Source organism: Pseudomonas sp. Eth.TT006 (genome assembly GCF_054456575.1).
The window spans coordinates 57,672-113,120 of the sequence record NZ_JBTJEN010000006.1 but is presented as its reverse complement, the minus strand read 5'-3'; the positions used below and the strand labels follow the sequence as shown (position 1 = coordinate 113,120).

The following is a 55,449-nucleotide window of genomic DNA, read 5'->3' as shown; positions in this document are numbered from 1 at the left end:
ATGACGAACGTCGGGTCCAGACCACCGGCGGCGAACACCGAAGCGATCAGGCTGGTGGTGGTGGTTTTGCCGTGGGTACCGGCGACCGCGATGCCGTGGCGATAGCGCATCAGCTCGGCGAGCATTTCTGCGCGCGGCACCACTGGAATGCGGCGCTCAAGGGCGGTCGCCACTTCCGGGTTGGAGGTGTTGACGGCGCTCGATACCACCAGCACATCGGCGGTCGCGGCGTTCTCGGCACGGTGGCCGATAAAGATGTGCGCGCCGAACGATTCCAGACGCTCGGTCACCGGCGAAGCTTTCAGGTCGGAACCGGACACTTCATAGCCCAGGTTCAGCAACACTTCAGCGATACCGCACATGCCCACGCCGCCGATACCGACGAAGTGGATGCGGCGGATGCGGCGCATTTCCGGTTGTGGCATGGCTTTCTGATTCTCAACCATGGGCCACCTCCAGGCAGGTATCGACCACGCTACGGGTGGCATCGGGTTTGGCCAGACGGCGGGCCGCTTGGGCCATTTCTTCGAGTCGTTGCGGTTGCATCAAGACCTCTGTCAGGCGCGCGGCAAGGTCCGCGGCACCAGTCGTTCTTTGCGGCATCACGAAGGCAGCGCCTTCACGGGCCAAATAATCGGCGTTGCGCGTCTGGTGATCGTCGATCGCGTGGGGCAAAGGCACCAGCATCGAGGGCAGACCGACGGCAGCCAGCTCACTGATGGTCAGCGCGCCAGCGCGGCACACCACCAGGTCAGCCCAGCCATAGGCCTGGGCCATGTCTTTGATGAACGGCTGCACCTGCGCTTCCACGCCGGCGGCGCGATAGCGCTCTGCAGTCACTTCATCGTGGTTTTTGCCGGCCTGATGAAACACTTCCGGGCGCAAATCGGCAGCGACTTGCGCCAGGGCTTCAGGCAGCAACTTGTTCAACGGTTCTGCGCCCAGGCTTCCGCCGAGGATCAGCAAACGCGCTTTGCGACCAGCCAGGGCAGATCGCGATGGTTCGAGGAACAGCTCGCTGCGCACCGGGTTTCCAGTGGTACGGCGGGTGTCCGACAGAGTAAAGGTGTCGGGGAACGCTTCACACACCCGGGCGGCGAACGGCACCAGCAACCGATTGGCGGTGCCGGCCACGGCGTTCTGCTCGTGGACGATCACCGGCACACCGGCCAGTTTCGCGGCGATCCCGCCAGGACCGGTCACATAACCACCGAAGCCGACCACGCAGACCGGGTGCAGCTTGCGAATCACCGCCCGCGCCTGCCACACCGACTTGAGCAGCATGAACGGCGCCTTGAGCAGCGACAGCTTGCCCTTGCCACGCAACCCGGTGGCATTGATGCGGTGCAGCTCGAGACTTGCGGCCGGCACCAGCTCGTTTTCGATCCCGCGCGGTGTGCCGAGCCAGTGCACGGTGTAGCCGCGCGCCTGGAACTCGCGGGCACAGGACAGCGCCGGGAACACGTGGCCGCCGGTACCGCCGGCCATGATCAATACGTTAGCGCCCATGATTCGGCTCCTCGGCGAAGTCGCTCTCATGGAATTCCATCTCTTCGCTGCCCAGGTGGGTCCGACTCTCCCACTCGATGCGCAGCAACAAGCCGAGACAGGCACAGCAGATCACCAGGGAGCTGCCACCGTAACTGAGGAACGGCAGGGTCAGGCCCTTGGTCGGCAGCAGGCCGACGTTCACACCGATGTTGATCAGGAACTGACCGATCCACAGGAACGACAGACCGTAGGCCACATAAGCGGCGAAGAATTGCTTGGCCTTTTCGGCCCACAGACCGATGTACATGCCACGGATACATACGAAGACGAACAGCGCGACGGTGCACAGCGAACCGACGGCGCCCAGCTCTTCGGCCAGTACCGAGAACACGAAGTCAGTGTGCGCTTCCGGCAGGTAGAACTGCTTCTGCACGCTGTTGCCCAGGCCGACGCCCAGCCATTCGCCGCGACCGAAAGCGATCAGCGCCTGCGACAACTGATAACCAGCACCGAACTGGTCTGCCCATGGGTCAGCAAAGTTGGTCAGACGCGCCATGCGGTACGGCTGCATCTGAATCAGCAAGACCACGGCCCCGACCGCCAGCACCACCATCAGCGAGAAGCGGAACAACCCGACCCCGCCAAGGAACAGCATCGCCGCCGCTGCCCCCATCATCACCACGGTGGCACCGAAGTCCGGCTCCATCAGCAACAGGCCCGCCATCGGCAGCAACACAATGAACGGCTTGAAGAAGCCCATCCAGCTCTCGCGCACTTCTTTCTGCCGACGCACCAGATAGCCAGCGAGGTAGATCACCACGAACACCTTGGCGATCTCGGACGGCTGCACGTTGAAGAAGCTGAAACCGATCCAGCGCATCGAACCGTTCACTTCGCGGCCGATCCCGGGGACGATCACCATCACCAGCAGACCGAATGCACCGATCAGCATCATCCAGCCCAGCCGCTGCCAGGTGGCGATCGGAATCATCATGGTGACGATGCAGGCACCCAGGCCCAGCGCCACGTAGATCAGGTGGCGAATCATGTAATACAGCGCGCTGCCCGATTGCGCCGCCGCCACTTCGGTGGAGGCCGAGGCAATCATGATCAGGCCCAGGCCCAGCAGCGCCAGGCAACCGGCGAGCATCGGGAAATCGAGGTCGATGCCACGCCCGGTGATGATCGGCGACGGGTACGGCTTGATGATATTGCGCAGGCTCATGCCAGATCCTCCACGGCGCGGACGAACTGGTGACCACGGTCTTCATAATTCTTGAACATGTCGAAACTGGCGCAGGCCGGCGACAGCAGCACCACGTCACCCGCTTGGGCGACTGCGCGGCATTGCACGACGGCGTCGACCAACGAGGTGGCGCGAATCAGCGGCACGGCATCGCCGATGGCGGCGCCGATCTTGTCGGAGTCGCGGCCCATCAGGATCACCGCGCGGCAGTTGGCGGCCACTGGATCACGCAGATCATTGAACTCGGCGCCCTTGCCGTCGCCACCGGCGATCAGCACGACCTTGCCGCCGATATCGGCACCCAGGCCTTCGATGGCGGCCAGTGCGGCACCGACGTTGGTGGCTTTGGAATCGTTGTAATAGCCGACCCCGTCCAGATCGCGCACCCACTGGCAGCGGTGTTCGAGCCCGGTGAAATTGCGCAGGGCCGAGAGCATGGCGTCGAACGGCAAACCAACCGCATGACCGAGCGCCAGCGCCGCGAGGGCGTTGGCCTGGTTGTGCGCGCCGCGCACTTTCAGTTCGCGCACCGGCATCAGGTTCTGGAATTCGAAAGCGAGGTATTTCTCGCCGTCTTCTTCGCGCAGGCCGAAGGCTTTGAAATCCGGTTTGTTCAGGCCGAAGGTCCAGCATGGCTGGCCCTCACCGATCAATGGACGGCTCAGCGCGTCCTGACGGTTGACCACAAACTGCCTGGCCCCACGGAAGATCCGGTGCTTGGCCAGGTGGTAGGCCGGCAGGCCGCTGTAGCGGTCCATGTGGTCTTCGCTGATGTTCAGCACGGTGGCCACTTCGGCGTTGAGCTGGTCGGTGGTTTCCAGCTGGAAGCTCGACAGCTCCATCACGTACAGCTCGACGTCGTCGCTGAGCAGATCCAGCGCCGGGGTGCCGAGGTTTCCGCCCACCGCGACACGTTTGCCGGCCGCAGCCGCCATTTCGCCGACCAGGGTGGTGACGGTGCTCTTTGCGTTGGAGCCGGTGATCGCGACGATCGGCGCCCGTGCGTGACGCGCGAACAGCTCGATGTCGCCGGACATTTTCACGCCACGGGCGGCAGCGGCTTGCAGGGCCGGAGTCGCCAGCGCCAGGCCGGGGCTCACGTAGAGCTCGTCGGCGCGGCAGAGGAATTCGACGTCCAGCTCGCCACAACGCACTTCCACGTGCGGATAGTCACGCTTGAGCGTGGCCAGTTCCGGTGGATTGTCCCGCGTATCGGCGACGGCGAACGACACGCCCCGGTTCGCCAGGAAGCGAACCAGGGACATGCCGCTCTTGCCGAGGCCGACAACGATGCGGAAGTGGTCAGAAGCGATCAGAGACACTCGTTCTACCTCAGCTTCAGGGTGGCAAGGCCGATCAGCACGAGAATCACGGTGATGATCCAGAAACGGACGATCACGCGTGGCTCGGGCCAGCCCTTGAGTTCAAAGTGGTGGTGAATCGGTGCCATGCGGAACACCCGGCGCCCGGTCATCTTGAAGGAGGCGACCTGGATGACTACCGACAGGGTTTCCATCACGAACACACCGCCCATGATGAACAGCACGATTTCCTGACGCACGATCACCGCGATGGTGCCCAGTGCTGCGCCCAGCGCCAGCGCGCCGACGTCGCCCATGAACACTTGCGCCGGGTAGGTGTTGAACCACAGGAAGCCGAGGCCGGCACCGATCAGCGCGCCGCAGAACACGATCAGCTCGCCCGCGCCCGGCACATAAGGGATCAGCAGGTATTCAGCGAATTTCACGTTACCCGACAGGTAGCAGAAGATGCCCAGACCGCCGCCGACCATTACCGTTGGCATGATCGCCAGACCGTCGAGGCCATCGGTCAGGTTGACCGCGTTGCTCGAGCCGACGATCACGAAGTAGGTCAGCACGATGAAACCGGCGCCCAGCGGAATGCTGTAGTCCTTGAGCATCGGCAGGATCAGGGTGGTTTCGACCGGCGTGCTGGCGGTCATATAAAGGAAGATCGCTGCACCCAGACCGAACACCGACTGCCAGAAATACTTCCAGCGGCTTGGCAAGCCGCGGGAGTTCTTCTCGATGACCTTGCGGTAATCGTCAACCCAGCCGATGGCGCCGAACAGCAGGGTCACCAGCAGGACGACCCACACATAGCGGTTGCTCAGGTCCGCCCACAACAGAGTGCTGACACCGATGGAAGACAGGATCAGTGCGCCGCCCATGGTCGGCGTACCCGACTTGGACAGGTGTGATTGCGGGCCGTCATTACGTACGGACTGGCCGATCTGACGGTTCTGCAGAGTGCGGATCATCCACGGGCCATAGCACAGCGACAAAACCAGCGCGGTCAGCACACCAAGGATCCCGCGCAGGGTCAGGTACTGGAAGACCGCGAAGCCTTTGTAGAACTGTTGCAGATACTCCGCTAGCAGCAGCAGCATTAATGTTTCTCCAGACTGGACCCGCACAGAGCCGCAACGATGTTTTCCATCGCTGCACTGCGCGAACCCTTGATCAAAATGGTGGTGTTTGTGTCCTGCTCGGCGTCGAGGGCCTGGATCAGTTCGGCTTGCGTGCCAAAGTGATGCGCCTCTTTACCGAATGCGTTCACGGCGTGAACCATGTTCGGTCCGACCGCGTAAAGCGCGGAAACCTTGCCCCGGGCGTACTCGCCCACGTCGCGGTGCCCCTGCTCCGCCCAGTCGCCCAACTCGCCGATATCTCCGAGCACCAGGACGGTGCGGCCGGAAAAGCCGGCGAGTATATCAACGGCCGCGCACATGGAGGTGGGGTTTGCGTTGTAAGTGTCATCGATCACGCGCATGCCGTTCTTCGCCAGTTGCGCGACGGTGCGCCCCTTGACCGGTTGCACGGCCCCCAGCCCGGTGGCAATGCCGAACAGCGACACGCCCAAGGCGTGAGCCGCAGCGGCGGCAGCCATGGCGTTGGCGACGTTGTGCCTGCCAAGCAGATTCAACTGAACAGGCTCGACACCGTCAGGTGTGTGCAGGTTGAAGGCCGGGCAACCACGGGCGTCGGTGCTCAGGTCGCTGGCGTAGAAATCTGCCTGAGGATTGCCCAGGGAGAAGGTCAGCACCTTGCGTGCGCCGGCGCGGGTCTTCCAGATACCGAAGGCCTTGTCGTCGAGGTTGAGCACGGCCACGCCATCCGCCGCCAGACCGTCGATGATCTCGCCTTTGGCTTCGACGATTTTTTCCGGACCGCCGAACTCACCGACGTGGGCGGTACCGGCATTGTTCAGAATGGCCACATGCGGCTGGGTCAGCCCGACGGTGTAGGCAATTTCACCCAGACGCGAGGCGCCCAGCTCGATCACTGCCGCGGTGTGTTCCGGGGCCAGTTCGAGCAGGGTCAGCGGTGCGCCGAGATCATTATTCAGGTTGCCATGGGTGGCGAGCACGGCGCCGCGCGTACGCAGGATGCTGGCGAGCATTTCCTTGACCGTGGTCTTGCCGCTGGAGCCGGTGATGGCCGCGACCGGCTGAGTGAACGCGGCACGGTTCAGCGCTCCCAACTGGCCGAGGGCCTGGCGGGTGTCCTTGACCAACAGTTGCGGCAAGGTGCTGTCCGCCACTTCACGCTCGACCAAGGCTGCGACCGCGCCTTTGCCGGCAACATCATTCAGGTAGTCATGTCCGTCGAAACGCGGACCGGTCAGGGCGATGAACAATTGCCCGGCCTTGATTGCACGGCTGTCGATGCTGACGCCATCGAAACTGGCATCGGCGCTGATCAGGCGCGCGTCGAGCACGTTGGTCAGTTCGCTGAGTTTCAGGGCCTTAAGCATGGGCCACCTCCCATGCAGTGAGGGCGTGATCGGCTTCGACCAGATCGGAGAACGCATGGCGCTCGCCGTTGATTTCCTGATAGTCCTCGTGACCTTTGCCGGCCAGGACGATCACGTCATCTGCCGAAGCACCGGCGATCAGCTGCGCAATCGCCTGTCCACGGCCGGCGACGAAGGTAACTTTATCCACAGCGCTGAACCCGGTGCGGATGTCATCGAAAATCTGTGCCGGGTCTTCGGTGCGCGGGTTGTCGTCGGTGACCAGTACCTGATCAGCCAGACGCTCGACGACTTCGGCCATCAACGGACGCTTGCCGCGATCACGGTCACCGCCGCAGCCGAACAGGCACAGCAACTGACCTTTGACGTGCGGACGCAGCGCAGTCAGGACCTTTTCCAGGGCATCCGGGGTGTGGGCGTAATCGACCACCACCAGCGGCTGAGTGCCGCCACCCAGACGCTGCATGCGCCCCGCCGGGCCTTCGAGTTTCGGCAGCACCTTGAGAATTTCGTCGAGGGCATAGTCCAGACCGAGCAAGGCGCCGACTGCGGCCAGCACGTTGCTCAGGTTGAAACGGCCCAGCAGCGTGCTGCGCAGATGGTGTTCGCCCTGCGGCGTGACCAGCGTGGCGCGCACGCCATGGTCGTCGAACTGCGCCTCGCGGACATACAGATAGGCGCTGCTGTCGAGCAGGCTGTAGGTGATCAAACGCGATTCACGTTTGTCAGCGGCCAACTGCCGGCCAAAATCGTCGTCGAGGTTGACCACGCGGCACTTCAAGTCATTCCAGGCGAACAGCTTGGCCTTGGCCTCGGCGTACGCCTCCATGGTGCCGTGATAATCCAGATGATCGCGGGACAGGTTGGTCATCACCGCCACGTCGAACGCAAGCGCAGTGACCCGGCCCTGATCCAGACCGTGGGACGAAACTTCCATGGCCACGGCTTTGGCACCGGCCTTTTTCAGGTCGGCCAGGGTCGCTTGCACGGCGATCGGATTCGGCGTGGTGTGCAGACCGCTTTCCAGCGCACCATGGAAACCGGAGCCCAGCGTGCCGACGACGCCGCAATGCTGGCCGAGCAGATCCAGCGCCTGCGCAACCAGTTGGGTCACGCTGGTCTTGCCGTTGGTGCCGGTCACGCCAATCAGGTTCAGGTGCCGACTCGGCTCGCCATAAAAGCGCCCGGCAATGTCGGACAGCTGCGCCGCCAGACCTTTGACCGGAATCAACGGCACGTCAGTGATCGGCAGCACGGTGGCGCCTTCCACTTCATAGGCAACCGCCGCCGCGCCGCGCTGCAAGGCATCGGCGATGTGCGCACGGCCATCGAAGCGGCCGCCGGGCACGGCGAGGAACAAATCGCCCGCGCGCACGTTGCGGCTGTCCAGCGCCAATTCACGGATCAACAGATCGTGGCCGGCGTGGGGAAATATCTTGTTCAGACTCAGAGACATCAGCCGCGCCCTCCATTGGCTTTCAGCGGAACGACCGGGGTGGCGTTGGCCTGTTGGGTGGTCGGCAGGTTGTCCGGGGTCACGTTCATCAGACGCAGGGTGCCGGACATCACACGGCTGAACACTGGCGCCGAGACCAGACCACCGAAGTAACCGGCCTTGGACGGCTCATCGATCACCACCACGATGGCGTAACGCGGGTCGCTCATCGGCCCGAAACCGGCGAACAGCGAGCGGTAGGAGTTTTCGGCGTAGCCCTTGGTGCCCACCGAGGTTTTACGTGCAGTACCGGACTTGCCCGCCACGTGATAGGCAGGCACCTGCGCACGGAATACGCCGCGCGGGGCTTCGATCACTTGCTGCAGCATGCCCTGCATGGTTTTCGCGACCGCCTCCGGCAGTACCTGAGTGGTTTGCGGCGGCTTGTCGGTCTTGATCAGGGTCAGCGGCGCCAGACGCCCGTTGTTGGCCAGTGCCGAGAACGCGTGCACCAGTTGAATTGCGGTCACGGAAATACCGTAGCCGTAGGACAGGGTCGCGGTTTCCGCCTTGCGCCAGTCGCGGTAGTTCGGCAGATTGCCGACGCGCTCGCCCGGGAAGCCGAGTCCGGTGTCCTGGCCCAGACCAACTTTCTGCGCGAGACGGTAGATGGTCTCACCGCCGATATCGAACGCAACCTTACTCATGCCGACGTTACTGGAGTTGATCAGAATGCCGGTCATGTCCAGCACCGGGCCTTCAGTCTTGGAAACGTCCTTGATCGTGTATTTGCCGATCTGCAGGGAGCCCGGATACACCTCGACGGTGTCAGTCGGTTTCCAGCGGCCGGATTCGATGGCCGCGCTCATCGAGATCGCTTTCATGGTCGAACCCGGTTCGAACACGTCGATCATCGCGCGGTTACGCATCATCGCCGGTTGCAGGTTGCGGCGGTTGTTCGGGTTGTAGGTCGGCTGGTTGACCATGGCGAGGATCTCGCCGGTCTTCACATCCATGATCACCAGACTGCCGGCCTTGGCGCCGTTCTCGATGATCGCGTTGCGCAGTTCGCGGTTGGCCAGATATTGCAGACGCAGATCAATCGACAACGCCAAGGGCTTGCCGGCCTTGGCGTTCTTGGTGACCTGGACGTCCTTGATCAGACGACCGCGCCGATCCTTGATGACCTGGCGTTTGCCCGGCACGCCGGCCAGCCATTCGTCGTAGGCCAGCTCGACGCCTTCGCGCCCGTGATCGTCGATGTCGGTAAAGCCGACCATGTGCGCGGTGACCTCACCGGCCGGATAGAAGCGACGGAATTCTTCGATGCCGTAAACGCCCGGCACTTTCAGGTCGAGCACGGCCTGGCCCTGCTCGGGGGTCAACCCGCGCACCAGATAGATGAATTCCTTGTTGGCCTGGGCTTCAAGCCGTTCGGTCAGGGCCTTCGGGTCCTGGCCCAGCGCCGCCGCCAGTGCCGGCCATTTCTCTTTGGCCGTCTGCATTTCCTTGGCGTTGGCCCACAGAGTGGTCACCGGGGTACTCACGGCCAGAGGCTCGCCGTTACGGTCGGTGATCAGACCCCGGTGCGCCGGAATCGGAATGTGCCGCAGACTACGGGCGTCACCCTGCCCCTTGAGGAAGTCACGGTCGACCACTTGCAGGTCGATGATGCGCCAGCAGATCGCCGCGACCATGACGCCGAGCAGTGCCACCATCAGGCGGAAGCGCCACGGAAACAGAGCGCCTTCGAGCTTCATCATGGCGCCACCATCTTCACGTCAGCCGCGCCCGGAATGTGCATTTTCAATTGTTCGGTGGCCAGCACTTCGATGCGGCTGTGCGCAGTCCAGGTGCTTTGCTCGAGAATCAGCCGCCCCCACTCGGCCTGCGCCTTGTCGCGCACGCTGAGTTCGTTGTACAGGGTATTGAGCAACTGACGGTTCCAGTGCGCGCTATAAGACACGCCGATGGCCGACACGAGCACGCCGATAAACAGCAGCAGCATGATAAAGCTGCCGCCTGGCAGGGGCTTGGCGAAAAGCTTGCTCACCGCAACTTCTCCGCGACACGCATGACAGCGCTACGGGAACGTGGGTTGGCTTTGAGTTCGGCGTCGGAGGCCGTCTGCGCTTTGCCATGGACTTTGATTTTTGGTTCGAACGCCACGTGGCGTACCGGCAGGTTGCGCGGCAGGTTGTCGGCTTCGCCTTTGACCAGCTTGCGCATGAACAGCTTGACGATACGGTCTTCCAGCGAATGGAAGCTGATGACCACCAGACGGCCGCCCACTTCCAGAGCTTCCAGTGCGGCTTCGAGGCCTGCTTCCAGATCACCCAGCTCGTTGTTGACGTGAATGCGCAGCCCCTGGAAGGCACGAGTGGCCGGGTTCTTGCCCTTTTCCCATGCCGGGTTGGCGACTTTCAGGACTTCGGCCAGATCGGCGGTGCGTTCGAACGGCTTGATGTCGCGACGCTCGACCACGGCACGGGCCATGCGTCCGGAGAAACGCTCCTCGCCGTACTCCTTGAATACGCGGGCGATTTCTTCCACCGGAGCGGTGTTGACGAACTCGGCGGCGCTGATGCCACGGGACGGGTCCATGCGCATGTCCAGCGGACCGTCGTTGAGGAAGCTGAAACCGCGTTCGGCGTCATCCAGCTGCGGCGAAGACACGCCGAGATCCAGCAGGATCCCACTGACCTTGCCGGCCAGACCGCGCTCGGCGACTTCCGAACCCAGCTCGGCAAAGCTGCGCTGCACAACGACAAAGCGGCCGTCTTCGGCCGCTAGCGTTTGCCCGGTGGCAATCGCTTGTGGATCCTTGTCGAATCCGATGAGCCGACCATCCGTCCCGAGCTGGCTGAGGATCAACCGGCTATGCCCGCCGCGACCGAACGTGCCGTCCAGATAGCAGCCATCAGGACGTACGGCGAGAGCCTCGACGGCTTCGTCAAGCAGTACGGTGATGTGGTTAAAGCCGCTATCAATAGTCACAGGATCAAATCACGCAGTTCGTCAGGCATGGCGCCCGGTTGTTGAATAGCAGCAAGGTCAGCGGCAGATACCGCGTTCCATGCATCCTCGTCCCACAGTTGGAACTTGTTCAGTTGCCCCACCAGCATCGCTTTCTTATCAAGCTTGGCGTATTCGCGCAGACGCGGTGGAACCAGAAAACGACCACTGCCGTCGAGTTCGAGGTCGACGGCATTACCAATCAATAAGCGCTGCAGGCGACGGTTCTCTTCGCGAAGCGAAGGAAGCGCGCGCAACTTGGTTTCAATAATTTCCCACTCATCGAGCGGGTAGACACACAGACATGGGTCGACGGCATCAATGGTCACGATCAATTGGCCGGAACTACGCGAAACGAGCTCGTCACGGTACCGGCTCGGCATGGCGAGACGGCCCTTTGCATCGAGACTGATAGCGTTAGCTCCGCGAAACACGTCAGCGTTTCTCCAATTTTTATCGTTTTGAGCTCAAAAAACCCACTTCATGCCACTTTCCGCCACTTGCGCACACTATAGGAATGCGCCCACCACACCGTCAAGGCGCGGATTAAAGGAAAACCCTTACAGAACGGAGATTTAGGAGCTTAAAAGGAGAGGTAACGGGAATCTGACGGAGACTTTTGACCAATAACTTGATGCAGCACTGAAAGCTGCGCTCGGAAGTTAAAGTGATTTCTTAAGAGTAAGATTTTTTCGGTATTACAAACGCGCTTCTGCTGTTGATTGAAGCAAGGTGGGAATTGGCTATTACTGCATTGCCGCTGCCGGAATTTAGCGCAGGCCCGCTGATAATACACAGACCTGATGCCTTTGATTCAAGCAGGGAAAGAAAAAGGTGGAGAGTCGATCTGTAAGCCGGGTTCTGTCTTGAACAGTCATTCGTCTACGATGGCCATCACTGGACATCTTTAGCAACCTACCCGGTCCCAGCGCGGGCCACGCCTTGGGACCCTATTTGGTCTTGCTCCAAGTGGGGTTTACCTAGCCACGAACTGTTGCCAGACGTGCGGTGCGCTCTTACCGCACCTTTTCACCCTTACCGGCGCCGAAGCGCTTAGGCGGTTATTTTCTGTGGCACTTTCCGTAGGCTCACGCCTCCCAGGCATTACCTGGCACTTCGCCCTATGGAGCCCGGACTTTCCTCCCCCCCCTAATTTTCATAGAGGGCAGCGACTGTCCGATCGACTCTCCGCCGCGAAGGTTAACGGCAGAGCGCCCGAAGAACAAGCGCTAATAGCCGCGCAACCCCTCTGCGCGACGGGTTACTCGCCCTTCTGCCGATCCAGCGCAACCTGATACAGCACGTTTTTGCGCTCACCGGTGATTTGCGCGGCCAACGCCGCGGCGCGCTTGAGCGGCATCTCTTCCAGCAGCAGATCCAGCACGCGCATCGCCTCGCTGCTGACTGCATCTTCGGACTCCGGCGCAGTCCAGCCAGCCACCAGCACCACGCATTCCCCACGCTGCTGATTGCTGTCGGATTCGACGAATGCACGCAGCTCGGCCAACGGCAGCCCCTTCAGTGTTTCGAAGGTCTTGGTGATTTCACGAGCCAGCAAGGCCTGACGCTCGCCACCGAACACCGCTTCCATGTCCTGCAGGCATTCGAGAATACGGTGCGGGGCTTCGTAGAAAATCAAGGTACGCGGCTCTTCCTTGACGGCTTCCAGGCGCGCCTTGCGCCCCACCGATTTGGCCGGCAGGAAACCTTCGAAGATGAAGCGATCCGACGGCAGCCCCGCCGCCGACAACGCCGCGATCAGTGCACAGGCGCCCGGCACCGGCACCACGTTGATCCCGGCCGCGCGCGCCTGGCGCACCAGGTGGTAACCCGGATCGGAAATCAGCGGCGTACCCGCGTCGGAAATCAGCGCGACGTTATCGCCCGCCAGCAAACGGGTGATAAAGCGGCTACCTTCATCACGTTCGTTGTGCTCGTGACACGCGGCCAGCGGCGTGCCGATGCCGAAATGCTGCATCAAGCGCGCCGAATGCCGCGTGTCTTCAGCGGCGATCAGTGCCACTTCGCGCAGGATCTTCAGGGCCCGGGCGCTGATGTCGTCCAGATTGCCGATGGGCGTCGCCACCACATATAGCGAGCCAGCAGCGGAATTCAAAGGACCTGGAGCAGTCAAAGCGCACACCTCATGATCGGTAAAAGCCGGCATTGTAACGCGTCACGCGCCTGACGATGCGTTCGCGCCGCTACCGGTTTTGCGCGTCTTTGTGCGGCACCGCAACATTTGCTTCAGCTAAATTGACGGTTTCACGCCACTAACATCGCGCCCCGGCCAGTGCTTGGGTACAATTCCACGCTAATTTGATCGAGTATCAGGAACACTTACATGATCGCTTGCCTGCGGCTGTTCACTGCCCTCTGCCTCGCTGCCTTGCTGGCGGCCTGCGCCAGTTCCCCTTCCTCCAGCCTTGGCGAACTTCCACGGACCCCGGATGCCAGCATCGAGCAACTGCTCGAACAGGCGACCCAGGCCAAGACGCCAGAAAAAGCCGCGCTGTTGCGCCTGAGCGCCGCCGACCTGGCTTATCGTCAGGGCAACGCTGGCCAGTCCGCACAGATCCTGCAACAAGTGCCAATGGAGCAGCTGAAGCCGGGCCAGCAGATTTTTGCCAGCACGCTGTCCGCTGAACTGGCGATGACCCGTAATCAGCCGAAAGCAGCGCTGACCGCCCTGAGCCACCCGAGCCTGCAGCAGTTGAGCCAGATGCCGGAGGAGCAGCAGGTGCGCACCGGCACCGTGCATGCCCGAGCACTGGAAGCCGACGGCCAGACCCTGGCTGCCGCTCGCGAGCGCATCTTCATCGCGCCAATGCTTGAAGGCGAAGCCGCCAGCAAGAACCACGAAGCGATCTGGACTCTGATCGCTTCGCTGCCCACCGATCAACTGCAACCCAACACGTCCGATGATCTCGGCGGCTGGATGGGCCTGGCGCTGGCGGTGAAAACCGCCGGTACCCTGGAACAGCAGCAAGCCGCGATCGATGCCTGGCGCGCGCAGAATCCAAAGCACCCTGCCGCAATCAACCTGCCGCTGCCACTGACCAAGCTCAAGGAACTGGCCAGCCAGCCGCTGAGCAAGATCGCCCTGCTGCTGCCGCAAGACGGCCCTCTGGCATCGGTCGGCAAAGCACTGCGTGAAGGTTTCATGGCCGCGCACTATCAAGCGCAACAGGCTGGCCAGAAGCCGCCGGCCATCGAGTTCTACGACAGCTCGAAGCTGACCTCGATGGACGAGTTCTACCGCAAGGCCCAGGCCGATGGCGTGCAACTGGTGGTCGGTCCGCTGGAAAAACCACTGGTCAAGCAACTGAGCACTCGCCCGCAACTGCCGATCACCACCCTCGCACTGAACTACAGCGAAGGTGATCAAGGTCCGGCGCAACTGTTCCAGTTTGGTCTGGCTGCTGAAGACGAAGCCCGTGAAGTGGCGCGCCGCGCCCGCGCCGACGGCTTGCACCGCGCCGCGATCATGGTGCCGAAAGGCGAATGGGGCGATCGTGTGCTGCGTGCATTCAGCCAGGACTGGCAAGCCAATGGCGGCAGCATTGTCGCCACCGAACGTGTCGATCAGCCAGTACAACTGGCCCAGCAGATCGCCGACATGTTCCAGCTGCGTCAGAGCGAAGCCCGCGCCAAGAGCCTGCAGAATGCCGCCGGCACCAACGTAGCCGCGCAGCCTTCGCGTCGCCAGGACATCGAATTCATCTTCCTCGCTGCCACCCCGCAACAGGCGCAGCAGATCAAGCCGACCCTGAACTTCCAGTACGCCGGTGACGTTCCGGTCTACGCCACCTCCCACGTCTATAGCGCCAGCGGCGACGTCAACCAGTACAACGACATGAACGGCATCCGCTTCTGCGAAACCCCATGGTTGCTGGAGGCCAATGACCCGCTGCGTCAGCAAGTCACCGCGCAATGGCCAGCCGCCGCCGGCAGCCTCGGCCGCCTGTACGCGATGGGCGTCGACGCTTACCGCCTGGCACCGCGCCTCGGTCAGCTCAAAGCCTTGCCGGACAGCCGCATCGAAGGCCAATCAGGCAGCCTCGGCATGACCCAGACTCAACGCGTGGTACGCCAGTTGCCATGGGCGCAGTTCGTCAACGGTCAGGTTCAACGCCTGCCGGATACTCCGCGCTGATGCCCGACAGCTCGCACCTGCAAAGCGGTAAAGATGCCGAGCGCCATGCGCTCGAGCATCTGCAACACCAGGGTCTGCGCCTGCTGGCGCAGAACTGGAGCTGCAAACGCGGCGAGCTGGATCTGGTCATGCTTGATGGCGATACAGTAGTATTCGTCGAAGTCCGCTACAGAAAAAACACTCAATGGGGTGGCGCGCTCGCTAGCATCGATGAGCGCAAACAGCAGAAACTGATTTTCGCCGCACAGTATTTTCTCCAGCGCGAGTCGCGCTGGGCCGACTCCCCTTGCCGCTTCGACGTGGTGGCCATCGACAGGCACCCGGATCAGTTGCAGTGGTTGCAGAATGCGTTCGATGGTTGATTCTCTGCACACCACCCCGGACACTTTCACCGACAATTTTTGCTCTTTGCATTGCGGGCTGCACATTCACGTGCCGAACAGCCGCGCTACTTAAGGTCACACAGATGGACATGCAATCCCGAATTCGCCAGCTTTTTCAGGCCAGTATCGACACCAAGCAACAGGCGATGGACGTACTTGCACCGCACATCGAGCAAGCCAGCCAGATCATGGTCAACGCCCTGCTCAACGAAGGCAAAATGCTTTCGTGCGGCAACGGCGGCTCTGCCGGCGACGCCCAGCACTTCTCGTCCGAACTGCTGAACCGCTTCGAGCGCGAACGTCCGAGCCTGCCGGCCATCGCCCTGACCACCGACAGCTCGACGATCACCTCCATCGCCAACGACTACAGCTACAACGAAGTGTTCTCCAAGCAGATCCGCGCACTGGGCCAACCGGGCGACGTGCTGCTGGCGATTTCGACCAGCGGCAACTCGGCAAACATTATTCAAGCTATCCAGGCCGCACATGATCGCGAAATGATTGTCGTAGCATTGACTGGCCGTGACGGCGGCGGCATGGCTTCGCTGCTGCTGCCCGAAGACGTCGAGATTCGCGTACCGGCCCATGTCACAGCACGTATTCAGGAAGTCCATCTGCTGGCGATCCATTGCCTCTGCGATCTGATCGACAGCCAACTGTTCGGGAGTGAAGAATGACCCCTAATCGCCTTGGCCTTCTGGCCTTGACCCTGTGCCTCGGCATCAGCGGCTGCACTTCGGTGGTGAATGCCAGCCGTGAAGCACCGATTGAAGACGACCGCGGCACCCGAACCTTCGGCAGCAAAATCGACGACTCGCTGATCGAGACCAAAGTCGGCGTTAACGTGGCCAAGGCCGACCCGGCCCTGGACAAGGATTCGCACATCGTCGTCACCAGCTTCAACGGCGTGGTACTGCTCGCCGGTCAGACCCCGCGTGAAGACCTCAAGGCCAAGGCCGAACAGGCCGCCGCCAACGTCCAGCGCGTGAAGAAAGTGCATAACGAACTGCAAGTGATTGCACCTTCGAGCTTCCTCGCCCGCCAGAACGACGCCTGGCTGACCACCAAGATCAAGACCCAGATGCTGGCTGATGCGAACATTCCAGGCTCGCGCATCAAGGTCGTGACCGAGAATGGCATCGTCTATCTGCTGGGCCTGCTGACCAAGCAGGAAGCGCAACAGGCAACCAATCTGGTGCAAAGCGTTTCCGGGGTGCAGAAGATTGTGAAGCTGTTCGAATACATCGACTGATACACCCCCATGTAGGAGCTGCCGCAGGCTGCGATCTTTTGATCTTGTTTTTATAGGATCAAGATCAAAAGATCGCAGCCTGCGGCAGCTCCTACAGAAGGAAAACAGGTAATAAAAAAAGGCGACCCATTCGGGTCGCCTTTTTTTATTACTTCACCACTTTCAGGCTTGGCCGGCCACTTGGGCGCGGCGGCTCGCTGTCCGGTGGTGGCGCGTCGTCATCCGGTTCGATTTCGTCGTCGTCCATCGGCGACTCGAGATCGAACACCATGCCCTGACCATTCTCCCGGGCATAGATACCCAGGATCGCACTGATCGGCACGTACAGGCTGTGCGGAACACCACCGAAGCGACCCTCGAAGGTCACCACGTCGTTGTCCATATGCAAATGGCGCACGGCGCTGGGCGAAATGTTCAGGACAATCTGCCCGTCACTGGCAAAACCCTGTGGCACCTGCACTGCCGGGTATTCGGAATTGACCAGCATGTGCGGGGTGCAATCGTTATCCACAATCCACTCGTAGAGCGCGCGGACCAGATAAGGTCGACTGGAGTTCATAGCGGCTCCTTAAGCCTTAGCGCATGTCGCGTTCGACGCCAGACAGACTCGCCTGGAACGCCTCACGCGCAAACGAGCGCTCCATATAATCAAGCAGCGGCTTGGCTGGCCGCGGCAGTTCAATACCCAGAATCGGTAAACGCCAGAGTATTGGCAATAGGCAGCAATCCACCAGACTTTGTTCCTCACTGAGGAAAAACGGCTTGTCGGCAAACAGCGGCGACACGCCGGTCAGGCTTTCACGCAATTCCTTGCGCGCCACGACGCGCGCGGCTTCCTTGGCTTTCGGATCCAGAATCAGATCCACCAGACCACACCAGTCGCGCTGAATACGATGAATCAGCAGACGGCTGTTGGCACGCGCCACCGGGTACACCGGCATCAGTGGCGGATGCGGGTAACGCTCATCCAGATATTCCATCACCACGGTCGACTCCCACAATGCCAGGTCGCGATCGACCAGCGTCGGGAGACTGCCATAAGGGTTCACCTCAATCAGTTTAGGCGGCTGACGACCAGCCTCCACGTAAATGATTTCGGCGCTGACACCCTTCTCTGCAAGCACGATGCGCACTCGGTGGGAATAGTGGTCGGCGGGGTCGGAGTAACAGGCCAACCGATTGGTCACGCCCATGGCGATCCTCCTCGCTTGTTGAAATTGTCGGAACCGGAAAAACGCGCGCGCCCAGAGGGCGCCTCCCGCAATGCCTGCTGAGCAGACGCTGCGTTGATGGAGGCGCCCTTGGGCGCGCGCGATTAACAGCAATGCTTGAAGCGTATCAGTGCACGTCTTTCCAGTATTCACGCTTGAGCAGGTAGGCGAACACAAAGAAGAACGCCAGGTACAGCAAGACGTAAGTACCGATGCGCTGATGTTGCAGCTTAACCGGGTTAGCCGAGTAAGCCAGGAAGGTTACCAGATTCTTGACCTTCTCATCGAACTGCTCTTCGTTCAGAGCACCGGATTTCGGCACGATGGTCAACTGATCGCACGCTTCATGGGTCAGCGGCGTGCCGGTCAGCGGATCGTATTGCTTCTTGCCGTCTTCGACGATCTGCACCTGTTTGCAACCCACCACCTGACGACCTTGCAGGCCGACCAGCACGTTAGGCATGCCGACGTTCGGGAAGACCTTGTTGTTCACGCCCCATGGACGTGCCGGATCTTCGTAGAACGAGCGCAGGTAACCGTAGAGCCAGTCGGTGCCACGTACGCGAGCGACCAGGGTCAGATCCGGTGGCGCCGCGCCGAACCAGGTCTTGGCGTCCGCCGGCTGCATGCCGATGTTCATGTGGTCGCCGATCTTGGCACCGGTGAATATCAGCTTCTCGAGCATCATTTCATGTGGAATGCCGAGGTCATCAGCCACCCGCTCGTAACGCTGGAACTTGGCACTGTGGCAACCCATGCAATAGTTGGCAAAGGTCCTCGCGCCATCCTGCAGAGCAGCTTTGTCGGACACGTCGATGTCGACTTTTTCCAGCTCCGGACCACCGTGTTCGGCGGCGAAAGACAGCACAGGCAGCGCAGCAAAAATCAGAGCAAAAAATAACTTTTTCATCAGCCAGTCACCCTTTCCGGAACCGGTTTGGTCTTCTCGAGCCTGGTGTAGAACGGCATCAGAATGAAGTAGGCGAAGTACAGGAAGGTGCAGACCTGCGATACCAGCGTGCGCTCCGGCGTCGGCGCCAGAACGCCCAGAATGCCGAGGATCACGAAGGAAATGCAGAACACCACCAGCCAGATCTTGCTCATCCAGCCCTTGTAGCGCATGGATTTGACCGGACTGCGGTCAAGCCACGGCAGGACGAACAGCAAGGCAATCGAGGCGCCCATGGCGATCACGCCCATGAGTTTGTCCGGGATCGCACGCAAGATCGCGTAGAACGGCGTGAAGTACCAGACCGGCGCAATATGCTCAGGTGTCTTGAATGGGTTGGCTTGCTCGAAGTTGGGTTTTTCGAGGAAGTAGCCGCCCATTTCCGGGAAGAAGAACACGATAAAGCAGAAAATGAACAGGAACACCACCACGCCGACAATGTCTTTGACGGTGTAGTACGGGTGGAAGGCAATGCCGTCCAGCGGGATGCCGTTTTCGTCTTTGTGCTTCTTGATATCGACGCCGTCCGGGTTGTTCGAACCCACTTCGTGCAGCGCCAGAATGTGCAGCACCACCAGACCGAGAATCACGATCGGCAGGGCCACGACATGCAGAGCGAAGAAGCGGTTCAGGGTGATCCCGGAGATCAGGTAGTCACCACGAATCCACTGGGTCAGGTCGTTGCCGATGACCGGAATCGCACCGAACAGCGAGATGATCACCTGGGCACCCCAGTAGGACATCTGGCCCCACGGCAGCAGATAACCCATGAACGCTTCAGCCATCAGCGCCAGGTAAATCAGCATGCCGAACACCCACACCAGCTCGCGGGGTTTCTGGTACGAACCGTAGAGCAGGCCACGGAACATATGCAGATAGACCACGATGAAGAATGCCGAGGCGCCGGTGGAGTGCAGCAAACGCAGGATCGAGCCGTACTCGACGTCGCGCATGATGTATTCGACGGACGCGAACGCCTCTTCTGCCGAGGGCGTGTAACTCATCGTCAGCCAGACACCGGTGACGATCTGGTTGACCAGCACCAGCAGCGCCAGCGAGCCGAAGAAATAGAAGAAGTTGAAGTTTTTTGGAGCGTAATACTTGCTGAGATGGTCTTCCCACATTTTGGTCGCGGGAAAGCGCGCATCAACCCAATCCATGAACTTGCTCATCACGCTTTCTCCGTATCGACGCCAATGACAATCAGGTCATCGGTCTCATAGGAATGCGGGGGAACTGGCAGGTTCAAAGGCGCAGGTTGCGACTTGTAGACGCGGCCAGCCAGATCGTAGTGGGAACCGTGGCACGGGCAGAAATAGCCGCCAACCCAGTCTTTACCCAGATCCGCAGGTGCCACTTCGGGACGGAAAGTCGGTGAGCAACCCAGGTGTGTGCAGATCCCGATCAGCAGCAGAATTTCCGGCTTGATCGAACGCACTTCAGGGTCGACATAGGTAGGTTGCGTGGAGTTTTTGGAAGTCGGATCGGAGAGCTGGCCCTCGATCTTCTTGAGATTCCCCAGGATTTCCGCAGTACGGCGGACAATGAACACCGGCTGGCCGCGCCATTCAGCAATCATCTGCTGTCCTGGCTCGATCTTGCTGACATTCACTTTCACCGGTGCACCGGCGGCTTTCGCCTTGGCACTGGGAAACCATGACCCCACGAACGGGACCGCAGCCCCCACCGCTCCTGCAGCACCCACCACGGATGTGGCTGCTACCAAGAAGCGACGCCGGCCTGCATTCACGCCGTCATTGCTCATTCAGTCCTCTCCCATCAGCTTTTTTGGCCTGTTAAATCAGGCATCTACTAAATAAATCAATGTTACTTATAAAAATTTTGCCGAGATGGTAATGAAAAGCCCCAATTCTGACAAGGGAATTACCCGGGGCTCCTACCCTCAAGCCTTGTAGTATAGGGGGTCTACGAATGTGGCAAGTTGTCACAGCGCAATTCTTCAATAAATTGCAGGCATAAAAAAACGCCCGATTCCGTGAGGAATCGAGCGTTCTTTTTGAACGTGGAAACGAATTAACGCTTCGAGTACTGCGGACGCTTACGCGCTTTACGCAGACCAACTTTCTTACGTTCAACTTCACGGGCGTCGCGAGTAACGAAGCCAGCTTTGCGCAGAGCGCTACGCAGGGTTTCGTCGTAGTCCATCAGGGCGCGAGTGATGCCGTGGCGGATTGCGCCAGCCTGGCCACTTACACCACCGCCGATGACAGTGACGTAGATGTCGAACTTCTCGACAGTCTCGGTCAGTTCCAGCGGCTGACGAACTACCATGCGGGCAGTTTCGCGGCCGAAGAACGAGTCCAGGGAGCGGTTGTTGATGGAGATGTTACCAGTGCCCGGACGCAGGAAAACGCGTGCGGTTGCGGTCTTGCGACGGCCAGTGCCGTAATTTTGAGTCGCCGACATAATGAACTATTCCGTTAAATCTTCAGTTCTTGGGGCTGCTGAGCAGTATGAGGGTGTGCAGCGCCCGCATAGACTTTCAGCTTACGGTACATGTCACGACCCAGCGGGTTCTTAGGCAGCATGCCTTTAACCGCGGTCTCGATCACGCGCTCAGGGGCCTTGGCGATCAGCTTTTCAAAGTTGATCGACTTGATGCCGCCCGGGAAACCGGAGTGGGAGTAGTACATTTTGTCAGTGGTTTTAGCGCCGGTTACACGGATCTGCTCGGCGTTGATGACGACGATGTAGTCGCCGGTGTCAACGTGAGGAGTGTACTCAGGCTTGTGCTTGCCACGCAGACGGCTCGCGATTTCGGTGGCCAGACGACCCAGGGTCTGACCAGCAGCGTCGACGACAAACCAGTCGCGCTTTACTGTTTCCGGTTTAGCAGTAAAAGTTTTCATTCTTTATAGCCTCAGGGGCCGCCTGTAAATTTAGACGGCGGATCTTACTGAATAGTGCGTACTTTGACAAGTCAAAGGCAGCCGGATACAGACGCTTTCGGGGGCTCGGGTCGGCGCGTCCGTTCAACGGCAAGATTCTTCGGCGGCGGCGCATCACTTCCACTGCAGAAAGAGGTCGGCAATTATGCAGATTGCGAAAAAATTATCAACCTGCTTTTATGATTGTTTTGCCCAAGGAGCACCCGATGGACTATCGCCAGCTAGGCCGTACCGACCTGAACGTGAGTGCAATCTGCCTCGGCACCATGACCTGGGGCGAGCAAAACACTGAAGCCGAAGCCTTCGCCCAGATCGAGCGGGCCAAGGAGGCCGGGATCAATTTCATCGACACCGCCGAGATGTACCCGGTGCCGCCGAAAGCCGAAACCTACGCCACCACCGAGCGCTACATCGGCAATTACTTCAAAAGTCGCGGTGATCGCGCCGACTGGATCCTCGCCAGCAAGATCGCCGGTCCGGGCAACACCATCGATTACATCCGCGACAAAAACCTGCGCCATAACCGTCAGCACATCACTGAAGCGGTGGATGCCAGCCTCAAGCGCCTGCAGACCGATTACATCGATCTCTACCAGTTGCACTGGCCGGAGCGCAGCACCAACTTCTTCGGACAGCTGGGCTACAAACACAAGATCGAAGCCAACCTGACGCCGCTCGAGGACACCCTCGAAGCGCTCGACGAACAGGTCAAGACCGGCAAGATCCGCCACATCGGCCTGTCCAACGAAACGCCGTGGGGCACCATGCGTTTCCTCGCACTCGCCGAAGCCCGTGGCTGGCCGCGCGCGGTGTCGATCCAGAACCCGTACAACCTGCTCAACCGCAGCTTCGAAATCGGTCTGGCAGAGATCGCCATCCGCGAACAGTGCGGCCTGCTCGCCTACTCACCACTGGCGTTCGGTTTCCTCTCGGGCAAGTACGAGGGCGGCGCGCGCCCACCGAAAGGCCGCCTTAGCCTCTACAGCCGCTTCAGCCGCTACTTCAACGCGCAATCGGAAGCCGCTTGCAGCCGCTACGTGGCACTGGCCCGTGAACACGGTCTGGATCCGGCGCAAATGGCGCTGGCGTTTGTCACTCAGCAACCGTTCGTCACCAGCAACATCATTGGCGCGACCACGCTTGAGCAACTGGACAGCAACATTGCCAGTTTCGACCTGAAGCTTTCCGATGAAGTGCTGGCGGGGATCGAGGCGATTCACAAGGAGCATCCGAATCCGGCGCCGTAAGTAAAAAGATCGCAGCCTGCGGCAGCTCCTACAGGGTTCACGCCGATCCCGTGTAGGAGCTGCCGCAGGCTGCGATCTTTTCAGCCTTTCACAGCGACCGCGCAATGATCTCCTTCATGATTTCATTGGTGCCGGCATAAATCCGCTGCACCCGCGCATCCGCCCACGCCCGGGCCACCGGGTATTCCCACATGAAGCCGTAGCCGCCGTGCAACTGCACGCATTCGTCGAGCACCTTGCATTGCAGGTCGGTGCCCCAATACTTGGCCATCGCCGCCGTCGGCACATCCAGCTTGCCCTGCAGATGCAACTCCAGACAGCGGTCGACGAAGACCCGGCCAATCTGTATTTCGGTAGCCATCTCCGCCAGTTTGAAACGGGTGTTCTGGAAGTCGGCAATCGCCTTGCCAAACGCCTTGCGATCACGGGTGTAATCCAGCGTCCATTGCAACGCAGCTTCGGCTGAGGCCAGCCCCCCGATCGCTACGGTCAGGCGCTCCTGTGGCAACTCCTGCATCAAATAGGCAAACCCCGCCCCGGCCTGCCCCAGCAGGTTTTCCTTCGGCACCCGCACGTCCTGAAAGAACAATTCCGACGTGTCCTGAGCCTTCATTCCGACCTTTTCCAGGCGTTTGCCCTTCTCGAAACCCGGCGTACTCGCTTCCACCACAAACAGGCTGGTGCCCTTGGCGCCAGCCTTCGGATCGGTCTTGGCGACGACAATCACCAGATCAGCCAGAAAGCCGTTGGTGATAAAGGTCTTGGAACCGTTGATCACGTACTCGTCGCCATCCAGCACCGCGGTAGTCTTGACCCCTTGCAGATCGGAGCCTGCGCCCGGTTCGGTCATGGCGATGGCACTGACCATCTCGCCCGAGACCAGTTTCGGCAGGTACTTGTGCTTCAGCGCTTCGCTGCCGTAATGCAGGATGTACGGCGCGACGATATCCGAGTGCAGCGAGAAACCGATACCGGTCAGCCCGAGACGTCCGACCTCCTCGATCACCACCGCGCTGTACAGAAAGTCCGCCCCCAGGCCGCCGTATTCTTCCGGCAGATGCGAACAGAGCATCCCCGCCTCCCCCGCCTTGTTCCACAGCTCGCGGTCGATGTGGCCTTGTTTCTCCCATTGCGCATGAAACGGCACCGCCTCTTTTTCGAGGAAGGTTCGTACGCTGTCGCGGAACAATTCGTGCTCGGAGCTGAACAAGGTTCTGGGGATCATGCGGCACCTTTCTGTCTTGTTGGAGGGATATGCCTTTCAGAGACTAAGCCCCACCCCCGCTACAGGACACTGGACACATCCGACAAAAAATAAGACGATCCAGCCGTCTGGTGACCACTTTCCCTTATAAAAACAAAACAAAAGTTGAATTATGTCCAAGCAAGTCTCCACGCCCTTGCGGCGCGTCAGCATCCTGGCAATCGACCGGGTTTTCGCATCCACCCTCATGCAGGCCAAGGATTTCTTCCATCTGGCCAGTCTGCGTTACGGCAAACAACTGGGCCACGGCCTGACACCGGCGTTCGAAACACGTCTGGTCAGCCCCGATGGCAGACCGGTAAACAGCTTCAGTGACGTGGTGATGCCGGTGGACGGCGGCCTGGAAAACGCCGACGTCATCATCCTCCCGGCGTTCTGGGATGATTTCGATACGTTGTGCAAACGCTATCCACAGATCCTGCCGTGGCTGCGCGAACAGCATGCCCGTGGCGCCGTGCTGTGCGGCGAAGCCACCGGGGTCTTCTGGCTGGCCGAGGCCGGATTGCTCAACGGCAAGGAAGCGACCACCTACTGGCGCTTCTTCAATGCCTTCGCCGAGCGCTTCCCCAAGGTCTACCTGAATCAGGACAAGCACCTGACCGACGCCGACAATCTGTATTGCGCTGGCGGCACCACTTCGGCCTGCGACCTGTATATCTACCTGATCGAACGCTTCTGCGGCGCCAACGTCGCGCAAGCGGTGGCCCGCGACATTCTTTACGAAGTGCAGCGCAGCTATTCGCCGGGGCGCATCGGGTTCGGCGGGCAGAAGCTGCATCAGGACGTGATTATCCTGCAGATCCAGCACTGGCTCGAAGAGCATTTCGCCGACAAGTTCCGCTTCGAAGACGTCGCCCGCGAACACGGCATGAGCATCCGCAACTTCATGCGGCGCTTCCAGACCGCCACCGGCGACAAGCCGCTGCACTACCTGCAGCGCCTGCGCATCGAGACCGCCAAGGGCCTGTTGTCCGGTAGCCGCAAGAGCATCAAGACCATCAGTTATGAGGTCGGCTACGACGATGCGAGCTTCTTTGCGCGACTGTTCCGCCAGCACACCGAACTGTCGCCGAACCAGTATCGGCAGCAGTTTCAGCAGGCTGCCTAGTTCTCAAAGCACGCGCAGATCCCTTGTGGGAGCGGGCTTGCTCGCGAAGGCGGTGCATCAGTCGACATTAATGCTGAATGACACTCCGCTTTCGCGAGCAAGCCCGCTCCCACAGGGTTCGAGGTGAATTTCAGATACAAAAAAAGGCCTGCGATTGCAGGCCCTTTTTTTGTCTCGCTAAACGGCTTAAGGCTTGTGCGCCCGCGACAGGAATTCGTGCGATTGCATCTCCAGCAGACGGCTGAGCGTGCGCTGGAATTCGAACGTCAGGCGTCCGCCGGTGTACAGGTCCTTCAACTCGACCTCGGCAGAAATGATCAGCTTGACGTTCCGGTCGTAGAACTCGTCGACCATGTTGATGAAGCGGCGAGCGATGTCGTCGGTGGTGACGCTCATCTGCTCGACACCGCTGAGCAGCACGGCGTGGAAGATCTTGCCCAGTTCGATGTAGTCGTTCTGGCTGCGCGGGCCGTCGCACAGTTCGCGGAAGTCGAACCAGGCCACGTCATCGCAGGTGCGCAGGGCACGGATTTCGCGGTTCTCGATGATCAACACATCGTTCTCGACCGCAGCGGTGCATTCCGGGGTCAGTGCCTTGAAGCTCTTGCGCAGGCTTTCGTGCGCCGCTTCGTCCAGCGGATAGTGGAACAGCTCCGCCTGTTCGAGGTGGCGCAGACGATAGTCGACACCGCTGTCGACGTTGACGATTTCGGTGTTCTGCTTGATCAGCGCGATGGCCGGCAGGAAGCGTGCGCGTTGCAGACCGTCCTTGTACAGACCGTCCGGCACGATGTTCGAAGTGGCGACCAGGGTCACGCCGTTCTTGAACAGTTCCTCCATCAGCGTGCCGAGAATCATCGCGTCGGTGATGTCCGAGACGAAGAACTCATCGAAGCAGATCACCCGCGATTCAGCCGCAAAGCGCTTGGCGATGATGGTCAGCGGGTTTTTCTCACCGCCGAGGGTTTTCATCTCTTCGTGCACGCGCTTCATGAAGCGGTGGAAGTGGGTGCGGGTCTTTTCCTTGAACGGCAGCGCTTCGAAGAAGGTGTCGACCAGGTACGTCTTGCCGCGGCCCACGCCGCCCCAGAAGTACAGACCCTTGACCGGCGTCTGATCCTTTTTGCCAAACAGCTTGCCCAGCAAACCCGGCTTGTTCTGCTCGGCCGCGATCAGATCGTCGTACAGGCGCTGCAGATGACGCACAGCAGTTTCCTGCGCGGCGTCATGGAAGAAGTCCGGGCGTTTCAGATCAGCTTGATATCGTTCTAGGGGCGTCATAATTCGTTAGCAAGGCAACAAAAACGGGCCGTCACTGTAGCGACGGCCCGTGGGAATGGCAATCGGCCCTTGGTCGGGCCGCGCCGCGGATTAGTCCTGGACCGGGGTCAACGCCACCCGCAGAGCCGCGATGGCCGCGTCCCGCGCAGCAGCATCGGCGAACGCCGGGCTGTCGCCGACGCACTCACCTTCCAGCCACACGCTGAAACTCAGATCAGCATTGCGCACATCCAGCGGCTGGCCGGATTGCAGCTGCTTGGCCACTTGGCCGGCGGCCTTGCCGTCGGCAAAGTTGCGCGACAGCAGCAGTTGCTCGCCATCGGCCGCCAACAGACGGAAGCGGAAGCTGCCATCGTCTTCACGGAAGCTGACGAAGCGCGCGGCTTTCGCCGCCTTCTTCTTGGTTGTCGCGGCAACCTGCACTTGATTGACGAAGGAACGCAGGCCAACCGCTTCACGCAATTCGTTGAGGAACGGCGTCGCCACGGCACGGGCCTTCTTGGCGCCAATCTGCAGGATGTCTTCCAGGTCCGCCGGACGCTCGATCAACTGGTGATACTTGTCGCGGGCTTCGCCCAGTTCGTTGTCGAGCAACTGGAACAGACGATTCTTCGCCTCGCCCCAGCCCAGACCGCCGAGCAGTTCGCTGCGGAACTCGTCAGCCTGCGCAGGTGTGGCGAACGCCTGGAACAGGGTGAACAGATGCGAGTTGTCCGGATCTTTGGCTTCGCCTGGCGCTTTGGAGTCGGTGACGATCCGCGAGATCGCGTCCTTCATCTCTTTGGCGCTGGAGAACAACGGAATGGTGTTGTCGTAGCTCTTGGACATCTTGCGCCCGTCGAGGCCTGGCAACGTGGCCACGCTCTCTTCGATCAGCGCTTCGGGCATGGTGAAGAACTCCTTGCCCTGGCCGAACAGGTGGTTGAAGCGCTGGCCGATGTCGCGAGCCATTTCCACGTGCTGGATCTGGTCACGGCCGACCGGGACCTTGTGTGCATTGAACATCAGGATGTCCGCGGCCATCAGCACCGGGTAGCTGTAGAGGCCCATGGTGATACCGGCGTCCGGGTCTTCACCGGTCTCGACGTTCCTGTCCACCGAAGCCTTGTAGGCGTGCGCACGGTTGAGCAGGCCTTTGGCGGCGACGCAGGTCAGCAGCCAGGTCAGCTCGGGGATTTCCGGGATGTCGGACTGGCGATAGAAGGTCACACGCTCGACATCCAGGCCACCGGCCAGCCAGGTCGCGGCGATTTCCAGACGCGAGCGCTGGATGCGCAGCGGGTCATCGCATTTGATCAGGGCGTGGTAGTCGGCCAGGAAGTAGAACGAATCGGCATTGCTGTCGCGGCTGGCAAGGATCGCCGGGCGGATGGCGCCGGCGTAGTTGCCCAGGTGCGGCGTGCCGGTGGTGGTGATGCCGGTGAGGATACGGGTACGGTTCGTCATGGGTAATCGCTTGTCAGACTGCAATCAATTCGAGAGACGCGGCAGGATCAGATCCTTGAGATCGGTCAGCTTGCCATGAAAAAAGTGTCCGCATTCTGCCACTTTCAGCAGCTCATGGGGGCGCTGGAGTTTTTCCGACCAGTCGTAGACCCGCTGTGGATCGATGACTTCGTCGGTTTCCGGCTGGATCACGGTCAGCGCACCGTGCTGTGGCAGTTGATCCTGCTCGCCCAGGCGCATCACCGCTGGGGCGACCATGAACAGCTGCTTGAGCTGCACGCCCTGGGCTTCGAGACGGCCGCCGAGACTTGCTGCAACAAATCCACCGAAGGAGAAACCGAACAGGGTCAGCGGCAGATCCGGGTGTTTTTCCTGCAGCCATGCAGCCGCAGCCTGGGCATCGTCGACTTCGCCAGTGCCCATGTCATGCGAGCCTTCGCTGGCACCGACGCCGCGATAGTTGAAGCGCAAGGTAATCAGACCCGCGTCGCGTGCGGTGCGCTGCAGGGTCGAGACCACCTTGTTGAGCATGGTGCCGCCCTGCACCGGGTTCGGATGGCAGATCAGCGCGATGCCGATTGGCTGCTCGTTATCCAGGTACAGAGACTCAAGTTGACCCACCGGGCCGTCAATCACTACAGGGGTTTCACGCATCAGCAAGGAAGGAACTCCGTGACCTCGAATCGGGTCGACTCGTCTAGCAAATTGTCTGTGCCAATCTATTGCGAGTGAATCGCGGTATACAGCGCAGGTTCGAGCCGTTAACGTAAAGCAAAGCCGTTTATAGAGGAAGGACTCGTGGAACACTCGCTCTTAGTTTGGTTGTTACCGACTCTTGCCCTGGTTGTGGGTGTCGCCATTGGATTCCTGATCGCGCGCGTTGCGCCGAACGCCGCGCCGAGCCGTACGCAGCGTCAACTGGATGATATCCAGGAGCGTTTCGACAGTTATCAAAACGAGGTGGTCACCCACTTCAACAGCACCGCGACGCTGGTCAAGAAACTGACCCAGAGCTATCAGGAAGTGCAGGATCATCTCGCCGAGGGCGCCAATCGTCTGGCCCTGGACGAGCAGACCCGTCAACGCCTGATCGCCGCTTTGCACGCCGATGCCGCCCAGGCACCGCGCGAACGCCTGACGCCACCGCGCGATCAGGAGCCGCCACGCGACTACGCGCCAAAAGCCCCGAACTCGCCGGGCATGCTCGATGAGCATTATGGTTTGAAGAAGTAATCGGGTTTCGCGCCCAACAAAAAGCCCCCGGACAATTTGATTGTCCGGGGGCTTTTTTGTATCTGATTTATGCCTGAACGCAATTCCCATGTGGGAGCGGGCTTGCTCGCGAAGGCGTCGTGTCAGTCAGTACATCTGAAGCTGATACATCGCATTCGCGAGCAAGCCCGCTCCCACAGGGTCATGTGTGGAACACAAATTTTGTGTACGCCATCAATACCTGTGGGAGCGGGCTTGCCCGCGAAGAGGCCGGCACAGACCACACAAAAAAATGCCCGATCACCAGGACCGGGCATTTCTTCATTCAGCCATTGCGTTACGGATACTGCTGAACCGTACCCGGCTGTTGCTGCTGACCACCGTATTGCTGACCCGGAATCGCCTTCAGGTTGACTTCAACGCGGCGGTTCTGCGCGCGGCCATTGACGTCGCCGTTGCTGGCAATCGGGTTATCCGGACCGGCGCCACGGGCCGACAGGTTGGCACCACTGACGCCTTGCGAAGTCAGGTAAGTAGCCACGCTCTGCGCGCGACGCTGGGACAGGTCCATGTTGTGCTGACGGCTGCCAGTGCTGTCGGTGTAACCAACGATTTCGATCTGGTTCTGGTTGAACTCTTTCAGCGAGTTCGCCAGGTTATTCAGCGGCTGGTAGAAGCTTGGCGCGATGTTCGCCGAGTCGGTGGCGAAGGTAATGTTGCCCGGCATGATCAGCTTGATCTGATCACCCTGACGCTGCACTTCAACCCCGGTGTTGGCCATGCTGGCGCGCAGTTTTTTCTCCTGCTGGTCGGCGTAGTAACCGTAGCCGGCCGCCGAAGCGCCCACTACTGCGGCGCCGATCAACGCACCCTTGCCACGGTTGTTGTGGTCGATGGCGGCCCCCGCCAGGGCACCGGCCAGCGCGCCGAGACCACCGTACTTGGCGGTTTTGCTCATGCCTTGCGAGCCACCGTCGGCCTGCCCCTGATTGTCATACGGGTTGGGCGAAGCGCAGCCGGCCAACATGGCTACAGCGGTAGCAACAATAATCAAACGAGGCGTGGTGAACATGAAGTGCTCCTGGTTTTCGCATTCTGTGTGGCAGCGGCCATAGGCAATAGACCTTGGCGGGCGTTGGATCATGACAATGCACAAAAATTCCGCCGCACACCCGTGACAAAATGTTTAGGCGCGGACGAACGGGTTTTCGCGCATTTCATCGCCAAGACGCGTGTCCGGACCATGCCCGGTCACCACAACTGCGTCTTCGTCCAGCGTGTACAGCCGCTGCTTGATCGATCGCACGATGGTCGCCTGATCGCCGCCCCATAAATCCGTGCGCCCTACCCCGCGACGAAACAACGTGTCGCCGGCAATCAACAGCTTAGCCTCGGAAAACCAAAAGCTCATGGAACCTGGCGTATGTCCCGGCGTATGCAGCGCCACGCCGCAGCCGCAGGCCAGTTCTTCATCGTCACTGAGCCAGCGATCCGGTGCTGGAACGGGCGTGTACGGTACCTCGAACATCTGGCACTGCATCTCGAGGTTGTCCCACAGGAACTGGTCTTCCTTGTGCAGATGCAAGGTTGCGCCGGTTTTATCCTTCATCTGGCCGGAGGCGAGGAAGTGATCGAGATGTGCATGGGTGTGGATGATGCTGACCACTTTCAGACCGTGGGCATCGAGACGCGCCATGATCAGATCGGGGTTGCCGCCAGGATCGACGACGATGGCTTTCTTGCTGATCGGATCGCCGATTATCGTGCAGTTACACTGCAGCGGGCCGACGGGAAAGGTTTCGCGGATGAGCGCAGGTGCTGGGACAGTCATGAGGCAATCCTGATCAAGATTCGATGGCGCTGGAAACCGCCGATGCCGGAGATTTTACCGACACTAGATCATTAACCCCAGCGCCTTGGCCCGCGCCACCGCTTGCGTACGTCGCTCCACGCCCAGCTTGCTGTTGATATGGCTGGCATGGGTTTTCACCGTATGCAATGAAATGAACAGTTGCTCGCTGATTTCCTGATTCGAACAGCCTTGAGCAATCAAGCGCAGCACCGCCAGTTCGCGGCTACTGAGTTGTTCGGCAGCGGCGCACTCGAGCGCAGGACGAGCGACCGTCAACGGAAAATGCTCCAGCAACGGCTGACCTGCCAGTGCCGGCGTGTTCTGCAACTGGCTTCGCAGCCAGTCCGGATGCTCTCTGATCAGAGCGGCAAACGGCTGTATCACGCCGCCCGCCGCTGCTTCGAGCGCCTGGCTCAAGGCCTTGCGTGCTTCGGGTTCGCGGCCAGTGCTCAACAACAGCGTCACCTTTTGCGCCAGCGCCATCACGCACAGCAACTGGCGACCGGTCTGCTGGCCGTTTTCCAGCAACACGTTCAAGCGCCCTTCGGCGAGCATCGGCTGCCCCTGAATCACATCGAGCAACGCCTGTTGCAGCTCGACATGCAACGGCAACTGCGGATGAAACTCCGGTGGCGCGGCGGCGCGTTCGCCGGTGTAGGTCTGGCCCAGGCGTGCCAGCCACGCTTCGGCCAGATCGGTGCGGCCCTGCGCCAGCCACAGTTCGCATTTGACCAGCGTGATCATTGCCAGATAGTAGATCGGCGGCACGTCCCAGATGTGCATCAAGCGCTCGGCTTCGGCGAGTTCGGCGAAGGCCTTGGCGAACTCGCCGGCGCTGCCGTCCAGACGGGCGATCACGCAATGGCCGATCAATACGCTGATATCGCGACAGGCCCGCGCTTCAGCCAGACCGCTGAGCAATCGAACCCGGGCCTGCTGCGTCTGCAAGCGCATGGACAATAGAAAACCTTCGTACAAAGTCAGCCGCGCCCGCACTGCGTACAGACGCTGCGAGGACAATCCGCGCAAGCGTTCCAGGCCCTGATGGACTTCATCCAGTGCACGCAGAATCTCGCCACGGGCCTGTAACACTCGCGCCCGATCATAATGCGCCAGCGCCTCGAACAACGGGTTGCCGACTCGCTGCGCCAGCTCAAGCGACTCGCGATTCAACCCCCGGGCGCGCCACAGATCACCATCGGCAATCGCCAGATTGGACAAGGTCGACAGGCACATCAAGCGTTGCCCGTAACGTTTCACCGGCAGGCTTTCCAGCGCCTCGCTGCAATAACGCTGGGTCAGCTCACGATGCCCGCGACCACGGGCGATGATTCCGCTGAGCGCGAGCCATTGCGCGAGCATCGACTTCTGCGCCGAAGCCGAGGGAGCCGGCAGAAAACGACTGAGATGGCTGGCCAACTCTTCAGCGGCATCGAGTTGACAGGCCAGCCCCAGCGCCCAGCTGTACAACACGATCAACCGAGGCGTGCTGATCAGCAGGCTGTCGGGCAAGTCCATTTTCCAGCGCAGCAGCATGCCGACGTTCTGCTCGGCGAGCAGTTGTTCCTCGGAGAGGTTCTGCACCAGATTCGCCGCGACATCCAGATGACCGGCGCGCAGGGCCTGCTCCACCGCTTCGTCCAATAACCCTTGAGCATTGAACCAACGGCAGGCGCGCAGATGCAGGGTTGCCGCCGGCACCAGCGTCTGGGTGACAGGCCGGCTGCGCAGCAGATCGGAAAACAGGTGGTGATAGCGATACCAGTGCCCGTGTTCGTCCAGCGGTACCAGAAACACCTGATGCGCCAGCAGAAACCGCAGGATTTCACCGCTGTCGTGGGCTTCGCGCACCGCATCGCACAGCTCGCTGCAAAAGCGCTCCTGAGGGGCTGTGTCATAGAGGAACGCCTGCACCTCGGGCGGGAGGCAATCGATGACCTCTTCCAGCAGGTAATCGCGGATCAGCCCTTCCCCGCCATTCAGCGCGGGCGGCAACGCGGCCTCGCTGCCAGCCTCGGACACCGCGAGCAACCAGAAGCGCAGCCCGGCAACCCAGCCTTCACTGCGCTGGATCAGGTTTTCCAGGGCCTCGCCGCGCAATGAACTGCTGTGCCGATCGAGCAGCAACCGGGCTTCATCGTGAGTCAGGCGCAGGTCCTGTTCATGCAGTTCGAGCAATTGGCGCGACAGGCGCAGACGCGCCAGATGCCAGTCCGGGCGTTGGCGGCTGGTGACCATGACCAACAAGCCGTCGGGCAAGTGATTGAGGAAAAACTGCAGGCAGCGGTCGAGCACCGGGCCTTGGGCGAGATGGTAATCGTCGAGCACCAGCAACAGCGGCGCCGTCGGTTGCAGTTGCAGCGCCAGCTCATCGAGCAAACCGTCGAGCCATTCTTCGAAGGCAAACGGCTGATGACGCTGACGCATCTTCAACAGACCGAGCGCGCGGCTGCCCAACTGCGGAAAGTAGTCCTGCAGGCCTTCGAGCAAGCGCTCGAGAAAGCGTCCCGGGTCGTTGTCCCGTGGGCTCAAGCCCAACCACAGGCTTTGCCAGTGCGCCGGCAGGCTCTGACAGAACTCCACCGCCAGCGAACTCTTGCCGAAACCTGCCGGAGCGCAGACCAGCAACAGGCGTCCACCGAGCCCGGCACTCAGGCGCTCACACAGACGCGGTCGCAATACGTAACCCTCGGGCAATGGCGGGCGAAAAAAACGCCCGTCCAGTGCCGCGACGGCAACGCTTGCAGGACCCGGTAGCGGGGACAGATCAGTCATGGCCGGCTCTTGTTTGAATGGCGGTTGGCGGCGTAGCAGATGTCCGCAGACTAGCGGTAAACGTAGAGGGTTTGAAGGTTATTGCTACAAATGGCTACAAAAAGACTACGAGCAAAGATGTCGGACGGCCAACACTGGGCGACGCCCTCCTCTAGGAGCCGCCGCAGGTTGCGATTTTTCAGGATCAAAAGATCGCAGCCTGCGGCAGCTCCTACACAAATCGCATCCTCGAAAAAACGCCCCGAACCAGTCGGGGCGTTTTTTCGAGGATGCGGCCTCGGGTTACAACTTAGCGGATACCGTCCTGGCCCAGGTTGCCCGGCTGGAATTCGCTCTTGCTGGCAGCGAAGCCGAAGTCATACGCGGATTTCTCCTCGTTCTTCATGCCCAGTGCCAGATAACGGCCCGATTGCAGGTCATACAGGGTTTCCAGCGCGTACCACGGCACTTGCTTGTCGTAGTAGTCCTCGGCGTGCGCCTCGGCAACGCGCCACAGCTGACCGCGACCGTCGTAATGGTCGATAACCGCTGCCTGCCAGGTGTCTTCGTCAATGTAGAAGTCACGCTTGGCGTAGATGTGCCGCTGACCCGGCTTCAGGGTTGCCACCACGTGCCAGACCCGACGCAGTTCGTAACGCGCCAGATCCTGATTGATGTGGCCGGCCTTGATGATGTCGGCGTACTTCAGGGTTGGCGAATCGATCTTGTAGCTGTTGTTGGCAATGTACATCTCTTTCTTGCCTTCAAGCTTCCAGTCATAACGATCCGGTGCACCGTTGTACATGTCGAGGTTGTCGGAGGTACGCAGACCGTCCGCCGCTGTGCCCGGACCGTCATACGACACTTGCGGTGCCTGACGTACGCGACGCTGGCCGGTGGCGTAGACCCACGCCTTGCGCGGCTCCTTCACCTGGTCGAGGGTTTCGTGCACCAGCAGCACGGTCCCGGCCAGACGTGCCGGCGCGGTCACTTTCTGCTTGAAGTAGAACAGGATATTGCCCGGGTTGGCCGGATCGTAGTCCTTCATCTTGTCACGGAACACGAACTGGTCCTGGAAATACACCAGGCTGAACGAGCCGTTGGTTTGCGGGGTCGCCTGAGTCACCAGCCGGGTCACGCTGCCACCGCGATAGCGGGTGATGTGGTTCCAGATGACTTCCAGACCGTCTTTCGGGATCGGGAACGGCACGGCAGTCTGGAAGTTCTCCAGACCGTTGCCACCGGCCACCAGCGTGGTGGTGGTGGCGTTTTTCCGGATGGCGGCGAACACGTCATCCGGCACGGTGGCGCCGCGATGGGACGGATAAACCGGCATCTTGAACGTGTCCGGGTAGCGCTTGAACATCGCGTACTGGCCCGGAGCAAGTTTGTCTTTGTACTTGTCGACGTCTTTGGCGGTGATGGTGAACAGCGGTTGCTCGCTGGCGTATGGATTGGACAGGAAACCCTTGCTGTCGACCGTACCGGCATTCTTCGCCAACGGTTTCCAGGCCGGGATCGAACCGTCGGCGTTACCGGCCATTTCGGCGCCCATCGGGGTCAGGCTCTTGCCCAGCTTGTCGGCTTCGGCAGCGGGTACGGCGGCCATGACGCTGGTCGCCAGCAACGACAAGCCCAGAACACCGGCGTGGAACAGACTCTTTGTTATTTTCATATGTATGTTCGTCCTGAATAAAACTTTGCTTAGAAGTTCACGCCAACGCTGAGGGCCACGAAATCACGGTCATCCACGGTGGTGTAGTCGCCACCGAAGAAGTTGGTGTAGGCCAGGCTCGCGGTATAGGTGTTCTGGTATTCGGCATCCAGACCCAGGCTGATCGCCTTGCGACCTTCCTCGAAGTTGCCGCCAGGGCCTGGCGAGTAACCTTTCACGTCGTGCGACCAGGCCACGTTCGGCTTGAGGTTCACACCGGCGAACACGTCGCTGTAATCCCAGATCGCCCGAGCGCGATAGCCCCACGAGGTCGACGTGGTGAAACCGTCGTTGTTGCAGTTGCTGGAAACGTTATCGCGCGAAGCCCCTGGACCGGCACCGTTGATGGTGGAGGTGTTGAGGATCTGCGAGCAGGTGTTGAGACCACCTGTGGCCGGCAGCTCACCCGGGCCGAACACCGGATCGCGGCCATAGCGCGCTTCGGATTTGCTTTCCAGGCCACCGACGTGGGTCACGCCGACTTCGCCTACCAGGGTCAGGCGGTTGGCGCCCATCACCTGATCGAAGAAGTGCGTCAGGGTGGTTTGCAGTTGGGTGATTTCTTTACGGTTGTAACCGTGCAGGTCCTGGCCTGGCACGCCGTTGAGCACTGACGCATTGCTCAGCGTGCCACCCAGCGGACGCACGCCGGCGAACAGGATGTCGGTGGAGTTCAGTTGCACCGGCGCATTCGGCCGGTAGCTGACCTCACCGCTCCACGCGGTACCGGTAGGCAGGGTGGTGGAGAAGCTCAGGCCGTACAGACGAATGTCTTCAGGATATTCGATGAAGTATTGCGAGTTACCCGCAACCACCAGCGGCCCCAACGCGCGGAAAGGGCCAGGCAAGGCGGCCACGCCGTTATAGATCGACTGCGGCGCGCCAGTGGCGCTGAAGATCGGCGCACGGCTGTGGTAGTTCATGAAGTAGGCGCCGAACTCGGTGGCCAGCGGATCGAACATGTACTTGGCGGATACGCCCCACTGCCCGCTGTCACGCGCATTGCGGTTCGGCGCGCGGCGCACCAGGACACCTTCTTCGTCGACATCGACGCCGGCGTTGGCCAATGGGCCGAGGGCAATCGCCGGAATGGTCGAACGCTTGTTCAGTACCCGCAGGTTGTCGTCGCAACCGGTGGTGACGATGTCCGGCTGCGAGAAGAACGTGCCGCAGTTGTCGGTCACGGTTTTCTGCCAGTCGATCTGATAGAAACCTTCGGCCGAGAGGTTTTCGGTGAGGCTCTGCGATACGTAGAACATGTTGACCGGGATCAGGCCTTCCTTGATCTCGGCGCCCGGACGGCGGAAGGCGGAGACGTCGATCGGGTTGATCGAGTTGATGCCGCCGCCGATGAAGGTACTTTCGCCCCAGTTCACCACCTGCTTGCCCAGACGCACCGAACCCGGCTCATCGGCAATCGAGTAGTTGTGGTAAACGAAGGCGTCGAGGATCTGCCCGCCGGAGGAACGCGCCGCGACATCGCGGTTGTGGTTGCTGACGTCCTTGTATTCCAGGTCCTGGTTCTGCAGCGCGAAGTCGTACCAGTATTTGCCCCGGACGAAGACCCCGGTGTCACCGTATTTCAATTCGAGGTCATGGATGCCCTTGAAGATCTTCGAGAAGGCTTGCCCGCTCTTGAAGTTCAGGTGGCCGTTGTCGGAGGTCTGGGACAGGCCCTTGCCGCCGTTGTTGACACCAATAAGGTCCTTGTTCGGCTGCTGAGTCGAGATACTCATGCCCAGGGAGAGCGAAGAGTCGAACTGACCTTCGATTTCACCGACGTTGAAACTGACGCCGAATGCGGGCCCGGCGAGCGTAGAGGCAAGACTGACGGCCAGAGGCAGTTTAGCCCGGCGCCAGAACTGGTTTACTGATGTCATCGACGCTACTCCATGTGCATTATTGTTATGGCATTGAGTACTTTTAAAAACGCCTGGAAGACCGGGAGCCAGTAGCTGCCCGACGTCACTCCAAAATTGCATCGCCCCGTGTCGTGCGTGTGCCCCGTTCTTAAAAATCCTTGAGCGGACTATAGCCAGCAGGTGGTACTGCTTGATCCCTCTAAAGTGTGATTTGCAGCTGCCGGCCACTCTGGAACAGTCCTTTCGCCAGTCCGACACATGTCGGCCTCGCAAGGATGGCTGAAAATTCGGATTTAACAAGCCAAGCGCTTGCTTGGTGGGTCTGGCGCGCCATTTTCGGCGCGCCAGCAGACGCTCAGAGCGTCGAAAGGAAGGTGCTGTTGTTGGTCTGCCATTCAGTGATGTCGAGGCGAATGCGCTTCTTGTCGAGCTTGCCGACACTGGTCTTGGGAATTTCCGTAACAAGGGCAATCTGACTCGGAATCGCCCACTTGCTCAGATGCCCCAATTCCACGAACGGCTTGAGGTGCTCCTTGAGTTCGCGCGCGCCGATTTCGTGCCCTTCGCGGATCACCAGCAGCGCAAACGGTCGCTCGCCCCACTGCGGATCGGCAATGCCCACCACTGCTACTTCACGTACCGCGACGTGACGGCTGATCAGGTCTTCGAGGTCCAGCGAGGAGATCCATTCGCCGCCGGTCTTGATCACGTCCTTGATCCGGTCGCGGATATCGATCACACCCATGCTGTCGAGGGTGGCCACATCGCCGGTGTGCAGCCAGCCGCCGGCCCACAGCTCGGCGCCCTTCTGCGGCTCATTGAAATAACCTTCGGTGAGCCACGGCGCACGCAGCACCAGTTCACCCTGGGTTTCACCGTCGGCGGGGAGGAAGTTACCTTCGCTGTCGACGATCGCTGCTTCCACCAGCGGCCCCGGCACCCCGGCCTTGATCCGGTAAGTGGTGCGCTCGTCTTCGCTGCCGGCCATCAACTCGTCGTTGAGGTGCGCACAGGAGACCAGTGGCCCGGTCTCCGACATGCCGTACGCCGCCGTCAGCTGAATACCGCGGGTCTTGGCGGTTTCATACAGGGTGCGGTTGAGCGCGCTGCCGCCAATGACAATTTTCCAGCCACCAAAATCGGTGCCCTGCGCGCCTTTGGCGTTGAGCAGCATTTGCAGGATAGTCGGCACGCAGTGGGAGAACGTGACCTTCTCCTTGCGCCACAGCTCGACCAGCAATTCCGGGTCGTAGCGCCCCGGGTAAACCTGCTTGAGCCCGAGCATGGTCGCCACGTACGGCAGCCCCCAGGCATGCACATGAAACATCGGGGTGATCGGCATGTACACGTCGTTGGTGCCGAGCAGGCGCACGCTGTCGATCGCGCCCATGATGGTCGCCACGCCCATGGTGTGCAGCACCAGTTGCCGATGGGTGAAGTACACGCCCTTCGGGTTGCCGGTGGTGCCGGTGGTGTAGAACGTGGTGGCGACCGAGTTTTCGTCGAAGTCCTGGAAGTCGTACTGCGCACTCGCGGCGGCCAGCAGTTGCTCGTACTCGCCGACCAGGTTCGGCAGCTCGGCGGTTTTTTCCGGCAGATCGGTCAGCAGCAGGGTTTTCTCCACCGTGGTCAGGTGCGGCGCGATGGCCTGGTACAGCCCGACGAACTCGCTGTTGACCAGCACGAAGCGGTCCTCGGCGTGGTTCATGGTGTAGAGAATCTGCTCCGGCGACAGGCGCACGTTGATGGTGTGAATCACCGCGCCAATCATCGGGATGGCGAACATGCATTCCAGGTAGCGATGGCTGTCCCAGTCCATCACCGCCACGGTGTCACCCCCCTTCACGCCGGCCGCCGTCAACACGTTGGCCAGCCGCGCCACGCGCTCGATCAGCGTTGGATAGCTGTAGCGCAACTGGTCTCGGTAGATGATCTCGCGGGTTTTCTCGTAACGGGCGCCAGACATCAGCAGCCGTTTGATCAGCAATGGATACTGGTAGGCCCCATCGGCCGGGGGAATGACGCGAGTCTGCAACATATGAATCCCTTTTCTGGCTGCACGGTGTTGGCGTAGAGAGCGTAACTCTAGAGCGGTTATACCCCAGCCAAATCAGCCAAAGGAATGATTTGCAGAGCCGTACAAATGCTAGCTTTGCGCCAGCATTTGCCGGTATTCAACACCCGATCAACCCTCAGCAAACTGAGCGAACTCCTGTAGGAGCTGCCGCAGGCTGCGATCTTTTGATCTTGTTTTTGAACATCAAAGTCAAAAGATCACAGCCTTCGGCAGCTCCTACAGGGGGCGGTGGGGTTTGCTCAGTGCATTTCGGTGAAGGCGAGCTTTACGCCGATGGCGATCAGCACCGCGCCCATGGTGCGGTCGAACCAGTGGCCCATGCGGGCGAAACCGGCGCGCACGCGCTGTTGACTGAACAGCATCGCCACCAGACAGAACCAGGTCGCCGTGGCCAGCGCCAGATAAACCCCGTACCCGGCCTGCACCGTCAGCGGGGTGTGCGGGTTGATCACCACGGTGAACAGCGAGAGGAAGAACAGCGTGGCTTTCGGGTTCAGGCCATTGGTGACGAAGCCCGAGGTGAAGGCGCCACGCGCGGTGCGGACACCAGCTTCCTTGTGCAGATCGTCAGTGACGGGTTTCGCCGGTTGCGCACGCAAGGCCTTGAAGCCGATGTACAGCAGGTAAGCGGCGGCGGCCCATTTCAAGGCGTTGAACAGCACGATCGATTGCGACACGATCAGGCCGATGCCCAGCAGCGAATACCCGACGTGGAGGAAAATCGCCGAGCCCACGCCCAGCGCCGTCCAGGTGCCGGCGCGGCGACCATGGGTCACGCTCTCGCGCACCACCACGGCAAAGTCCGGGCCGGGGCTGGCCACGGCCAACAGATGGATCAGTGCAACGGTCAAGAACTCGGTCCAGTACATGAGGGTTCCTCTGGGGCAGCTTGGTCAAAAACAAATGCGCGGCTAACTCTAACTTGTGGCGAGGGGATTTATCCCCGTTCGGCTGCGCAGCAGTCGTAAATTCAGTGCATGCGGTGTAACTGTTTCGACGCGTTTACCAGTTCAGGGTGCACTTCGCGCACCATCGGGGATAAATCCCCTCGCCACAGAGTTATCCACATTGCGATGCATCGCATCAGACTTTTGTGCTCTGCCTATCCAATTGTTTCATCTGGTAGGCTCGGCAGATTACGCCTTCCGTCCATCGCACAAAAGGTACAGTTGATGAGCAACCCGCGCCGCGCCGTATTCCTCGACCACCCTTCCCTGGATCTCGGCGATCTCGACCTCAGCCCGTTGCGTGCCTGCTTCAGCGATCTGCAGCTGTTCGCCCAGACCTTGCCCGAACAGGTCAGCGAACGTCTGCAAGGCGCCACGGTGGCGATCACCAACAAGGTCCGCATCGACGCCGCCGCGATGGCCGCCAATCCTGATCTGCAACTGATTCTGATCACTGCCACCGGGACCAACAACGTCGATCTGGACGCGGCCCGCTCGCACGGCATCACCGTGTGCAATTGCCAGGGTTACGGTACGCCGTCGGTGGCGCAGCACACGATCATGTTGCTGCTCAACCTCGCCACACGCCTCGCGGATTACCAGAAAGCCATCGGCGAAGGTCGCTGGCAGCAGGCGAAACAGTTCTGTCTGCTGGACTATCCGATCGTTGAACTGGAAGGCAAAACCCTCGGCCTGCTCGGGCACGGCGAGCTCGGTGGTGCGGTCGCGCGACTGGCCGAAGCGTTTGGCATGCGTGTGCTGCTTGGGCAGATTCCCGGCCGTCCGGCCCGCGCGGACCGTTTGCCGCTGAACGAGTTGCTGCCGCAGATCGACGCCCTGACTTTGCACTGCCCCCTCAACGAACACACCCGGCATTTCATCGGTGCCCGCGAACTGGCGGCGATGAAACCCGGCGCCTTTGTGGTCAACACCGCCCGTGGTGGCTTGATCGACGAACAGGCGCTGGCCGATGCCTTGCGCAACGGTCACCTCGGCGGCGCGGCCACCGATGTGCTAAGCGTCGAACCGCCGGTCAATGGCAATCCGCTGCTGGCCACCGACATTCCGCGACTAATCGTCACCCCGCACAACGCCTGGGGCAGCCGCGAGGCGCGGCAACGCATCGTCGGCCAATTGACTGAAAACGCGCAGGCGTTCTTCAGCGGTAAAGCGCTGCGGGTCGTCAGTTGATAAACTGCGGCACTTTTTTTCAAGGAGCAGTTATGGATCCGCGCAGTGAAGTACTGCTTCGTCAGGCCGAGTTATTCCAGGGTTCGCTGTTGCTGGCCGGGTTGCCCGCCGACGATTTGCTCGGGCGTCTGCCGAATGCCTTCGGCTGGTGCTGGCACGCTGGCGATCAGGCGGCACTCGATGCACGCTTCGAAGGTCGCAGCCATTTCGGTGTGAACGTGCCGGAGCGCGAGTTCGATAGCGCCGTGGTGTTCTTGCCCAAGTCCAAGGACCTGACCGACTACATTCTCAACGCCGTGGCCGCGCGTCTGGCAGGGCGTGAGGTGTTTCTGGTCGGAGAAAAACGCAGCGGTATCGAAGGCGCTTCGAAACAGCTCAACCCGTTCGGTAAACCACGCAAACTCGACAGCGCGCGTCATTGCCAACTGTGGCAGGTCACCGTGGCCAATGCGCCTGCAGCCAAATCGCTGGAAAGCCTGGCGCAAACCTATGAACTGCCACTGGCCGAAGGCCCGTTGAAAGTCATCAGCCTGCCAGGTGTGTTCAGCCATGGTCGACTGGATCGCGGCAGCGCCCTGCTCCTGGAACACCTGGACAAATTGCCAAGCGGACATCTGCTGGATTTCGGTTGTGGCGCCGGCGTGTTGGGCGCTGCGGTCAAGCGTCGCTATCCGCATAACCAGGTGACCTTGCTCGACGTCGATGCCTTCGCCGCCGCCAGCAGTCGTCTGACCCTGGCAGCCAACGGTCTGGAAGCGGAAGTGCTGACCGGCGACGGCATCGATGCCGCGCCAATGGGTTTGAACGCGATTCTGAGCAACCCGCCGTTCCATGTCGGCGTGCACACCGACTATTTCGCCACCGAGAACTTGCTGCGAAAAGCGGCAAAACATCTGAAAAACGGCGGCGAACTGCGACTGGTGGCAAACAGTTTCCTGAAGTATCAGCCGCTGATCGAAGAGCATCTGGGCGTGTGCGCGATCAAGGCCGAGGGCAACGGTTTCCGGATTTACCGGGCCAAGCGTGGTTGAAAATTAGCACTTGCCGAATGGGTTCTGCCTAGGCAGAATCCGCTCCGTCCTAGGGGAGTAGTCTCCCACGAGCGCCAAGCTCGTCCGGCATACGTCAACATACTTGATCCTCAGATCATGGCGTATGCGACCCACGCGTCCGCAGCAGACGGATCGCAGGGTTTGACAAGACCTATGACACGCACACCTTACCCGGGGCGGGAAGGCTGTACGTGTCATAGCCGTGTCGACCCGCCCCTTAGGAAAATCCTGATGCTGGACTCGTTACTCGTTCCCACCGCAATCGTTGCCTTGGCCGAAATCGGCGACAAGACGCAACTGCTCGCGCTGATTCTCGCCGCTCGCTTTCGTAAACCCTGGCCGATCATCGCCGGTATCGTTGCCGCGACCCTGGCCAACCATGCGGCGGCCGGTGCGGTAGGCGCGTGGTTCGGCAGTTTCTTCTCCGATTCGGTGCTGCACTGGATTCTCGCCGCGAGCTTCACCGCCACCGCGCTGTGGACCCTGGTTCCGGACAAGATGGACGACGAAGAAGCCAGCACCGCCCGCAAGTTCGGGCCATTCTTGACCACGCTGATTGCGTTTTTCCTCGCGGAAATCGGCGACAAGACGCAGATCGCCACCGTGATGCTGGCGGCGCAATACCCTGAATTGTGGCTGGTGATTATCGGCACCACGGCGGGCATGCTGATTGCCAACGTGCCGGTGGTCTTGGCGGGTAACTTTGCGGCAGACAAACTGCCATTGACCTTGATCCGTCGCCTCGCGGCTTCGGCATTCATGATTCTGGCAATCGTTGCGGTGTACAAGGCGATGCAGAGCAGTGGTTGGGTTTAACCGTCATCTGGTGGAATTCTAATGTGGCGAGGGGATTTATCCCCGTTGGGCTGCGAAGCGGCCCCAAGATCTATGCACGCGATATGCCTGACACACCGAAGTAGCAGTCCTGGGGGTGCTTCGCGCCCCATCGGGGATAAATCCCCTCGCCACAAATAGCCCTGATCTTTTTAAGATTTCGGGGCTTTTTCGTACAGCGGCATCACCTTCGGAATCGCCGCCTGCAACGAGGCGATCCGGCTGGACGAGGCCGGGTGGGTGCTCATGAATTCCGGCGGTGCACCTTCCGAGGCCTTGCTCATCTTGTTCCACAAGGTGATCGCCGCGTTCGGGTTGTAGCCGGCGCGCGCGGCCAGTTCGAGGCCGATCAGGTCAGCTTCGTTTTCGTTGGCGCGGCTGTTGGGCAAGGTCATGCCGTAGTTGGCGACGGTGTCGGCCAGCGCCAGGCTGTCCTGACCCAGACCGAGCAACGCGCCGGCGCCCTGCTTGGCCATCTCGATCCCGTAAGCCTTGGACATCGCTTCACGACCGTGCTCGCGCAGGGCGTGGGCGATTTCATGGCCCATCACCGCAGCGATCTCATCGTCGGTCAGTTTCAGGCTGTCGATCAGTCCGGTGTAGAAAATGATCTTGCCGCCAGGGCCGCAGTTGGCGTTGAGCTCATCGCTCTTGATCAGGTTGACCTCCCACTGCCATTGCGCGGCATCCGGGCGGAAGTTCGGCGCCTGGGCGATCAGCCGGTTGGCAATCGCCTGCACCCGCTTGGCTTCCGGGCTGGTCTTGTCCAGCACACCCTTGCTCGACGCTTCGCCAACGGTCTTCTGATAGGACTGGGCATACATCTGGTCGACCTCTTGCGAGGACAGCATGCTGAACATGTACTGCTTGCGCTCCACACCCACGGCGCCGCCGCTGGTGGTGTTGACCGACTGACAACCGGCCAGCAGCAACGCTGCGCTCAGTGCACTCACAACCAATGTCTTGTTCATTCAAAAGCTCCCTGAAAACATGCCGCGTATCGTAGGGGGTGAATTGTATCGGCGCCAGATACAACAGACGTGTTGCAGCGTCTTTCCGACGTTTCCCACCGCCGTTGTCGTGAAAAATTCACAGCGACCGCCAAGCGACTTGCCAGTGCGTCGCGCACCGATCCATTTGCGACATCTGCCGCCCTTTGCGCCGCCCGCCGCTCATGGCGCGCGGCCGGCGGCCGATACAACAACGCAGACGTCCTCTTGCGTGCGGAGCTCCCATGAAGTTCAAGTCGATCCAGTTTTCCGTCGCCGCCCTGGCCGGCGCCATCGTCCTCAGCGTGGTCGCCGCGCTGGTGTTGTATGCGCTGTTCTCCGGCGCGCGTACGCAAGAGATGGTGCAGCAGCGCACCCAGGCGCAGTTCGAGCAAGTCATCGAGCAACGCCTGACCTCGCTGGCGCAGACCCAGGTCAGCCAGATTCAGCGCGAACTCGAAGCGCCGCTGCTGATTGCCGGTGGTCTGGTGCGGGTCAACGCCCTGCTCGGCACGCCCGGTGCCGATGGCCAGCCGCGCCTGAGCCTCAGCCGCGAGCAATTGATCAGCCTGATCAAAGAGAACGTCGAAAAGAACCCGAAGATTCTCGGCACCTACATCGGCTGGGAAAAAAACGCGCTGGACCACAATGACGCGGCCTACGTCGGCACCAGCGTGGTCGGCATCAACGCCGCCGACGGGCGCTTCCTGCCCTGGTGGTTCCGCAATGACGACGGCACCCTCGGCGTGGACAAACTGGTGGACGTCGACGACCAGAAACTCCTGTCCACTGGCGTACGCGCCAGCGAGTACTACCTGTGCTCGAAGGAAAGCAAAAAGCCCTGCGTGATCGATCCGGCGCCATACAAGGTCGGCGACAAGATCGTCATGCTCGCCTCGTTCATTGAACCGATCATGGTCAACGGCGCCTTCCAGGGCATCGTTGGCGCCGACCTGTCGGTGAACTTCATTCAGGAAATGCTCGTCGCTGCCAACCAGAAGCTGTACAGCGGCGCCGGGCAAATGGCCCTGATCGGCGGCAACGGGCGGATCGTTGCCTACACCAAGGACACCAGCAAATTCGGCGAGAAGGTCAGCGACATTCTCGACGCCGGGCAGATCGCCAACATGGCCAGCCTCAAGCGCGGCGAGGTCACTTATTCGGTCAACAAGGACAAGGACCGCATCGAGTTGTACCTGCCATTCGGCATCGGTCAGACCGAGGCGCGCTGGACCTTGATGCTGCAGCTGCCATTGCACGCGGTGATGGCGGATCTGCAGAAACTTCAGGCCGATCTGGATGACCAGCGCAAATCCGACACCTTCGGCATGGCCATGGTCGGTCTGATCATCGCCGGCATCGGTCTGCTGGTGATCTGGCTGGTGGGTCACGGCATCGCCCGACCGCTGAAGCAGATGGTCGCCATGCTCGATGACATTGCCAAAGGTGAAGGCGACCTGACCCGTCGTTTGACCAGTGATCGCAGCGATGAACTGGGTTCGATTGCCAAGGGCTTCAACACCTTCCTCGCCAAGTTGCAGGCGATGATCACCCAGGTGGTGACGTCGGTGCAGAGCGTCAGCGATTCTTCCGAACACACGGCCGATATCGCGATTCGCACCAACATCGGCATCCAGAAACAGATGGCCGAGATCGATCAGGTCGCCACCGCCGTGCAGGAAATGACCGCGACCGCGCAAGACGTGGCACGTAATGCCACCCAGGCCGCGCAAGCCGCCAGCCATGCAGACCAGGCTGCCGGCCAGGGCATGCAGATTGTCCGCGACACGTCGAATTCGATTGGCGTGCTGGCGGTGGAAATCGGCAAGGCCGTGGAAGTGGTGCAGACCCTGGCCAAGGACAGCGAGAACATCAACGCAATCCTCACCGCGATTCGCGGCATCGCCGAGCAGACCAACCTGTTGGCACTGAACGCGGCAATCGAAGCGGCACGGGCCGGCGAACAGGGTCGCGGTTTTGCGGTGGTGGCGGACGAAGTGCGCAATCTGGCGCAGAAGACCCAGAAAGCTACCGAAGAAATCCAGAGCATGATCCAGCAACTGCAACAGGGCACCCGCGATGTGGTGCGGGTCATGGAAGACAGCCAGAACCGCACCGACGAAAGCGTACAGCACGCGGCGAAAGCCGCCGAAGCGCTGGAGACGATTACTCAGGCGGTATCGGTGATCAACGACATGAACACGCAGATCGCCAGCGCGGCGGAAGAACAGAGCGCGGTGGCCGATGACATCAACCGCAACGTGATCAATATCGGTCAGGTGGCCAGTGAAGTGGCGGGCGGCGCGGATGAATCGAGTTCGGCGAGTGCCGGTCTGACCAGGCTGGCAGAGCAGCAGCGGCGGTTGATCAATCAGTTCAAGGTCTGAAAAGCGAAAAGCCCCTCACCCTAACCCTCTCCCTGAGGGAGAGGGGACTGATTGGGGGATATTGGCGATATACGCCGACCTGGAAGTATTTCAGCGAATCCATAATCGCCATTATTTTTCAGGTCGATGCATCGCGGGAGACAACTCGGTCGGTCCCCTCTCCCTCCGGGAGAGGGTTAGGCGGGCGGCGTTCCGATGAGGGGCTTTTGATCTACAAGCTTTAACCCGGAGTCAAGCACTCCGGCCCGTTGAGCTTCGGATCATTCACCAGATTGGCCAACGCCCGCTCGCGCAATGCCGCCGGTTCACTGGCGAGCAAACCCTGCAGCACATGCAGCGGCGTCTCGGGATCGAGCCAGGCCGCCTGCCCCGCTTCATCGAGAATCAGCGGCCGGCGCTGACTGGCCGCTGGTTGGGTGATCACCGCCGTGCTCAGCCACACCTGCTCCTGCACCGGATACGCTTCCCAGATCGCCGCGAAAAACAGCGAAGAGCCCTCCCCCGGCGTCAACCAGTACGGGCGTTTGCGTACGGTGCCGCGCCATTCGTAGAAACCGTTGGCCGGCAACAGGCAGCGGCGCAGACGCAAGGCTTCACGGAACATCGGCTGCTCGGCCACGGTTTCCGCCCGGGCATGCGCCGGTGTCTTCGACAGATCGGTCAGCCATGGCGGCGTCAGACCCCAACGGGCACGGGCCAGCGTGCGTTGGCCGTCGGCCTCGGCGCGCAGCATCAACACCGAATCATTGGGGGAAATGTTCCACTGCGCCTGCTGATCGGCGGGAAATCCGGGCAGGGCCGCAAAATCGCGGTTCCAGCGAAACAGGGCATAACGTCCACACATGGGGCAACACGACTCAGAAGTAAAACGAACGCCAGCCTAACAGACCAGCGTCCCGGGGAAGCTCTCCGGTTCATCGCCGGGCAGCGGCAGCGCGGCATTGTACGCGGTGATCAGTTCGCGGGCGTATTCGGCCTGATCGTTATCGACCGACAGACCAAGCAGGCCAAAAATCGGCAGCTCACCCGTTCCGCCGAGCAAATCGCGGCCCACCAGGTGCGCTTCGATGCCCTCGCTGGCGAGCATGCTCTTGAGCATCTCGCCTTCCATCAGGTTTTCCGGCTCGTAGATTCGCTGCATGGGCGGCCCTCACTCGTTCTCGCTGAACACTTCCAGAAACCAGTCCTCGCCGTGCACCTGCAAAACAAAGGTGATCGGCCGGCAACACACCTGACAGTCCTCGATGTAGGTCTGGTCGCCACCGGACAAGTCCACCGTCGTCTCCACCTCTTCGCCACAATACGGACATTCATACAGTGCGCTTTCCAGCATCGCGGTCTCCCAGGTGACTTGTGCGTATAATCGCCGGTCTATTTGCAGGGCTATTTTTGTCTGGCTACTTTTCAGACCGTGCCCCGCTGTTTTTCGATCAAAACCTTTACTTACCCTAGCCGTTTCCAACAAGAGAGCATGATGGGCGAATTCGATGCCATCCGACCTTACGACGACAGCGAAGTACCTGCGGTACTGGCCAGACTGCTCGGCGACAAGGCGTTTCTAGATATCCTCACCCACTTCCGCTTCCCGCGTTTTGCCGGTGCCTTCGGCTGGATGCTCAAACCACTTATAGCGCATCGGCTGCGCCGTGAGTTCGCCGGTGTCAATTCGGTGGCCACGCTGCAGGACAAGGTCGAGTTCTACGTCGACCACACTATCGAGCGCGCCACCGACGGCGTGACCTACACCGGGGTCGAGCAATTCAAGTCCGGCAGCGCCTACCTGTTTATCGCCAACCACCGCGACATCGTGATGGACCCGGCCTTCGTCAACTACGCCGTGTACCACGCCGGTCTGCCGACTCCGCGCATCGCGATTGGCGACAACCTGCTGCAGAAACCGTTCGTCAGCGACCTGATGCGCCTGAACAAAAGCTTTATCGTGCACCGCTCGATCACCGGGCGCCGCGAGAAAATGGCTGCGTATCAGCTGCTGTCGGCGTACATCAACCACTCGATCCGCAACGATTGCGCCTCGATCTGGATCGCTCAGGCAGAGGGCCGCGCCAAGGACGGCGACGACCGTACCGAATCGGCGATCCTCAAGATGTTCCACATGAGCCGCAAGGACGAGCCGTTCGGCGAAGTCATCCAGTCGCTGAACCTGACGCCGGTGTCGATCAGTTACGAATACGACCCGTGCGATCAGGCCAAGGCCCGCGAGCTGTATATCCGCGCCACCACCGGCACCTACGCCAAGGCGCCGGGCGAGGATGACGTGAGCATCGCCAAGGGCATCACCGGCTACAAGGGCCGGGTGCACGTGAACTTTGCGGCGCCGATCACCGAGTTGTTCGAGGACACCAAGCAATTGGCCACCGAGATGGACAAGCAGATTCTGGGTGGCTATCGCCTGTTCCCGGTGCATTACCTGGCTTACGCGCAGTGGGCCGATGCCGACCCGCAGTTGAACGTGCCGAAAGCCGCCGACGTGTTCCCGGCCGAGGAGTTGGCCAAGGCGCAGGAAGAATGGCAACGAAGATTGGACGCCTGTCCTGAGGAGCACCGTCCGTATCTGGTGCTGCAATATGCGACGCCGGTGCGTAATCAGTACCGGGTCAAGGCGGGGTTGCCGCTGTAACACGATGGCAAGATCAAAAGATCGCAGCCTGCGGCAGCTCCTACACGGGATTGGTGTAGGAGCTGCCGCAGGCTGCGATCTTTTGCTATTAGAAGCGCGTGCTGATCCAGGAAACGATCAGGGCCAGGCCGAGGCAGGCGAAACCGAAGCGGTAGAAAAACCGGTTCATGCGCAGCGTCGCCCAATCCAGAATCGGTTCGGCGTTCGGCTGGGCCTGGCGTTGCGCGGCGATGCTGGCCAGGGCGCGCTGTTCACGGCGGCGGGTCGCATGCAGCAGCCAACTGCCGGGGAAGGCCAGGGCCAGCGCCAGCAAGTTGATCAATTTGGCGGGATGGGCGGTAAACAGCGTCATCAAGTGCAGCGACATCACAGACCTCGAAACTGAATCGGTGGCAGGCGCCCGATCGACGACTGCGGCGCGGATTCTACCGAAACCCTCCGGCACTGCCCTGGTCTTTGCGACAAATAACCCGACAATCGACCGATGGCTGTCCTGTGTCACGGCATCGTCATTTACATCGGCCACCATGCGCGCCTCGAAACTCACATGGAACGCGACATGCTGCACGCCGAAAACCAGGACCGTCTGTACCTCATCACCCCAAGCGACGAACAACAGAGCCTTGTTGGCAGCCTTGCCTTCAATGTCCAGGATCGCCATTGGCTGGTGTATTGCGCCTTGGGCGGGCACCAGCATGCGGATTTGCCGGAGACTGACTTGCTGACGGGCGTCAGCGTCCTCGACTTCTATTCACAAGCCGCCTGAAAAAAACAAATCCCCTTGTGGGAGCGGGCTTGCTCGCGAAGGCGTCGTGTCATCCAACATTGATTTCGACTGACACACCGCCTTCGCGAGCAAGCCCGCTCCCACAGGGATTTTTGCAAGATTCAAACTATGTGGTCACAAAAAAGCCCGGGACCATCACTGATACCGGGCTTTTTCACATCCGTTGCAACGCTTACTCGGCGAGGATCTGACCTACGGTCGGGTCCTTGAACAGACGGGTCAAGGCGTCGCTCAATACATCGCTGACCAGTTTGGTGTTGGTTTCCTGATTCGGCGCCATGCCAAAACGCTGGTCCAGCGAAGCGCCGTAACGGCCGCTGTAGCGACGGTTGCCGCTCTGCACGTCGGAGCGGAAGGTCGCGCCGATGGTGGCTTCGGTCACGTACATGCCTTCTTTCGGCGACTGGTATTTCAGCTCGGTCAGGGTCACGGTCAGTTGCGGCGCGTTCATCCCGCTGTTGGTCGGGGTGAAACCGAGCAGACGCACGGCGGCTTCAGCCTGGGCCTGCAGCTTGGGCAGGATCTGCTCGCGCTGCACGGTGATTGCGCTGGTTTCCGGGTACAGGCCGCCACGGGTGCCGAGGGTTGGCGAAGGGCGACCGTCAACCACGCGCACCACCACTTGCTGACCATGACCGACCGGCGCCAGCTGCGTGGTCAGCTTCGGTTCCGGGCTCAGTTGTTGCGGGCTGTGGGCGCAGCCAACCAGGGTCAAACTGGTCACAGTGATCAAACCGAACAACAGGCGTTGCAACATGCTCTTTTCTCCAGAATCAGGCACAAACAGGCCGCCAGTATAGCGGTGGGCCACTGCGGGTAACCAGCACTCGACAGTGAATACTCAAATGTCTGACCAACCCTCGGGAATGCGGTTCCTGTCACAGATTATTCACCGCCCATACACCTTGGCGTCACGGCCTCCCGGCAAGCTTCCAATCAGTCCCCCAACAAGGTACTCGCCATGCGTTATCTGATCTCGCTGTTCGCCCCACGCCCGCTGCACCGCAGCTTTGCCCTGCTGGACCGCAACGGCCACTGCCAGGCCTTCAAACAGTGCAGCCTCAAGCCGATGGGCGATGGCTGGGTCGAAATCGAGGAAATCCGCCTCAACTGGTTGCACCAGCCGCTGCCGGCCAGCGCCCGCGTCATGGAGTCGCAGCCGCGCGCACGTACCCAGGCGATGTTAAGCATCTGACCGGATGCCTAATAAAAGTCATTAAACTCGCGCAACTCCCCGCGTTTCTTCGATACAATCTCCCCCCGATTATAAGGACGTCTCCTGATCGGGCCTCGCAACAGCGTCAATGCACCTGCATCGACATCAAAATCGCCCACAGAGAGCCGCCCACACAGATCGAGTGAAGTTGGCGCGCTTGCCTGTTCTTCCGGCAAAACCCCGCTTTTCGCGAATCTGCAGAGCTGTCATACGCTCGGCCACCGCGTTGTTTTGCCTTTGCGGGCAGGTGCCAGGCTGGGACAGCCCTTTTTTGAGGTTCACGTCTTCAAAAGAGCGTGAAAAAAACGGGTTTTCACAACTTCACAAGAGTGTGGCGAGCAAATGAATAGTTTTGCGTCTGAACATGCACCATTAGCGTCTGAAACAGCCCAACGACACAGGACCGGGGATACCTCGAACATCGGAGCCTGAAGCCTGTCCGCTACGGATTTGGTTGCACAAAACGGATGTCTCGACCATAAGTCGAATTGCCAGCCGCGCGCTGAAATGAGTTCATGCAACTCTTGAAGCCAGGCCGCCTGCATCCGTCGAAGTTGCGAAAAATTGCGAAGATTCGGACATGGCGAACCTGGCCATGGGTATCCGGGGCGCAACTGACCTGCCCCGTCACTCCCTGGCAGCCATGCCGACAATTTGGTGCTGCAGATTTTGGAGACGCGTTAAATGGCGCATAACGAAGCAGTCGACGTAGTTCTGGTTGGGGCCGGCATCATGAGTGCCACCCTGGCAGTACTGCTCAAAGAGCTCGACCCGGCGATCAAGCTGGAAGTCGTCGAGTTGATGGATTCCGGTGCGGCGGAGAGTTCCAACCCGTGGAACAACGCCGGTACCGGCCACGCCGGCCTGTGCGAGCTGAACTACACCCCGCAGGCAGCCGACGGCAGCGTCGACATCAAGAAAGCCGTGCACATCAACACCCAGTTCGAAGTGTCCAAGCAGTTCTGGTCATACCTGACCAAAAAAGGCACCTTCGGCTCGTGCAAATCCTTCATCAGCCCGGTGCCGCACCTGAGCTTCGTCCAGGGTGACAAAGGCGTGTCGTTCCTCAAGGAACGCTTCAACGTGCTGCACAAGCACCACGCCTTCTCCGACATGGAATACACCGAAGACAAGGCCAAGATGGCCGAGTGGATGCCGCTGATGATGCCGGGCCGCTCGCCGGACGAAGTGCTGGCCGCGACTCGCGTGATGAACGGCACCGACGTCAACTTCGGCGCCCTGACCAATCAGTTGCTCAAGCACCTGACCAGCGCTCCCGACACCCAGGTCAAATACTGCAAGCGCGTGACCGGCCTCAAGCGTAACGGCAGCGGCTGGACCGTCAGCATCAAGGACGTCAACAGCGGCGCCAGCCGTGAAGTCGACGCCAAGTTCGTCTTCCTCGGTGCTGGCGGCGCAGCGCTGCCATTGCTGCAGGCTTCGGGCATCGAGGAAAGCAAAGGCTTCGGCGGCTTCCCGATCAGCGGCCAGTGGCTGCGTTGCGACAATCCGGAAGTGGTCAAGCATCACCAGGCCAAGGTCTACAGCCAGGCCGCGGTGGGTTCGCCGCCGATGTCCGTGCCGCACCTGGACACCCGCGTGGTCGATGGCAAGAAATCCCTGCTGTTCGGGCCATATGCCGGTTTCACCACCAAGTTCCTCAAGCACGGCTCCTTCATGGACCTGCCGCTGTCGGTGCGCGCCAGCAACATCGGGCCGATGCTGGCGGTGGCGAAAAACAACATGGACCTGACCAAGTACCTGGTCAGCGAAGTGATGCAATCGATGGAACAGCGCCTGGACTCCCTGCGCCGTTTCTACCCGGAGGCGAGAGCCGAAGACTGGCGCCTGGAAGTGGCCGGTCAGCGGGTGCAGATCATCAAGAAAGACCCGAAAAAAGGCGGCATCCTGCAATTCGGTACCGAACTGGTCGCGGCCAGGGATGGTTCCCTCGCCGCCCTGCTCGGCGCTTCGCCAGGTGCGTCGGTGACCGTTTCGATCATGCTCGAACTGATCGAGAAGTGCTTCCCGGCCAAGGCCAAGGGTGAATGGGCTGGCAAACTGGCCGAGATCTTCCCGGCCCGTGAGAAAGTCCTGGAAACCGATGCTGCGCTGTATCGCAAGATCAACACGCAGAACAACATCGCCCTGGAACTGGTTGAAGAAAGCAGCGAGACGCCAAGCTTCGCTTGATCTTGCGGCATAAAAAACGCCCCGTACTCAGTGAGTGCGGGGCGTTTTTTTATGCGGAAAAACAGTCAGCCACAAAATCTATGGTGTGAGTGACATCGCTTTCGCGAGCAAGCCCGCTCCCACAGTGAATCTCCTGTGCACACACGATGTGTGGCAACAGAGATCAATGTGGGAGCGGGCTTGCTCGCGAAAGGGCCAGAGCCAACACCACCAATCTGGCAAGAATGTTTTTTTGGCAAATGTCAGGTGCGGGACTTTTCGATCAGTTCGATGTAGTCCTGGGCATTACGCTGATCGGCGATCAGATCCACAAACGTCTTGCCCTGCTCATCCTTGCCATCAACGTCATAACCCGCCGCAACAAAGAAGCTCAGGAAACGCTCGAAATCATCGATGCGCAGGCCACGGTAAGCCTTGACCAATTTGTGCAGCGACGGCGAAGTGGCGTCGACCGGCTCGAAATCGAGGAACAGCTTGATCTGCTCATCGCCGATCTCGTCACCAATCACCTGTTTCTTATCTTTACGCATTGCCGACTCCAGCTCGCAGACATTACACGGGGCGGGCAGTTTACCCCTGCCCGGGCGCCGGGCTCAACGCGATCGAACGGCCCCGGTGTGCAAATCGGCCCAGATATGGCCGTTGGCGTAACTGAGGAACTGCACATACACGGTGTCGTTGCGCAGCAGGTCGATCACCACCCGGTACTGCGCCAGCGGGTAATACAGCGTCAGGGTTTTGCTCTTGTCGTCATACGCCGGTTTTTTCAGGCTTTTGCTTTCGCCATCGAAGTTGACCAGCACCTGAGCGATGGTCGCGCCTTTGTTCAGCGACTTGCCCTTGAGGCGGATCAGCAGCGACGAGGTGACCGGAATCGGTTGTTGATTGGACTGGCGTTGCGCGCCCACCACTACGGAGTAGTCGGTGACCTGCAGCAGTTGTTGTTGCTCGGGCTCTGCATCGCGCACGGTCAGGTCGTCCGGCGGCAGGAACTGGCTGTGCATGGGGGAGGCAAACAGCGGCAGACTGAGGGTCAGCAACAGGGCGGTAAGGCTGCGGATCAAGAGGCTCATGACAGGCTCCGGGGCATGGCCGAGCACTCTATCCGGGTTTCACTGAGTGCGGCAAAGCAAAAAAGGGGCAGATCGCTTTGTCAGCAGCGTGCACCTTTTTTGTTCCAGTCTCGGGTCAATCGAACTGCGCGCGCATCCATGCCTGGTAATCAGCAACACCGGCCTCACCTTCCCGCGGGGCCCATTGAGCAAGTTCGCCTTCACCGACTGGACGATAGGGGCCAGCCTTGCACTCGAACATCAGGCTGTCGGCTTCCAACGCTACCAAACCATGATAGACGCCCGTCGGCAGATCGACACCGACACACTCGCCACCGGCCTGCAAAACCTGCTTTTTCATCACCGCACCGGTTTCATCAAAGATCAACAGACCCAGCCGGCCCTTGAGCACGAGCAGTGTCTCCGCCTTGTTTTCACCCAGATGTCGATGCGGCGGAATATAAGTGCTCGGTTGCAAGCCTACGGCCATGCGATGACACGCCTCTTCCATCTGATGGAAGT

At 60.5% G+C, this 55,449-nt stretch carries 54 protein-coding genes, 1 other RNA gene and 1 riboswitch (2 of these 56 running past the window's edge); of the genes, 15 read left to right on the top strand and 40 right to left on the bottom strand.

The window, feature by feature from the left end; genetic code table 11:
• The 13 genes from murC to rsmI all read right to left on the bottom strand — a co-directional run.
• Positions 1–446, bottom strand: partial view of a UDP-N-acetylmuramate--L-alanine ligase gene (gene murC, locus ACXR0M_RS11805; protein WP_102356595.1) — the 5' end (the start) only. Its footprint begins 1,015 nt before the window's first position; the window shows 446 of its 1,461 coding nt (coding positions 1–446); its start codon is at positions 444–446; the stop codon falls past the left edge of the window.
• Complete coding sequence (gene murG / locus ACXR0M_RS11800) at positions 439–1,509, bottom strand: undecaprenyldiphospho-muramoylpentapeptide beta-N-acetylglucosaminyltransferase (RefSeq protein ID WP_458832046.1); 1,071 nt, start codon at positions 1,507–1,509, stop codon at positions 439–441. Before murG ends, murC begins: the two co-directional genes overlap by 8 nt.
• Positions 1,499–2,716 (bottom strand): putative lipid II flippase FtsW, encoded by a 1,218-nt coding sequence (gene ftsW / locus ACXR0M_RS11795; RefSeq protein WP_047296416.1) that lies wholly within the window; start codon positions 2,714–2,716, stop codon positions 1,499–1,501. Before ftsW ends, murG begins: the two co-directional genes overlap by 11 nt.
• Positions 2,713–4,059 carry a UDP-N-acetylmuramoyl-L-alanine--D-glutamate ligase gene (murD, locus tag ACXR0M_RS11790; protein WP_458832045.1) on the bottom strand — a complete coding sequence of 449 codons (1,347 nt, stop codon included), beginning with the start codon at positions 4,057–4,059 and terminating at the stop codon, positions 2,713–2,715. The genes ftsW and murD overlap by 4 nt, the downstream gene beginning before the upstream one ends.
• Positions 4,060–4,064: 5 nt before the next feature.
• Entirely contained in the window at positions 4,065–5,147 is a 1,083-nt protein-coding gene (gene mraY, locus ACXR0M_RS11785) for a phospho-N-acetylmuramoyl-pentapeptide-transferase (RefSeq protein ID WP_458832044.1), read from the bottom strand.
• Entirely contained in the window at positions 5,147–6,514 is a 1,368-nt protein-coding gene (locus ACXR0M_RS11780) for a UDP-N-acetylmuramoyl-tripeptide--D-alanyl-D-alanine ligase (protein ID WP_458832043.1), read from the bottom strand. Before ACXR0M_RS11780 ends, mraY begins: the two co-directional genes overlap by 1 nt.
• Positions 6,507–7,970: a UDP-N-acetylmuramoyl-L-alanyl-D-glutamate--2,6-diaminopimelate ligase gene (locus ACXR0M_RS11775; protein WP_458832042.1), complete on the bottom strand. Its 1,464-nt coding sequence runs from the start codon at positions 7,968–7,970 to the stop codon at positions 6,507–6,509. The genes ACXR0M_RS11780 and ACXR0M_RS11775 overlap by 8 nt, the downstream gene beginning before the upstream one ends.
• Entirely contained in the window at positions 7,970–9,709 is a 1,740-nt protein-coding gene (locus tag ACXR0M_RS11770) for a peptidoglycan D,D-transpeptidase FtsI family protein (RefSeq protein ID WP_458832205.1), read from the bottom strand. The genes ACXR0M_RS11775 and ACXR0M_RS11770 overlap by 1 nt, the downstream gene beginning before the upstream one ends.
• Positions 9,709–10,002 carry a cell division protein FtsL gene (gene ftsL, locus ACXR0M_RS11765; protein WP_003228022.1) on the bottom strand — a complete coding sequence of 98 codons (294 nt, stop codon included), beginning with the start codon at positions 10,000–10,002 and terminating at the stop codon, positions 9,709–9,711. Before ftsL ends, ACXR0M_RS11770 begins: the two co-directional genes overlap by 1 nt.
• A complete protein-coding gene (gene rsmH / locus ACXR0M_RS11760) occupies positions 9,999–10,946 on the bottom strand; it encodes a 16S rRNA (cytosine(1402)-N(4))-methyltransferase RsmH (RefSeq protein WP_458832041.1) in 948 nt (315 codons plus the stop codon). Before rsmH ends, ftsL begins: the two co-directional genes overlap by 4 nt.
• The gene (mraZ, locus tag ACXR0M_RS11755) at positions 10,943–11,398 is read right to left on the bottom strand and encodes a division/cell wall cluster transcriptional repressor MraZ (protein WP_003228026.1); all 456 of its coding nucleotides are present in this window, start codon (positions 11,396–11,398) and stop codon (positions 10,943–10,945) included. Before mraZ ends, rsmH begins: the two co-directional genes overlap by 4 nt.
• 400 nt (positions 11,399–11,798) lie before the next feature.
• Positions 11,799–12,152: RNase P RNA component class A (gene rnpB, locus ACXR0M_RS11750), an RNA gene on the bottom strand.
• Positions 12,153–12,225: 73 nt separating this feature from the next.
• Entirely contained in the window at positions 12,226–13,131 is a 906-nt protein-coding gene (gene rsmI / locus ACXR0M_RS11745; RefSeq protein ID WP_458832040.1) for a 16S rRNA (cytidine(1402)-2'-O)-methyltransferase, read from the bottom strand.
• A 177-nt stretch (positions 13,132–13,308) separates the two neighbouring features.
• Between rsmI and ACXR0M_RS11740 the strand changes: the two genes are divergently transcribed.
• The 4 genes from ACXR0M_RS11740 to ACXR0M_RS11725 all read left to right on the top strand — a co-directional run bounded on the left by ACXR0M_RS11740 (position 13,309) and on the right by ACXR0M_RS11725 (position 16,755).
• Positions 13,309–15,120: a penicillin-binding protein activator gene (locus ACXR0M_RS11740; protein ID WP_458832039.1), complete on the top strand. Its 1,812-nt coding sequence runs from the start codon at positions 13,309–13,311 to the stop codon at positions 15,118–15,120.
• Positions 15,120–15,482 carry a YraN family protein gene (locus tag ACXR0M_RS11735; RefSeq protein WP_458832038.1) on the top strand — a complete coding sequence of 121 codons (363 nt, stop codon included), beginning with the start codon at positions 15,120–15,122 and terminating at the stop codon, positions 15,480–15,482. The genes ACXR0M_RS11740 and ACXR0M_RS11735 overlap by 1 nt, the downstream gene beginning before the upstream one ends.
• Positions 15,483–15,586: 104 nt before the next feature.
• On the top strand, positions 15,587–16,180 hold the full coding sequence (locus ACXR0M_RS11730) for a phosphoheptose isomerase (protein WP_007961622.1): 594 nt from the start codon (positions 15,587–15,589) through the stop codon (positions 16,178–16,180).
• Positions 16,177–16,755 carry a BON domain-containing protein gene (locus ACXR0M_RS11725; RefSeq protein WP_458832037.1) on the top strand — a complete coding sequence of 193 codons (579 nt, stop codon included), beginning with the start codon at positions 16,177–16,179 and terminating at the stop codon, positions 16,753–16,755. The genes ACXR0M_RS11730 and ACXR0M_RS11725 overlap by 4 nt, the downstream gene beginning before the upstream one ends.
• 148 nt (positions 16,756–16,903) lie before the next feature.
• Here ACXR0M_RS11725 and ACXR0M_RS11720 read toward each other — a convergent pair whose 3' ends face one another.
• From ACXR0M_RS11720 to rplM, 7 genes are all read right to left on the bottom strand, one after another.
• Entirely contained in the window at positions 16,904–17,314 is a 411-nt protein-coding gene (locus ACXR0M_RS11720) for a ClpXP protease specificity-enhancing factor (RefSeq protein ID WP_458832036.1), read from the bottom strand.
• A gap of 16 nt (positions 17,315–17,330) precedes the next feature.
• A complete protein-coding gene (locus ACXR0M_RS11715) occupies positions 17,331–17,948 on the bottom strand; it encodes a glutathione S-transferase N-terminal domain-containing protein (RefSeq protein ID WP_458832035.1) in 618 nt (205 codons plus the stop codon).
• 145 nt (positions 17,949–18,093) lie between these two features.
• The gene (locus ACXR0M_RS11710) at positions 18,094–18,876 is read right to left on the bottom strand and encodes a cytochrome c1 (protein WP_458832034.1); all 783 of its coding nucleotides are present in this window, start codon (positions 18,874–18,876) and stop codon (positions 18,094–18,096) included.
• Entirely contained in the window at positions 18,876–20,087 is a 1,212-nt protein-coding gene (locus tag ACXR0M_RS11705; RefSeq protein WP_064589124.1) for a cytochrome b, read from the bottom strand. The genes ACXR0M_RS11710 and ACXR0M_RS11705 overlap by 1 nt, the downstream gene beginning before the upstream one ends.
• On the bottom strand, positions 20,087–20,680 hold the full coding sequence (petA, locus tag ACXR0M_RS11700) for a ubiquinol-cytochrome c reductase iron-sulfur subunit (protein ID WP_003228055.1): 594 nt from the start codon (positions 20,678–20,680) through the stop codon (positions 20,087–20,089). Before petA ends, ACXR0M_RS11705 begins: the two co-directional genes overlap by 1 nt.
• Before the next feature lie 269 nt (positions 20,681–20,949).
• Complete coding sequence (gene rpsI, locus ACXR0M_RS11695; protein ID WP_007961615.1) at positions 20,950–21,342, bottom strand: 30S ribosomal protein S9; 393 nt, start codon at positions 21,340–21,342, stop codon at positions 20,950–20,952.
• Positions 21,343–21,356: 14 nt separating this feature from the next.
• The gene (rplM, locus tag ACXR0M_RS11690; protein WP_003228062.1) at positions 21,357–21,785 is read right to left on the bottom strand and encodes a 50S ribosomal protein L13; all 429 of its coding nucleotides are present in this window, start codon (positions 21,783–21,785) and stop codon (positions 21,357–21,359) included.
• A gap of 245 nt (positions 21,786–22,030) precedes the next feature.
• On the opposite strand from rplM, the gene ACXR0M_RS11685 reads away from it, so the two are divergent.
• Entirely contained in the window at positions 22,031–23,071 is a 1,041-nt protein-coding gene (locus ACXR0M_RS11685) for an NADP(H)-dependent aldo-keto reductase (RefSeq protein ID WP_458832033.1), read from the top strand.
• A gap of 88 nt (positions 23,072–23,159) precedes the next feature.
• On the opposite strand, the gene ACXR0M_RS11680 is transcribed toward ACXR0M_RS11685, so the two are convergent.
• Positions 23,160–24,296: an acyl-CoA dehydrogenase family protein gene (locus tag ACXR0M_RS11680; protein ID WP_458832032.1), complete on the bottom strand. Its 1,137-nt coding sequence runs from the start codon at positions 24,294–24,296 to the stop codon at positions 23,160–23,162.
• Positions 24,297–24,546: 250 nt separating this feature from the next.
• On the opposite strand from ACXR0M_RS11680, the gene ACXR0M_RS11675 reads away from it, so the two are divergent.
• Positions 24,547–25,443 (top strand): GlxA family transcriptional regulator, encoded by an 897-nt coding sequence (locus ACXR0M_RS11675; protein WP_458832204.1) that lies wholly within the window; start codon positions 24,547–24,549, stop codon positions 25,441–25,443.
• Between the two features lie 186 nt (positions 25,444–25,629).
• Here ACXR0M_RS11675 and zapE read toward each other — a convergent pair whose 3' ends face one another.
• The 3 genes from zapE to ACXR0M_RS11660 form a co-directional block, all read right to left on the bottom strand.
• Positions 25,630–26,724 (bottom strand): cell division protein ZapE, encoded by a 1,095-nt coding sequence (gene zapE / locus ACXR0M_RS11670; protein WP_007961607.1) that lies wholly within the window; start codon positions 26,722–26,724, stop codon positions 25,630–25,632.
• A 90-nt stretch (positions 26,725–26,814) separates the two neighbouring features.
• Positions 26,815–28,170 (bottom strand): tryptophan--tRNA ligase, encoded by a 1,356-nt coding sequence (locus tag ACXR0M_RS11665; protein WP_458832031.1) that lies wholly within the window; start codon positions 28,168–28,170, stop codon positions 26,815–26,817.
• A 24-nt stretch (positions 28,171–28,194) separates the two neighbouring features.
• Entirely contained in the window at positions 28,195–28,824 is a 630-nt protein-coding gene (locus ACXR0M_RS11660; protein ID WP_458832030.1) for an alpha/beta hydrolase, read from the bottom strand.
• Between the two features lie 144 nt (positions 28,825–28,968).
• Between ACXR0M_RS11660 and ACXR0M_RS11655 the strand changes: the two genes are divergently transcribed.
• Positions 28,969–29,403 (top strand): Z-ring associated ZapG family protein, encoded by a 435-nt coding sequence (locus ACXR0M_RS11655; RefSeq protein WP_027612195.1) that lies wholly within the window; start codon positions 28,969–28,971, stop codon positions 29,401–29,403.
• 316 nt (positions 29,404–29,719) lie between these two features.
• On the opposite strand, the gene ACXR0M_RS11650 is transcribed toward ACXR0M_RS11655, so the two are convergent.
• From ACXR0M_RS11650 to ACXR0M_RS11620, 7 genes are all read right to left on the bottom strand, one after another.
• Complete coding sequence (locus tag ACXR0M_RS11650; RefSeq protein ID WP_007961595.1) at positions 29,720–30,454, bottom strand: OmpA family protein; 735 nt, start codon at positions 30,452–30,454, stop codon at positions 29,720–29,722.
• A 114-nt stretch (positions 30,455–30,568) separates the two neighbouring features.
• Positions 30,569–31,213 (bottom strand): MBL fold metallo-hydrolase, encoded by a 645-nt coding sequence (locus ACXR0M_RS11645; RefSeq protein ID WP_458832029.1) that lies wholly within the window; start codon positions 31,211–31,213, stop codon positions 30,569–30,571.
• Between the two features lie 63 nt (positions 31,214–31,276).
• A complete protein-coding gene (locus ACXR0M_RS11640) occupies positions 31,277–34,009 on the bottom strand; it encodes a LuxR C-terminal-related transcriptional regulator (protein WP_458832028.1) in 2,733 nt (910 codons plus the stop codon).
• A gap of 289 nt (positions 34,010–34,298) precedes the next feature.
• Complete coding sequence (locus tag ACXR0M_RS11635; RefSeq protein WP_458832027.1) at positions 34,299–35,663, bottom strand: DUF1329 domain-containing protein; 1,365 nt, start codon at positions 35,661–35,663, stop codon at positions 34,299–34,301.
• A 29-nt stretch (positions 35,664–35,692) separates the two neighbouring features.
• The gene (locus tag ACXR0M_RS11630; protein WP_458832026.1) at positions 35,693–37,582 is read right to left on the bottom strand and encodes a DUF1302 domain-containing protein; all 1,890 of its coding nucleotides are present in this window, start codon (positions 37,580–37,582) and stop codon (positions 35,693–35,695) included.
• 337 nt (positions 37,583–37,919) lie between these two features.
• A complete protein-coding gene (locus ACXR0M_RS11625; protein WP_458832025.1) occupies positions 37,920–39,602 on the bottom strand; it encodes a fatty acid--CoA ligase in 1,683 nt (560 codons plus the stop codon).
• Positions 39,603–39,880: 278 nt separating this feature from the next.
• Positions 39,881–40,510: a LysE family translocator gene (locus tag ACXR0M_RS11620; RefSeq protein ID WP_458832024.1), complete on the bottom strand. Its 630-nt coding sequence runs from the start codon at positions 40,508–40,510 to the stop codon at positions 39,881–39,883.
• Positions 40,511–40,813: 303 nt separating this feature from the next.
• On the opposite strand from ACXR0M_RS11620, the gene ACXR0M_RS11615 reads away from it, so the two are divergent.
• From ACXR0M_RS11615 to ACXR0M_RS11605, 3 genes are all read left to right on the top strand, one after another.
• The gene (locus tag ACXR0M_RS11615) at positions 40,814–41,779 is read left to right on the top strand and encodes a 2-hydroxyacid dehydrogenase (RefSeq protein WP_458832023.1); all 966 of its coding nucleotides are present in this window, start codon (positions 40,814–40,816) and stop codon (positions 41,777–41,779) included.
• Between the two features lie 32 nt (positions 41,780–41,811).
• The gene (locus tag ACXR0M_RS11610) at positions 41,812–42,810 is read left to right on the top strand and encodes a methyltransferase (RefSeq protein ID WP_458832022.1); all 999 of its coding nucleotides are present in this window, start codon (positions 41,812–41,814) and stop codon (positions 42,808–42,810) included.
• 39 nt (positions 42,811–42,849) lie between these two features.
• Positions 42,850–42,974: riboswitch (yybP-ykoY riboswitch) on the top strand.
• 88 nt (positions 42,975–43,062) lie between these two features.
• Positions 43,063–43,647 (top strand): TMEM165/GDT1 family protein, encoded by a 585-nt coding sequence (locus tag ACXR0M_RS11605; RefSeq protein ID WP_458832021.1) that lies wholly within the window; start codon positions 43,063–43,065, stop codon positions 43,645–43,647.
• 170 nt (positions 43,648–43,817) lie between these two features.
• On the opposite strand, the gene ACXR0M_RS11600 is transcribed toward ACXR0M_RS11605, so the two are convergent.
• Complete coding sequence (locus tag ACXR0M_RS11600) at positions 43,818–44,636, bottom strand: M48 family metallopeptidase (RefSeq protein WP_027612207.1); 819 nt, start codon at positions 44,634–44,636, stop codon at positions 43,818–43,820.
• 263 nt (positions 44,637–44,899) lie between these two features.
• Here ACXR0M_RS11600 and ACXR0M_RS11595 point away from each other — a divergent pair, with 263 nt between their 5' ends.
• On the top strand, positions 44,900–47,041 hold the full coding sequence (locus tag ACXR0M_RS11595; protein WP_458832020.1) for a methyl-accepting chemotaxis protein: 2,142 nt from the start codon (positions 44,900–44,902) through the stop codon (positions 47,039–47,041).
• A 220-nt stretch (positions 47,042–47,261) separates the two neighbouring features.
• Here ACXR0M_RS11595 and ACXR0M_RS11590 read toward each other — a convergent pair whose 3' ends face one another.
• The 3 genes from ACXR0M_RS11590 to ACXR0M_RS11580 are packed head-to-tail and all read right to left on the bottom strand — an operon-like array spanning position 47,262 to position 48,374.
• Positions 47,262–47,885, bottom strand: a complete 624-nt coding sequence (locus ACXR0M_RS11590; protein WP_458832019.1) for an SOS response-associated peptidase — start codon at positions 47,883–47,885, stop codon at positions 47,262–47,264.
• A gap of 36 nt (positions 47,886–47,921) precedes the next feature.
• Positions 47,922–48,182, bottom strand: a complete 261-nt coding sequence (locus ACXR0M_RS11585; RefSeq protein ID WP_458832018.1) for a putative signal transducing protein — start codon at positions 48,180–48,182, stop codon at positions 47,922–47,924.
• Positions 48,183–48,191: 9 nt separating this feature from the next.
• Positions 48,192–48,374, bottom strand: a complete 183-nt coding sequence (locus ACXR0M_RS11580) for a CPXCG motif-containing cysteine-rich protein (protein ID WP_020799766.1) — start codon at positions 48,372–48,374, stop codon at positions 48,192–48,194.
• 138 nt (positions 48,375–48,512) lie between these two features.
• Between ACXR0M_RS11580 and ACXR0M_RS11575 the strand changes: the two genes are divergently transcribed.
• Positions 48,513–49,679 carry a 1-acyl-sn-glycerol-3-phosphate acyltransferase gene (locus ACXR0M_RS11575; protein WP_458832017.1) on the top strand — a complete coding sequence of 389 codons (1,167 nt, stop codon included), beginning with the start codon at positions 48,513–48,515 and terminating at the stop codon, positions 49,677–49,679.
• A gap of 88 nt (positions 49,680–49,767) precedes the next feature.
• Here ACXR0M_RS11575 and ACXR0M_RS11570 read toward each other — a convergent pair whose 3' ends face one another.
• Positions 49,768–50,046, bottom strand: a complete 279-nt coding sequence (locus ACXR0M_RS11570) for a hypothetical protein (protein ID WP_003228098.1) — start codon at positions 50,044–50,046, stop codon at positions 49,768–49,770.
• A gap of 192 nt (positions 50,047–50,238) precedes the next feature.
• On the opposite strand from ACXR0M_RS11570, the gene ACXR0M_RS11565 reads away from it, so the two are divergent.
• A complete protein-coding gene (locus ACXR0M_RS11565) occupies positions 50,239–50,445 on the top strand; it encodes a hypothetical protein (RefSeq protein WP_047296561.1) in 207 nt (68 codons plus the stop codon).
• Positions 50,446–50,638: 193 nt separating this feature from the next.
• Here the strand turns inward: ACXR0M_RS11565 and ACXR0M_RS11560 are convergent, their stop codons facing one another.
• Entirely contained in the window at positions 50,639–51,223 is a 585-nt protein-coding gene (locus ACXR0M_RS11560; RefSeq protein WP_458832016.1) for a YajG family lipoprotein, read from the bottom strand.
• Between the two features lie 204 nt (positions 51,224–51,427).
• On the opposite strand from ACXR0M_RS11560, the gene ACXR0M_RS11555 reads away from it, so the two are divergent.
• Positions 51,428–51,661: a hypothetical protein gene (locus ACXR0M_RS11555; RefSeq protein ID WP_458832015.1), complete on the top strand. Its 234-nt coding sequence runs from the start codon at positions 51,428–51,430 to the stop codon at positions 51,659–51,661.
• A 705-nt stretch (positions 51,662–52,366) separates the two neighbouring features.
• Complete coding sequence (gene mqo, locus ACXR0M_RS11550; protein ID WP_458832014.1) at positions 52,367–53,875, top strand: malate dehydrogenase (quinone); 1,509 nt, start codon at positions 52,367–52,369, stop codon at positions 53,873–53,875.
• A gap of 242 nt (positions 53,876–54,117) precedes the next feature.
• Here mqo and ACXR0M_RS11545 read toward each other — a convergent pair whose 3' ends face one another.
• The 3 genes from ACXR0M_RS11545 to ACXR0M_RS11535 form a co-directional block, all read right to left on the bottom strand.
• Positions 54,118–54,405, bottom strand: coding sequence for a PA4642 family protein (locus tag ACXR0M_RS11545; RefSeq protein ID WP_458832013.1), 288 nt, complete (start codon positions 54,403–54,405; stop codon positions 54,118–54,120).
• A 63-nt stretch (positions 54,406–54,468) separates the two neighbouring features.
• Complete coding sequence (locus ACXR0M_RS11540) at positions 54,469–54,948, bottom strand: hypothetical protein (RefSeq protein ID WP_458832012.1); 480 nt, start codon at positions 54,946–54,948, stop codon at positions 54,469–54,471.
• 115 nt (positions 54,949–55,063) lie between these two features.
• Positions 55,064–55,449, bottom strand: the 3' portion of a protein-coding gene (locus tag ACXR0M_RS11535; protein WP_458832011.1) for a WbuC family cupin fold metalloprotein. 88 nt of this gene lie beyond the right edge of the window; the window shows 386 of its 474 coding nt (coding positions 89–474); its start codon lies off the right edge, out of view; its stop codon occupies positions 55,064–55,066.

What these genes read in the sequence shown, in the direction of transcription:
- murG (WP_458832046.1), bottom strand. Translation starts at nt 1,509, where the DNA reads ATGGGCGCTAACGTATTGATCATGGCCGGCGGTACCGGCGGCCACGTG.
- ftsW (WP_047296416.1), bottom strand. Translation starts at nt 2,716, where the DNA reads ATGAGCCTGCGCAATATCATCAAGCCGTACCCGTCGCCGATCATCACC.
- mraY (WP_458832044.1), bottom strand. Translation starts at nt 5,147, where the DNA reads ATGCTGCTGCTGCTAGCGGAGTATCTGCAACAGTTCTACAAAGGCTTC.
- ACXR0M_RS11780 (WP_458832043.1), bottom strand. Translation starts at nt 6,514, where the DNA reads ATGCTTAAGGCCCTGAAACTCAGCGAACTGACCAACGTGCTCGACGCG.
- ACXR0M_RS11775 (WP_458832042.1), bottom strand. Translation starts at nt 7,970, where the DNA reads ATGTCTCTGAGTCTGAACAAGATATTTCCCCACGCCGGCCACGATCTG.
- ACXR0M_RS11770 (WP_458832205.1), bottom strand. Translation starts at nt 9,709, where the DNA reads ATGAAGCTCGAAGGCGCTCTGTTTCCGTGGCGCTTCCGCCTGATGGTG.
- rsmI (WP_458832040.1), bottom strand. Translation starts at nt 13,131, where the DNA reads ATGCCGGCTTTTACCGATCATGAGGTGTGCGCTTTGACTGCTCCAGGT.
- ACXR0M_RS11740 (WP_458832039.1), top strand. Translation starts at nt 13,309, where the DNA reads ATGATCGCTTGCCTGCGGCTGTTCACTGCCCTCTGCCTCGCTGCCTTG.
- ACXR0M_RS11735 (WP_458832038.1), top strand. Translation starts at nt 15,120, where the DNA reads ATGCCCGACAGCTCGCACCTGCAAAGCGGTAAAGATGCCGAGCGCCAT.
- ACXR0M_RS11730 (WP_007961622.1), top strand. Translation starts at nt 15,587, where the DNA reads ATGGACATGCAATCCCGAATTCGCCAGCTTTTTCAGGCCAGTATCGAC.
- ACXR0M_RS11725 (WP_458832037.1), top strand. Translation starts at nt 16,177, where the DNA reads ATGACCCCTAATCGCCTTGGCCTTCTGGCCTTGACCCTGTGCCTCGGC.
- ACXR0M_RS11720 (WP_458832036.1), bottom strand. Translation starts at nt 17,314, where the DNA reads ATGAACTCCAGTCGACCTTATCTGGTCCGCGCGCTCTACGAGTGGATT.
- ACXR0M_RS11715 (WP_458832035.1), bottom strand. Translation starts at nt 17,948, where the DNA reads ATGGGCGTGACCAATCGGTTGGCCTGTTACTCCGACCCCGCCGACCAC.
- ACXR0M_RS11710 (WP_458832034.1), bottom strand. Translation starts at nt 18,876, where the DNA reads ATGAAAAAGTTATTTTTTGCTCTGATTTTTGCTGCGCTGCCTGTGCTG.
- ACXR0M_RS11705 (WP_064589124.1), bottom strand. Translation starts at nt 20,087, where the DNA reads ATGAGCAAGTTCATGGATTGGGTTGATGCGCGCTTTCCCGCGACCAAA.
- petA (WP_003228055.1), bottom strand. Translation starts at nt 20,680, where the DNA reads ATGAGCAATGACGGCGTGAATGCAGGCCGGCGTCGCTTCTTGGTAGCA.
- rpsI (WP_007961615.1), bottom strand. Translation starts at nt 21,342, where the DNA reads ATGTCGGCGACTCAAAATTACGGCACTGGCCGTCGCAAGACCGCAACC.
- rplM (WP_003228062.1), bottom strand. Translation starts at nt 21,785, where the DNA reads ATGAAAACTTTTACTGCTAAACCGGAAACAGTAAAGCGCGACTGGTTT.
- ACXR0M_RS11685 (WP_458832033.1), top strand. Translation starts at nt 22,031, where the DNA reads ATGGACTATCGCCAGCTAGGCCGTACCGACCTGAACGTGAGTGCAATC.
- ACXR0M_RS11680 (WP_458832032.1), bottom strand. Translation starts at nt 24,296, where the DNA reads ATGATCCCCAGAACCTTGTTCAGCTCCGAGCACGAATTGTTCCGCGAC.
- zapE (WP_007961607.1), bottom strand. Translation starts at nt 26,724, where the DNA reads ATGACGCCCCTAGAACGATATCAAGCTGATCTGAAACGCCCGGACTTC.
- ACXR0M_RS11665 (WP_458832031.1), bottom strand. Translation starts at nt 28,170, where the DNA reads ATGACGAACCGTACCCGTATCCTCACCGGCATCACCACCACCGGCACG.
- ACXR0M_RS11660 (WP_458832030.1), bottom strand. Translation starts at nt 28,824, where the DNA reads ATGCGTGAAACCCCTGTAGTGATTGACGGCCCGGTGGGTCAACTTGAG.
- ACXR0M_RS11650 (WP_007961595.1), bottom strand. Translation starts at nt 30,454, where the DNA reads ATGTTCACCACGCCTCGTTTGATTATTGTTGCTACCGCTGTAGCCATG.
- ACXR0M_RS11645 (WP_458832029.1), bottom strand. Translation starts at nt 31,213, where the DNA reads ATGACTGTCCCAGCACCTGCGCTCATCCGCGAAACCTTTCCCGTCGGC.
- ACXR0M_RS11640 (WP_458832028.1), bottom strand. Translation starts at nt 34,009, where the DNA reads ATGACTGATCTGTCCCCGCTACCGGGTCCTGCAAGCGTTGCCGTCGCG.
- ACXR0M_RS11635 (WP_458832027.1), bottom strand. Translation starts at nt 35,663, where the DNA reads ATGAAAATAACAAAGAGTCTGTTCCACGCCGGTGTTCTGGGCTTGTCG.
- ACXR0M_RS11630 (WP_458832026.1), bottom strand. Translation starts at nt 37,582, where the DNA reads ATGACATCAGTAAACCAGTTCTGGCGCCGGGCTAAACTGCCTCTGGCC.
- ACXR0M_RS11625 (WP_458832025.1), bottom strand. Translation starts at nt 39,602, where the DNA reads ATGTTGCAGACTCGCGTCATTCCCCCGGCCGATGGGGCCTACCAGTAT.
- ACXR0M_RS11620 (WP_458832024.1), bottom strand. Translation starts at nt 40,510, where the DNA reads ATGTACTGGACCGAGTTCTTGACCGTTGCACTGATCCATCTGTTGGCC.
- ACXR0M_RS11615 (WP_458832023.1), top strand. Translation starts at nt 40,814, where the DNA reads ATGAGCAACCCGCGCCGCGCCGTATTCCTCGACCACCCTTCCCTGGAT.
- ACXR0M_RS11610 (WP_458832022.1), top strand. Translation starts at nt 41,812, where the DNA reads ATGGATCCGCGCAGTGAAGTACTGCTTCGTCAGGCCGAGTTATTCCAG.
- ACXR0M_RS11605 (WP_458832021.1), top strand. Translation starts at nt 43,063, where the DNA reads ATGCTGGACTCGTTACTCGTTCCCACCGCAATCGTTGCCTTGGCCGAA.
- ACXR0M_RS11600 (WP_027612207.1), bottom strand. Translation starts at nt 44,636, where the DNA reads ATGAACAAGACATTGGTTGTGAGTGCACTGAGCGCAGCGTTGCTGCTG.
- ACXR0M_RS11595 (WP_458832020.1), top strand. Translation starts at nt 44,900, where the DNA reads ATGAAGTTCAAGTCGATCCAGTTTTCCGTCGCCGCCCTGGCCGGCGCC.
- ACXR0M_RS11590 (WP_458832019.1), bottom strand. Translation starts at nt 47,885, where the DNA reads ATGTGTGGACGTTATGCCCTGTTTCGCTGGAACCGCGATTTTGCGGCC.
- ACXR0M_RS11585 (WP_458832018.1), bottom strand. Translation starts at nt 48,182, where the DNA reads ATGCAGCGAATCTACGAGCCGGAAAACCTGATGGAAGGCGAGATGCTC.
- ACXR0M_RS11580 (WP_020799766.1), bottom strand. Translation starts at nt 48,374, where the DNA reads ATGCTGGAAAGCGCACTGTATGAATGTCCGTATTGTGGCGAAGAGGTG.
- ACXR0M_RS11575 (WP_458832017.1), top strand. Translation starts at nt 48,513, where the DNA reads ATGATGGGCGAATTCGATGCCATCCGACCTTACGACGACAGCGAAGTA.
- ACXR0M_RS11570 (WP_003228098.1), bottom strand. Translation starts at nt 50,046, where the DNA reads ATGTCGCTGCACTTGATGACGCTGTTTACCGCCCATCCCGCCAAATTG.
- ACXR0M_RS11565 (WP_047296561.1), top strand. Translation starts at nt 50,239, where the DNA reads ATGCTGCACGCCGAAAACCAGGACCGTCTGTACCTCATCACCCCAAGC.
- ACXR0M_RS11560 (WP_458832016.1), bottom strand. Translation starts at nt 51,223, where the DNA reads ATGTTGCAACGCCTGTTGTTCGGTTTGATCACTGTGACCAGTTTGACC.
- ACXR0M_RS11555 (WP_458832015.1), top strand. Translation starts at nt 51,428, where the DNA reads ATGCGTTATCTGATCTCGCTGTTCGCCCCACGCCCGCTGCACCGCAGC.
- mqo (WP_458832014.1), top strand. Translation starts at nt 52,367, where the DNA reads ATGGCGCATAACGAAGCAGTCGACGTAGTTCTGGTTGGGGCCGGCATC.
- ACXR0M_RS11545 (WP_458832013.1), bottom strand. Translation starts at nt 54,405, where the DNA reads ATGCGTAAAGATAAGAAACAGGTGATTGGTGACGAGATCGGCGATGAG.
- ACXR0M_RS11540 (WP_458832012.1), bottom strand. Translation starts at nt 54,948, where the DNA reads ATGAGCCTCTTGATCCGCAGCCTTACCGCCCTGTTGCTGACCCTCAGT.